54 protein-coding genes (2 of these 54 running past the window's edge) are annotated in these 56,874 nt (G+C 64.5%); 29 read left to right on the top strand and 25 right to left on the bottom strand.

All coding sequences use genetic code 11. From position 1 onward, the window contains the following. Window positions 1-346, top strand: partial view of a ShlB/FhaC/HecB family hemolysin secretion/activation protein gene (locus NCS67_RS24520; RefSeq protein WP_250436990.1) — the 3' portion only. 1,430 nt of this gene lie to the left of the window's left edge; only the last 346 of its 1,776 coding nucleotides appear in the window; its start codon lies off the left edge, out of view; its stop codon occupies window positions 344-346. A gap of 20 nt (window positions 347-366) precedes the next feature. Here NCS67_RS24520 and NCS67_RS24525 read toward each other — a convergent pair whose 3' ends face one another. The 5 genes from NCS67_RS24525 to NCS67_RS24545 form a co-directional block, all read right to left on the bottom strand. Further along, entirely contained in the window at window positions 367-2,730 is a 2,364-nt protein-coding gene (locus NCS67_RS24525) for a beta strand repeat-containing protein (protein ID WP_250436991.1), read from the bottom strand. 260 nt (window positions 2,731-2,990) lie between these two features. Continuing rightward, window positions 2,991-3,359, bottom strand: a complete 369-nt coding sequence (locus NCS67_RS24530; protein WP_250436992.1) for a hypothetical protein — start codon at window positions 3,357-3,359, stop codon at window positions 2,991-2,993. 125 nt (window positions 3,360-3,484) lie between these two features. After that, window positions 3,485-4,768, bottom strand: a complete 1,284-nt coding sequence (locus tag NCS67_RS24535) for an ATP-binding protein (RefSeq protein WP_250436994.1) — start codon at window positions 4,766-4,768, stop codon at window positions 3,485-3,487. Beyond that, complete coding sequence (locus NCS67_RS24540) at window positions 4,765-5,427, bottom strand: response regulator transcription factor (RefSeq protein WP_008347261.1); 663 nt, start codon at window positions 5,425-5,427, stop codon at window positions 4,765-4,767. Before NCS67_RS24540 ends, NCS67_RS24535 begins: the two co-directional genes overlap by 4 nt. A gap of 185 nt (window positions 5,428-5,612) precedes the next feature. After that, window positions 5,613-6,758, bottom strand: a complete 1,146-nt coding sequence (locus tag NCS67_RS24545) for a porin (RefSeq protein WP_250436995.1) — start codon at window positions 6,756-6,758, stop codon at window positions 5,613-5,615. A 280-nt stretch (window positions 6,759-7,038) separates the two neighbouring features. Between NCS67_RS24545 and aldA the strand changes: the two genes are divergently transcribed. From aldA to NCS67_RS24575, 6 genes are all read left to right on the top strand, one after another. Further along, a complete protein-coding gene (gene aldA, locus NCS67_RS24550) occupies window positions 7,039-8,463 on the top strand; it encodes an aldehyde dehydrogenase (protein WP_250436996.1) in 1,425 nt (474 codons plus the stop codon). Window positions 8,464-8,578: 115 nt separating this feature from the next. Continuing rightward, window positions 8,579-9,883, top strand: coding sequence for an MFS transporter (locus NCS67_RS24555; RefSeq protein ID WP_250436997.1), 1,305 nt, complete (start codon window positions 8,579-8,581; stop codon window positions 9,881-9,883). Further along, window positions 9,880-11,097, top strand: coding sequence for a mandelate racemase/muconate lactonizing enzyme family protein (locus NCS67_RS24560; RefSeq protein ID WP_008347267.1), 1,218 nt, complete (start codon window positions 9,880-9,882; stop codon window positions 11,095-11,097). Before NCS67_RS24555 ends, NCS67_RS24560 begins: the two co-directional genes overlap by 4 nt. A 17-nt stretch (window positions 11,098-11,114) precedes the next feature. Beyond that, window positions 11,115-12,773: a GMC family oxidoreductase gene (locus NCS67_RS24565; protein WP_250436998.1), complete on the top strand. Its 1,659-nt coding sequence runs from the start codon at window positions 11,115-11,117 to the stop codon at window positions 12,771-12,773. Window positions 12,774-12,931: 158 nt separating this feature from the next. Beyond that, window positions 12,932-13,852, top strand: a complete 921-nt coding sequence (locus NCS67_RS24570; RefSeq protein WP_033535896.1) for a LysR substrate-binding domain-containing protein — start codon at window positions 12,932-12,934, stop codon at window positions 13,850-13,852. Between the two features lie 11 nt (window positions 13,853-13,863). Next, window positions 13,864-14,745, top strand: coding sequence for a LysR substrate-binding domain-containing protein (locus NCS67_RS24575; RefSeq protein WP_175982054.1), 882 nt, complete (start codon window positions 13,864-13,866; stop codon window positions 14,743-14,745). A 22-nt stretch (window positions 14,746-14,767) separates the two neighbouring features. Here the strand turns inward: NCS67_RS24575 and NCS67_RS24580 are convergent, their stop codons facing one another. From NCS67_RS24580 to fae, 6 genes are all read right to left on the bottom strand, one after another. Then, a complete protein-coding gene (locus NCS67_RS24580; protein WP_008347274.1) occupies window positions 14,768-15,118 on the bottom strand; it encodes an STY0301 family protein in 351 nt (116 codons plus the stop codon). After that, entirely contained in the window at window positions 15,105-15,362 is a 258-nt protein-coding gene (locus NCS67_RS24585; RefSeq protein ID WP_284504156.1) for a BPSL0067 family protein, read from the bottom strand. Before NCS67_RS24585 ends, NCS67_RS24580 begins: the two co-directional genes overlap by 14 nt. Window positions 15,363-15,751: 389 nt before the next feature. Continuing rightward, window positions 15,752-17,122 carry an MFS transporter gene (locus tag NCS67_RS24590; protein ID WP_250437074.1) on the bottom strand — a complete coding sequence of 457 codons (1,371 nt, stop codon included), beginning with the start codon at window positions 17,120-17,122 and terminating at the stop codon, window positions 15,752-15,754. A 106-nt stretch (window positions 17,123-17,228) separates the two neighbouring features. Continuing rightward, window positions 17,229-18,668, bottom strand: coding sequence for an NAD-dependent succinate-semialdehyde dehydrogenase (locus tag NCS67_RS24595; protein ID WP_250436999.1), 1,440 nt, complete (start codon window positions 18,666-18,668; stop codon window positions 17,229-17,231). Beyond that, the gene (locus tag NCS67_RS24600; protein ID WP_250437000.1) at window positions 18,665-19,702 is read right to left on the bottom strand and encodes an aldo/keto reductase; all 1,038 of its coding nucleotides are present in this window, start codon (window positions 19,700-19,702) and stop codon (window positions 18,665-18,667) included. The genes NCS67_RS24595 and NCS67_RS24600 overlap by 4 nt, the downstream gene beginning before the upstream one ends. A gap of 13 nt (window positions 19,703-19,715) precedes the next feature. Further along, window positions 19,716-20,225, bottom strand: a complete 510-nt coding sequence (gene fae, locus NCS67_RS24605; protein WP_008347281.1) for a formaldehyde-activating enzyme — start codon at window positions 20,223-20,225, stop codon at window positions 19,716-19,718. 248 nt (window positions 20,226-20,473) lie between these two features. Here fae and NCS67_RS24610 point away from each other — a divergent pair, with 248 nt between their 5' ends. The 3 genes from NCS67_RS24610 to NCS67_RS24620 all read left to right on the top strand — a co-directional run bounded on the left by NCS67_RS24610 (window position 20,474) and on the right by NCS67_RS24620 (window position 22,359). Beyond that, a complete protein-coding gene (locus NCS67_RS24610) occupies window positions 20,474-21,163 on the top strand; it encodes a 4'-phosphopantetheinyl transferase family protein (protein WP_250437001.1) in 690 nt (229 codons plus the stop codon). Window positions 21,164-21,215: 52 nt separating this feature from the next. Continuing rightward, window positions 21,216-21,971, top strand: a complete 756-nt coding sequence (locus NCS67_RS24615; protein ID WP_008347285.1) for a phosphatase PAP2 family protein — start codon at window positions 21,216-21,218, stop codon at window positions 21,969-21,971. Between the two features lie 64 nt (window positions 21,972-22,035). Next, complete coding sequence (locus NCS67_RS24620) at window positions 22,036-22,359, top strand: outer membrane protein assembly factor BamE (protein ID WP_008347287.1); 324 nt, start codon at window positions 22,036-22,038, stop codon at window positions 22,357-22,359. Window positions 22,360-22,425: 66 nt separating this feature from the next. Here the strand turns inward: NCS67_RS24620 and NCS67_RS24625 are convergent, their stop codons facing one another. Genes NCS67_RS24625 through NCS67_RS24635 form a run of 3 tightly spaced genes read right to left on the bottom strand, consistent with a single transcriptional unit; the run spans window position 22,426 to window position 25,125 of the window. Then, entirely contained in the window at window positions 22,426-23,286 is an 861-nt protein-coding gene (locus NCS67_RS24625; protein WP_008347288.1) for an ABC transporter permease, read from the bottom strand. A 23-nt stretch (window positions 23,287-23,309) separates the two neighbouring features. Further along, window positions 23,310-24,098, bottom strand: coding sequence for an ABC transporter ATP-binding protein (locus tag NCS67_RS24630; protein ID WP_008347290.1), 789 nt, complete (start codon window positions 24,096-24,098; stop codon window positions 23,310-23,312). A gap of 10 nt (window positions 24,099-24,108) precedes the next feature. Next, a complete protein-coding gene (locus NCS67_RS24635; protein ID WP_008347292.1) occupies window positions 24,109-25,125 on the bottom strand; it encodes an ABC transporter substrate-binding protein in 1,017 nt (338 codons plus the stop codon). Between the two features lie 167 nt (window positions 25,126-25,292). Here NCS67_RS24635 and NCS67_RS24640 point away from each other — a divergent pair, with 167 nt between their 5' ends. From NCS67_RS24640 to NCS67_RS24685, 10 genes are all read left to right on the top strand, one after another. Next, on the top strand, window positions 25,293-25,970 hold the full coding sequence (locus NCS67_RS24640; protein WP_008347294.1) for a response regulator transcription factor: 678 nt from the start codon (window positions 25,293-25,295) through the stop codon (window positions 25,968-25,970). Next, on the top strand, window positions 25,960-27,336 hold the full coding sequence (locus tag NCS67_RS24645; protein WP_008347296.1) for a sensor histidine kinase: 1,377 nt from the start codon (window positions 25,960-25,962) through the stop codon (window positions 27,334-27,336). Before NCS67_RS24640 ends, NCS67_RS24645 begins: the two co-directional genes overlap by 11 nt. Before the next feature lie 200 nt (window positions 27,337-27,536). Further along, window positions 27,537-28,172, top strand: coding sequence for a M12 family metallopeptidase (locus NCS67_RS24650; protein ID WP_250437002.1), 636 nt, complete (start codon window positions 27,537-27,539; stop codon window positions 28,170-28,172). 129 nt (window positions 28,173-28,301) lie between these two features. Continuing rightward, a complete protein-coding gene (locus NCS67_RS24655; RefSeq protein ID WP_008347300.1) occupies window positions 28,302-29,612 on the top strand; it encodes an MFS transporter in 1,311 nt (436 codons plus the stop codon). Window positions 29,613-29,614: 2 nt separating this feature from the next. Further along, complete coding sequence (locus NCS67_RS24660; RefSeq protein WP_250437003.1) at window positions 29,615-30,694, top strand: proline racemase family protein; 1,080 nt, start codon at window positions 29,615-29,617, stop codon at window positions 30,692-30,694. Between the two features lie 4 nt (window positions 30,695-30,698). Continuing rightward, window positions 30,699-31,925: an NAD(P)/FAD-dependent oxidoreductase gene (locus tag NCS67_RS24665; protein ID WP_250437004.1), complete on the top strand. Its 1,227-nt coding sequence runs from the start codon at window positions 30,699-30,701 to the stop codon at window positions 31,923-31,925. 15 nt (window positions 31,926-31,940) lie between these two features. Further along, on the top strand, window positions 31,941-32,843 hold the full coding sequence (locus NCS67_RS24670) for a dihydrodipicolinate synthase family protein (RefSeq protein ID WP_008347307.1): 903 nt from the start codon (window positions 31,941-31,943) through the stop codon (window positions 32,841-32,843). After that, a complete protein-coding gene (locus NCS67_RS24675; protein ID WP_008347309.1) occupies window positions 32,840-33,838 on the top strand; it encodes a 4-hydroxyproline epimerase in 999 nt (332 codons plus the stop codon). The genes NCS67_RS24670 and NCS67_RS24675 overlap by 4 nt, the downstream gene beginning before the upstream one ends. 12 nt (window positions 33,839-33,850) lie before the next feature. Next, a complete protein-coding gene (locus NCS67_RS24680) occupies window positions 33,851-35,086 on the top strand; it encodes a metal-dependent hydrolase family protein (protein WP_250437005.1) in 1,236 nt (411 codons plus the stop codon). Window positions 35,087-35,132: 46 nt separating this feature from the next. Further along, window positions 35,133-35,834 (top strand): GntR family transcriptional regulator, encoded by a 702-nt coding sequence (locus tag NCS67_RS24685; protein WP_250437006.1) that lies wholly within the window; start codon window positions 35,133-35,135, stop codon window positions 35,832-35,834. On the opposite strand, the gene NCS67_RS24690 is transcribed toward NCS67_RS24685, so the two are convergent. Next, a complete protein-coding gene (locus NCS67_RS24690) occupies window positions 35,815-36,255 on the bottom strand; it encodes an aconitase X swivel domain-containing protein (RefSeq protein ID WP_250437007.1) in 441 nt (146 codons plus the stop codon). The genes NCS67_RS24685 and NCS67_RS24690 overlap by 20 nt on opposite strands. Next, window positions 36,242-37,495, bottom strand: a complete 1,254-nt coding sequence (locus NCS67_RS24695) for an aconitase X (protein WP_008347313.1) — start codon at window positions 37,493-37,495, stop codon at window positions 36,242-36,244. Before NCS67_RS24695 ends, NCS67_RS24690 begins: the two co-directional genes overlap by 14 nt. A 124-nt stretch (window positions 37,496-37,619) precedes the next feature. On the opposite strand from NCS67_RS24695, the gene NCS67_RS24700 reads away from it, so the two are divergent. Beyond that, on the top strand, window positions 37,620-38,780 hold the full coding sequence (locus tag NCS67_RS24700) for a CaiB/BaiF CoA transferase family protein (protein WP_175982038.1): 1,161 nt from the start codon (window positions 37,620-37,622) through the stop codon (window positions 38,778-38,780). Between the two features lie 45 nt (window positions 38,781-38,825). On the opposite strand, the gene NCS67_RS24705 is transcribed toward NCS67_RS24700, so the two are convergent. From NCS67_RS24705 to NCS67_RS24735, 7 genes are all read right to left on the bottom strand, one after another. Continuing rightward, window positions 38,826-39,809: a glycosyltransferase family 2 protein gene (locus tag NCS67_RS24705; protein ID WP_250437008.1), complete on the bottom strand. Its 984-nt coding sequence runs from the start codon at window positions 39,807-39,809 to the stop codon at window positions 38,826-38,828. Window positions 39,810-40,143: 334 nt separating this feature from the next. Beyond that, complete coding sequence (locus NCS67_RS24710) at window positions 40,144-40,965, bottom strand: SDR family NAD(P)-dependent oxidoreductase (RefSeq protein WP_250437010.1); 822 nt, start codon at window positions 40,963-40,965, stop codon at window positions 40,144-40,146. A 22-nt stretch (window positions 40,966-40,987) separates the two neighbouring features. After that, window positions 40,988-41,404, bottom strand: coding sequence for a MaoC family dehydratase (locus NCS67_RS24715; RefSeq protein ID WP_008347317.1), 417 nt, complete (start codon window positions 41,402-41,404; stop codon window positions 40,988-40,990). Window positions 41,405-41,418: 14 nt separating this feature from the next. Beyond that, the gene (locus NCS67_RS24720; RefSeq protein WP_250437012.1) at window positions 41,419-41,856 is read right to left on the bottom strand and encodes a MaoC family dehydratase N-terminal domain-containing protein; all 438 of its coding nucleotides are present in this window, start codon (window positions 41,854-41,856) and stop codon (window positions 41,419-41,421) included. Continuing rightward, a complete protein-coding gene (locus NCS67_RS24725; RefSeq protein WP_008347320.1) occupies window positions 41,856-43,043 on the bottom strand; it encodes a lipid-transfer protein in 1,188 nt (395 codons plus the stop codon). Before NCS67_RS24725 ends, NCS67_RS24720 begins: the two co-directional genes overlap by 1 nt. 35 nt (window positions 43,044-43,078) lie before the next feature. Beyond that, a complete protein-coding gene (locus NCS67_RS24730) occupies window positions 43,079-44,218 on the bottom strand; it encodes an acyl-CoA dehydrogenase family protein (protein ID WP_008347322.1) in 1,140 nt (379 codons plus the stop codon). A gap of 20 nt (window positions 44,219-44,238) precedes the next feature. Continuing rightward, window positions 44,239-46,122, bottom strand: a complete 1,884-nt coding sequence (locus NCS67_RS24735; protein ID WP_250437014.1) for a feruloyl-CoA synthase — start codon at window positions 46,120-46,122, stop codon at window positions 44,239-44,241. 227 nt (window positions 46,123-46,349) lie between these two features. Here NCS67_RS24735 and NCS67_RS24740 point away from each other — a divergent pair, with 227 nt between their 5' ends. Genes NCS67_RS24740 through NCS67_RS24765 form a run of 6 tightly spaced genes read left to right on the top strand, consistent with a single transcriptional unit; the run spans window position 46,350 to window position 52,003 of the window. After that, entirely contained in the window at window positions 46,350-47,102 is a 753-nt protein-coding gene (locus tag NCS67_RS24740; RefSeq protein WP_033535894.1) for an SDR family NAD(P)-dependent oxidoreductase, read from the top strand. Between the two features lie 42 nt (window positions 47,103-47,144). Continuing rightward, on the top strand, window positions 47,145-48,293 hold the full coding sequence (locus NCS67_RS24745) for an acyl-CoA dehydrogenase family protein (protein ID WP_250437016.1): 1,149 nt from the start codon (window positions 47,145-47,147) through the stop codon (window positions 48,291-48,293). A gap of 7 nt (window positions 48,294-48,300) precedes the next feature. Further along, entirely contained in the window at window positions 48,301-48,804 is a 504-nt protein-coding gene (locus tag NCS67_RS24750; protein WP_008347330.1) for a MaoC family dehydratase, read from the top strand. Between the two features lie 9 nt (window positions 48,805-48,813). After that, entirely contained in the window at window positions 48,814-49,602 is a 789-nt protein-coding gene (locus NCS67_RS24755) for a citryl-CoA lyase (protein WP_008347332.1), read from the top strand. 59 nt (window positions 49,603-49,661) lie between these two features. Next, window positions 49,662-50,855 carry an acyl-CoA dehydrogenase family protein gene (locus NCS67_RS24760; RefSeq protein ID WP_250437017.1) on the top strand — a complete coding sequence of 398 codons (1,194 nt, stop codon included), beginning with the start codon at window positions 49,662-49,664 and terminating at the stop codon, window positions 50,853-50,855. Between the two features lie 8 nt (window positions 50,856-50,863). Next, window positions 50,864-52,003, top strand: a complete 1,140-nt coding sequence (locus NCS67_RS24765) for an acyl-CoA dehydrogenase family protein (protein ID WP_250437018.1) — start codon at window positions 50,864-50,866, stop codon at window positions 52,001-52,003. A gap of 17 nt (window positions 52,004-52,020) precedes the next feature. Here the strand turns inward: NCS67_RS24765 and NCS67_RS24770 are convergent, their stop codons facing one another. Next, a complete protein-coding gene (locus NCS67_RS24770) occupies window positions 52,021-54,828 on the bottom strand; it encodes a winged helix-turn-helix domain-containing protein (protein ID WP_175982027.1) in 2,808 nt (935 codons plus the stop codon). Window positions 54,829-55,124: 296 nt separating this feature from the next. On the opposite strand from NCS67_RS24770, the gene NCS67_RS24775 reads away from it, so the two are divergent. Together NCS67_RS24775 and NCS67_RS24780 are read left to right on the top strand one after the other, a co-directional pair. Next, window positions 55,125-56,237 carry a porin gene (locus tag NCS67_RS24775; protein WP_175982025.1) on the top strand — a complete coding sequence of 371 codons (1,113 nt, stop codon included), beginning with the start codon at window positions 55,125-55,127 and terminating at the stop codon, window positions 56,235-56,237. A gap of 106 nt (window positions 56,238-56,343) precedes the next feature. Further along, on the top strand, window positions 56,344-56,712 hold the full coding sequence (locus tag NCS67_RS24780) for a BON domain-containing protein (protein WP_250437019.1): 369 nt from the start codon (window positions 56,344-56,346) through the stop codon (window positions 56,710-56,712). Between the two features lie 60 nt (window positions 56,713-56,772). Here NCS67_RS24780 and NCS67_RS24785 read toward each other — a convergent pair whose 3' ends face one another. Next, window positions 56,773-56,874: the 3' portion of an aldehyde dehydrogenase family protein gene (locus tag NCS67_RS24785; RefSeq protein ID WP_175982023.1), read on the bottom strand. Its footprint extends 1,326 nt past the window's final position; only the last 102 of its 1,428 coding nucleotides appear in the window; its start codon lies beyond the right edge, outside the window; it ends in the stop codon at window positions 56,773-56,775.

Raw genomic sequence — 56,874 nt, forward strand, 5'->3', positions numbered from 1 at the left:
CGATGCCACCGTGCGCGGCTACGAGCCGTATTCCGCGCAGGGCGATCGCGGATGGAACCTGCAAACCGAATTGCGTGCGCCGGCGATATCGGCGGGAAGCGCGGGACTCGCGGGATTGGCGGCGATGCAGCCGTTCGTGTTCTTCGATGCGGGTCACGTGTGGAATCGCATCGCGGAATTCGGCGAAGTGAACAATGCTTCGCTGGCGAGCGTCGGTGTGGGCGTGCGTGTGCAGGTCGGAAGGTTCGTCAGCTTTCGCGGAACGTATGGGTTTCCGTTGAAGGCGGTCGTGCCGAACGGATCGAAGGCGCCGGTGGGGGAGATATTCCTCGTGATCGGAAGCTGACGATCCGCTCGGCACGCCCCTCAAGGCTGCGCCTGCTGCCACTGCAAAACGGGATGCGTCGCGCCGGTAGGCATCGCCCAGACGCCGCCCGACGGAATGCCCCAATCGAGGAAATTCGACGCATTGCTCATCTGCGCGGTCGTGAGCCCGTTCGAGTCCGGCGGCGTCGTGCCCGAGTTCGAACCGGCCGCGCTCGTGCGGATCGTCGTCTCCTTGTTCCAGTAGACGTTGTTGTGAATCGCGCCCTCGTTGTACGCCGCGATACCGCCGTATGCGTCGCCCGGAGGCCCGCCGCCGCCGACTTGCCCCACGGCGAAGGACTCGTTGATGACACCCGTCGCGCCGTTGTCGAACACGAGCCCGCCGCCGCCGAAGCCGCCCACGCCGCCCGTCGCATACGACTGCGTGATCAGTCCGTTGTTGTACGCGACGAGCCCGGCGGTCTGGCCGTGATTTCCGGCGTACGTCGTGCCGGTCGCATACGACTGCACGATGGTGCCGTTATTCACGCCGACGAGCCCGCCCGCAGGAATCTGATAGCCGACATCCGCCGTGCTCGACGAGCGCTCGATGATCCCGTTGTTCACGCCGACGAGCCCGCCCGCGCCCGCGCCGCCGAAGCCGTTCTGTCCGACGCCGCCCGTCGTGTTGACGTACGTGACGAGGCCGTCGTTCTGGCCCGCGAGCAAACCGTACGCGCCCGACGCGTAGCCGCCCGTGCTCGAGTTCGTGAGATTCAGATCGCGCACGACGCCGTTCGCGCCGATCACGCCGAACAGGCCCTGACGGTCGTCGTTGAGATTGGGCGTCGACGCGAGCCTGTCGATCGTGTGGCCGAAGCCGTCGAACTGTCCGGTGAACGGCGTCGTCTTCGAGCCGATCGCCGTGAAATAGTTCGGATACGACGTCGCGCTCGCGTCGATATCCTTGCCGAGCGCGTAGTTGCCCGCGAGATCCTGCGTCACGTTCGAGAGATCCGCGAGATTGTTCACGAGCCGGTACGCGGTCGCCTGCGTGCGCACGCCGCTGTACGGCGCGGCGGTCCATCCGCTGTTCGTGAGCAGCGTGCCCGGCGCATAGCTGCCGTTCATGTCGTAAAGCGCGCTGACGATGCCGCCGCTCTTCGACCAGTCGATCGTGCCGCTGTTCGCCACGCCGCCGCCGTTGTCGATGCCGCCCGAATCCGCGCGCAGCGTGAGATTGCCGTTGCCCGTGTTGCCGATGGTCGCGCCCGCGCCGATGGCCACGCTGTGCGCCGCGCCGAGCGTCAGCGACGCGTTGCCGTTCCACTGGACGTTGCCGCCGACGTTCAGATCGCCGGTGCTCGCTTCGACATCCACCGATGTGCCGTTGGCAAGGCCGCGCGCGAGGGAATCCGCGTTCGCCTGATCGACGGTGAACGACGGCGCGCCGAGTTTCCATGTACGCGCCGTCACGTTCGCGCCCGCGACATCGAGCGTATTCGCGCGCGTTTCGACCGTGCCGCCGCTGCCGTCTGCGTTCGTCGCGGCGAGCGTGCCGTTCGCGTGGACCGCGCCCTGATCGGCGACGAGCCAGACGTGGCCATCGCGCGTCGCGGTGCCGGTCGCGCGGATCGCGCTGCTGTTGCCGGCGAGCGCGTACACGTTGCCATCGGCGGCTTGGAGGCTCGCCTGCGCCGCCCGAATCACGCCGCCGTTCATCGCCGTGCCGCCGCTGCCCGCCTGCACGAAAACCTGCTGTCCACCGGATGAATCCTGCAGAAGCATCTGATTGCCGCTCGCGATTTCGACCGTGCCCTGCGGCGCGTTGATGCTGCCGCCATTCACCGCCGCCGTGCGCGACACGAGGAACACGTCGCCGCCGCTCGATCCGATCGTGCCCAGATTGATGACCATGCCGTTGCCGCCGCCCGAAAGCGTGAGCGGGCCGCCCTGCATGAACGCATCGTTGCCGATGTCGAGCGCCGACGCAACGAAGCGCCCGCCCGTCGCGACGACGCCGCCCGGCCCGACCAGCACGCCCTGCGGATTGACGAGATACACGCTGCCCGTCGCGTTGAGCTGGCCGAGAATGACCGAAGCATTGCCGCCTGTCACGCGATTGAGCGTCGCGCCGCTGCCGTTGTTGAACGTGACCTGCCTTCCGCTGCCGATGGAAAAGCTGTTCCAGTCGATGACACCGCGCGTCGTCGTCTGATTGATGGTGAGCGTCGAACCGGTGCCGCCGCCGCTGATCGCGCCGCTGCCCGCGACGAACTGGCCGCCGGCGGGCAGCGGCGGCGCGGCATCGGCGATCCTCGCGCAAGTCAGGCCCGCGACGATCGGCACGAGGATCGCGAGCGGGCGCAGGCGCGCACGACGAATCGCGGTTTGAGAAACAAGCGGACGAATGCTGCGCTGCATGGCGACCTCCAGTCGGTGTCGATTGTTGTCATCGTTTTTGGCCGCTGACGGTGTAGCCGCTTTTCAGCCCGGCGATTGGGGACATCGGCGGGAGGCGCGAACATCGACGTGCGAGCAGGCGCGCCGATGGTATCGCCGCGCCCTGAGCGCCAATGTGGGGTTCCGCACATTCCGCCAGCGCAAAAAAATGTCCGTGCCCGCGCGCGAGACGCGCCAAGGCACGCGCGCGGCGCGGCACGGAAATTGATCGGAGGAACGCGTTACTGCGACGGCTTTCGTCCGCTCGACAGCTCGATCCAGCACTCGTGATAAATGCGCTGCACGAGGACGCTTTCGTAGTCGAGATCCTCGCCTTCGAGAATGCGTTCGATGTCGGTGCGCGAGGCGTCGGCGTCAAGCATCGTCGAGAAGCGCGCGGCGAGCGCGTGCGCCGCCACCGAAAGCCGCGCGGTCTCGATCCAGTCGGCCGCGCGATGATGCCGGTCGAGCCAGCGATGCGCGGCGCGCACCTGAAACGACGTATCGGGCCATTCGCCTTCGATGTAGTACGCGCCGAGCAATCCGCACGTGAGCCAGCAGAGCAGATGCACGCGGTCATCGGGGCCGAGGGGATAGCGCACTTGACTCATGATGGCGGCATCGGAATGCCACGTCGGAATGACGCATCGACGATAGCACGCCGCGCGTGCGCCGGACACGCGCGGGCGCGTATGGTCCGGCGCGTCGTGCATGTCGCTTCAGGCAGCCGACGCGTTCAGATCGTGACGGTCACGACGAGCCCGCGCGGCGCGGCATCCGCGAGTTCGATCGTCGCGCCGATGCGCGCCGCGATCGTGCCGACGATCGAGAGCCCGAGGCCCGAGCCGTCCGCGTCGCCGCCGAGCACGCGATAGAACGGATCGAAGACGCGCGCGCGTTCCTCGGGCGCGATGCCCGGCCCGCTGTCCGCCACGCGAATCCACGGCCGCGCATTCGAAACGCCCGCCGCGAGATCGACGCGGCCGGCCGCCGGCGTATAGCGAATCGCGTTGTCGACGAGATTTTTCACCATGATGGTGAGATCGGCTTGCGGCGCGTGGATGAACACGTCGTCGCTCGTCGATACGCCGATGTCGATGTCCTTCGTCTCCGCGAGCGGCATCAGATCTTCGAGAACATTGCGGAAGACGTCCTGCACGCGCAAACGCGCGGTATCGGCGTCGGTGCGTTGCTGCAGGCGCGCGAGCGTCAACAGTTGATGCAGCAGCGCGCGCGTGCGCGCAAGGCCGCGCCGCAGCGCGTCGAGCCGTTCGCGCGCGCTGTCGGGCAACTCGGCGGCGTCGAGGCGCTCGGCCTGCAGCGACAGCGCGGTCAGCGGCGAGCGCAGTTCATGCGCGGCATCGGCGACGAAGCGGCGCTGCAGCGCCACCGACGCCTCCACGCGCGCGAGCAGCCGGTTGATCGCGACGACGAAGGGCGCGATCTCGCTCGGCAGCGCGTCGCGGGAAAGCGCGGAGAGATCGTGTTCGGGCCGTGTGTCGAGGCTCGCCGACAGCGCGCTCAACGGCCGGAACATGCGGCGCACGATCAGATGCAGCGCCGCGAGCAGCACGAGCGCGAGCGCGGCGAAGGGCATCACGGTGGCGAGCGCGCCGTTGCGGGCGATCTCGTCGCGGCCCGCCGTCTGCTGGCCGATCACGACGCGCGTGCCGTCATCGAGCGTCTTCACGACGAGACGCCAGCGCGTGCCTTGGACGATGGCGTTCTGCAGGCCGTCGCGCAGACCGGACGCGACCGGCAGCGGCGCTCGCTCGCCGATCGTCTGGATGACGAGCTTCGACTCAGGATCCGCGCCGTCGACGCGGCCGAGCGCTTCACGCTGCATCGTCGCGAGCGTGCGCGGCGTGACGAGCGCGGCGACCTGCTTCAACTGGCCGTCCTGCAATTCGTTGGCCTCGTGGAAAGCCGTCTGGAACGCGATGACGCCGCCCGCCGCCGCGATCGCGACGATCAGCGCCGACAGCCAGGCCGACAGCCTGAACTGAAGCGAACGCGTCATGGCTGCTTCGAGACCATCCAGCCGACGCCGCGCACGTTCTTGATGGCCGTGGCGCCGAGCTTCTTGCGCAGCGAATGGATCAGGAATTCGACGGCGTTGCTTTCCACTTCCTCGTTCCAGCCGTAGATGCGGTCTTCGATTTCCGCGCGCGAGAGAATCGCGCCGGGGCGGATCATCAGCGCTTGCAGCAGCGCGAATTCGCGGCTGGAAAGTCGGATCGCGATATCGCCGGACGTGGCTTCGCGCGTGGCCGGATCGAGCGTGAGCACGCCGTTCGACATGATCGGCGCGGCCTGCCCGCCGCGGCGGCGGATCACCGCGCGCATGCGCGCTTTGAGCTCGGAGATGTCGAAGGGCTTGATGAGGTAATCGTCGGCGCCTTCGTCGAGTCCGCGAATGCGTTCATCGACGGAATCGCGCGCGGTGACGATGATGAGCGGCACGTGATTCGCCCCGCTGCGCACGGCGCGCAGCACCGCGAAGCCATCGGCGCCGGGCAAGCCGAGATCGAGCAGGATCGCGTCGTAGACGTGCGTGTTGAGCGTCGTGAGCGCGAGCTTGCCGTCGCGCACCCAGTCGACCGCGTAGCCGCCGTCGCGCAGTTCGTTCTGAACCGATTCGCCGATCATGCGATCGTCTTCGACGAGCAATACCCTCATGGCGTGTCTCCGGGCAGTCATGGCGTCCGACGGCGGCGCGCGGGGGCTGGGGCGAGCGTGTGATTCATCTTGCGGCGTCTTGGTGTTCGGGAAAGCCGCAAGATTAGAAGACGAAAGCTTAGGAAATGCTTAGGAATTTTCTGTCCGCGTTTAATACGCGGACAGCGATTTCATCGATTCGACCGTCAGAACGCGTGCCGCAACGCGACGCGCGCGACGAACTGCTCCGAATCCGACGACACACCCTGCGTGCCGGGAATGAACGCCTGATCCATCACCGAACCGGTCGAACTGCCCGCGATCTTCTGATAGACGCCCTGCACGTACACATCGGTGCGCTTGGAGAGGAAGTAATCCGCCATCAGACCGGCCGAATGGATGTGCGGCTTCACGGTGCCGGCGGTCGAGTCGTACGTTTCCATCGAATAGACGTACTGACCGCCAACGAAGAACGCCGGCGTGAACTGATACTTCCCGTTCACTTCGAAGTTCTGATAGCGCAGGTTGTTGAGCGTGTTGCCCGCCGATGCCAGCGACCCGCCGATATAGCCGTTCGTCACCGGATCGCGATAACTCGAGTTCGTGTACGCGAAGCCCGCCGTCGCCTTGCCGAACGTGTAGTTCACGCCCGCGCCGAAAATCTGCATGCGCTGCGCGATGAAGCTCGCGTCGTTCGTGGCGATTGCGCCGTTCGCGTTCATGCCGACGCCATCCGCGCGCAAGTAAGCCGCGCCGATCAGAAGGCCGCTGTTCGCATACGACGCGCCGATGCTGTACTGCCGGTTGTTCGCGAAGTTCGTGTCGTTGCTGAAGCTGTACGTGCCGCCGAACCTGAAGCCGCCGAACGACGGGCTCGCGTACTTGACCGTGTTGTTCACGCGGAACGAGTTGTCGGTGTTGTCGTTGTCGAACGGATGCGCGAAGAGATAGCCGGCGAAGTTGCCGTTGGCCGTCGTCGGCGCGAGATAGTCGACCACCGAATCGTACTGACGGCCGAGCGTGACCGAGCCGAAACGATTATCGGTGACGCCGACGTAGGCCTGCCGCCCGAACATGCGTCCGCCCTGGCCCGCCGCGCCGTTGCTCAAATTGATGCCGCTTTCGAGCTGGAACACGGCCTTCGTGCCGCCGCCCAGATCTTCGACGCCGCGCAGGCCCCAGCGGCTTCCCGACGCATAGCCGCTCGTCAGCTCATAGACACGATTCCCGCCGACATTGCTCGTGTAGTCGAAGCCTTCATCGAGGACGCCAAACAGGGTGACACTGCTTTGAGCATGAGCTGAAGTCACGATACAGGCGAGCGAGGCGAGGGCGATTACTTTGATTCTCATGAAAGTCTCAAGTCTTTTACTTATTCGTCAAGAAGTCCTAGCCATGAGGCTCGGCGAGGACGGCGAGCGACGGATTGTGCGCGATTAAAGGGACGCCGCAAAAGGATTTAGTCGAACAGCGAGCGCGAGTTTTTTGAATGTTTTTCCAGCGAATTCTTCGCTTGTCGTTGCAGCGCGAGGCACGAAAGAATGGCCCGCAAATGCGTTGCCTTGTCGCAGCGGTCGTCCGATTTCCCGGCGGCCGGGCGTCGTGGCGCGCAGCGATCAAGGAAACCGCCACATGAAGCCAGAACGCAATTTTGTGAACGGACGTTTCATCGAGCCCGTGAGCGATGACGTCACCGCCGTCCTGAATCCCGCGACCGAAGAGGTGCTGGGCCACGTTCACAATGCGTCGCGCGAGCAGGCGCTGCTCGCCGTCGATCAGGCCGCCGACGCGCAACGTCTGTGGCGCGCGATGCCTGCCGCGGAGCGCGGCGCGCATATGCAGCGCCTCGCGGATGCCATCGTCGAAGCCTCCGCCGATATCGGCGCGGCGCTCGCGGCCGAGTCCGGCAAGAGCCTGCTCGACGCGACCAACGAAGCCGTCTACGCCGCGCAGATCACGCGCTATCACGCGGAATGGGCGCGCCGCATCGAAGGCGAAGTCATTCCGAGCGATACGCCGAACGAAAATCTCGTGCTGCATCGCGAGCCGATCGGCATTGTCGCGTGCCTGATTCCGTTCAACTTCCCCATCTACACGCTGATGCGCAAGGTCGCGCCGGCGCTGATCGCGGGCAACACGGTCGTCGTGCGTCCGAGCAACAACACGCCGCTGTCGGCGTTCGAACTGGCGCGCGCCGTCGAGCGCGCGGCCTTGCCCGCCGGCGTCATCAATGTGCTCGCGATGGATCACGCGACCGCCGGGGTCGTCTGCACGCATCCGAAGGTCGGCATGATTACCTTGACGGGCAGCGTCAACGCGGGCCGCAAGGTGCTCGAATACTGCAAGGCGAACATCGCTAAACCTTCGCTGGAACTGGGCGGCAAGACGCCCGCGATCGTCGAGCCGGACGCCGATCTGCAGAAGGCCGCGCGCGAACTCGTCGCATCGAAGCTCACGCACAGCGGTCAGCTTTGCACGGCGATCGAACGCGTCTATGTGCACGAGCGCATCCACGACGAATTCGTCGGCCTGCTGCGCGAGCAGATGAAGGCGAAGGCGATCGGCGATCGCTACGAGGACGCGAGCCACATGGGTCCGCTCGTGAACAAGGCGTCGCGCGACGGCATTCACGCGATGGTCCGCCGCGCGATCGAAGCGGGCGCCACGCTGGAAACCGGCGGCGAAGTGCCGGACCGCAAGGGCTTTTTCTATCCGCCGACGCTGCTGTCGAACTGCCGTCAGGACATGGAAATCGTGCAGGAAGAGACGTTCGGCCCGGTGCTCGCGGTGCTGAAGTACGCGACGATCGACGAAGCGATCGCGATGGCGAACGATCATCAGTTCGGCCTTTCGTCGGTGCTCTACACCGAGAACTACCGCACGGCGATGAAGGTCGCGAATTCGATCGAAGCGGGCGAGTTGTACATCAACCGCACGCCCGCCGATCCGTATCAAGGTTTTCACGCCGGCTGGAAGCGCTCCGGCATCGGCGGCGACGACGGCAAGCACGGCATGCTCGAGTTCACGCAGACGCGTCTCGTCGTCATGAAGTACTGATTCTCGCGGCCGTTTCCGGCCGCATTCCTTTTCTCACCCTCTACAAAAACATAGTGAAGGCCCAGCCGCGCGGCGTCCGCACGCCGCGCGCCGCTGCCCTTCGAGGAGCACGCCTGTGTCATCGAATCCCGCTCAATCCGGCCAAAGCGTGGCGACGCCGCGCGAAGGCACGCGCGCCGACCGCTATATCCAGCTCGCGCTGCTCGTCATCGCCGCCGGCGCCATCTATCCGATTCTGTATCTGCGGCAGGTGTATCAGCCGACGATGCTCGAAGTCTTCCATATCACCGAAGCGCAACTCGGCTATCTCTACTCCGCGCTCGGCACGATCTTCCTCGTGTGCTATTTGCCGAGCGGCTGGCTCGCGGATCGCGTCGCGCCGCGCCTGCTCATCAGCTTCTCGCTGATCGCGACGGGCGCGCTCGGGCTGTGGTATTCCACCGCGCCGTCGTTCGCCTCGCTGATCGTGATCTTCGGCGGATGGGGCCTCACGACCGGCCTCACGTTCTGGGCCGCGATCATCAAGCGCGTGCAGACGATCGCCGCCGCCGACGAGCAAGGCCGCTTCTTCGGCTTTCTCGACGGCGGGCGCGGCCTGATCGAAGCGCTGCTCGCGACCATCGCGATCGGGCTGTTCGCCTGGGTCACGCAGACGCGCGGCGATTCGACGGTCGCGGGCTTCCGGCTCGTCGTCTACATGTACGCGTTCCTGTGCATCGGGCTCGGCGTCGTGCTCGGCCTCGTGCGCGATCCGCAAGGCGCGCAGGCGGCGGCTGCGGCGAAGCGCGAAAAGCGCAATGTGCTGCGCGATCTCATCTCGCTGATGAAGAATCCGCAACTCGCGCTGCTTTCCGCGATCGTCTTCTGCGGCTATCAGGTCTTCTGGTCGACTTACAGTTTCTCCGCTTATCTGCATGAGAAGGAGATCGGGCAGTCGGTGGTTCTGGCCGGCTTCATCACGACGCTGAAACTCTGGATGCGCCCGATCGGCGGCATCGGCGGCGGCTTTCTCGGCGATCGCTTCTCGAAGACGACCGTGCTCATCGTCGCGCTCTTCTCCGCATCCGCCGCGCTCATCGTGCTGATGGCCGCGCCCGGCATTTCGAGCCATGTGCTCGTCGCGGTGCTCGTGCTGTTCATCGGCGTGATGACGTACGCGATTCGCGGGCTTTACTGGTCGCTGCTCGATCAATGCAAGGTGCCCGCCGAAACGATGGGCCTCGCGATCGGCCTCGTGTCCGTCGTCGGCTATTCGCCCGATGCGGTGCTGCCGCTCATCAACGGCTATCTGACGCAGAACTATCCGGGCGTGTACGGATATCAGCTGTACTTCGGTTATATCGCCTTCATGTCCGCGCTCGGCGGCGTGGCGGCCATCATGTTCAAACTTCGACTCAGGAAGCTGGGAGCGCAACAGTGAAGATCGCCGCACTGGAAACACATATCGTCGCCGTGCCGCCGCCGCATATCGGCGGCATGTACTGGATTTTCGTGAAGCTGCGCACGGACTGCGGCATCGAGGGCGTCGGCGAGATTTATTCGGCGACGTTCCATCCGAAAGCGATGGCGCCGATCATCGAAGACGTGTTCGAGCGCTATCTGCTCGGTCACGATCCGCATCATGTCGAGCGCTTCTATCGCGAGGCGTATTCGAGCGGCTTCACGCAGCGCCCCGATCTCACGATGATGGGCGTCGTCAGCGGCCTCGAAATGGCGTGCTGGGACATCATCGGCAAGGCGGCGGGCAAGCCCGTCTACGAACTGCTCGGCGGACGCGTGCATGAACGTCTGCGTTCGTACACGTATCTCTATCCGAAGAACGCGCGCGGCGAATACGACTACGACGATCCCGATCTCGCCGCCGAATGCGCCGCGCACAACGTCGCGCTCGGCTTCACGGCCGTCAAGTTCGATCCGGCCGGCCCGTACACCGCGTATTCGGGGCATCAGATTTCGCTCGAAGTGATGGACCGCTGCGAGACGTTCTGCCGCAAGGTGCGCGAGGCGGTCGGCAGCAAGGCCGATCTGCTGTTCGGCACGCATGGTCAGATGGTGCCGTCGTCGGCGATCCGTCTTGCGCAGCGCCTCGAGAAGTTCGATCCGCTGTGGTTCGAGGAACCGGTGCCGCCGGGACAGGAAGACGCGATGGCGCAAGTCGCCGCGAAAACCAGCATTCCGATCGCGGCCGGCGAGCGCCTCACGACGAAGTACGAGTTCTTCAAGCTGCTCGAAGCGAAAGCCGCGTCGATCCTGCAATTCAACGTGGGACGCGTCGGCGGTCTGCTCGAAGCGAAGAAGATCGCGAGTCTCGCCGAGGTGTACTACGCGCAGATCGCGCCGCATCTTTACAACGGTCCGGTCGGCGCGGCGGCGAGCATTCAGATCGCCGCGTGCTCGCCGAACTTCCTGATTCAGGAAAGCATCGAGACGTGGGGCGGATTCCACGCGGAAGTGCTCAAGACGAAGATTCGCTGGGAAGACGGCTACATCATTCCGTCGACGGAGCCGGGCCTGGGCGTCGAACTGAACATGGACGTCGTGCGCGCGCATACGCCGTACACGGGCGAGCGTCTGCATCTGCAGATGGCCGCGAAGCCCGCCGACGTGAAAGATCTCGCGCCCGCCAAGGGCTGAACGGAAAAGCAGAAAACATGGAATTCGATTACATCATCGTGGGTGCGGGATCGGCGGGCTGCGTGCTCGCCAATCGTCTCACCGAGTCCGGCGAGCATTCGGTGCTGCTGCTCGAAGCGGGCGGCAAGGACGATTCGTTCTGGTTCAAGGTGCCGGTCGGCTTCACGAAGACCTACTACAACCCGCAATACAACTGGATGTACTACAGCGAGCCGGAAGCGCAACTGAAGGACCGCTCGCTGTATTGCCCGCGCGGCAAGGTGCAGGGCGGCTCCGGCTCGATCAACGCGATGATCTACGTGCGCGGCCAGCCGCACGATTTCGACGACTGGGCGCGCGCCGGCAACGCGGGCTGGGGCTATCGGGACGTGCTGCCGTATTTCCGCCGCCTCGAATCGCACTGGGCCGGCGACACGCCGTATCACGGCGCGAACGGCAAGATCAGCATTTCGTCGATGAAAGAGGGCGCGCACGCGATCTGCGGCACGTTCCTCGAAGGCGCGCGGCAAGCGGGCTTTCCCGTGACCGGCGACATCAACGGCCCCGATTACGAAGGCGCGACCGTGTATGACATCAACGCGCGCAATGGCGAGCGTTCGTCGAGCAGCTTCGAGTATCTGCATCCGGTGCTCGGGCGCAAGAATCTGCGCGTGGAGAGCAATGTCAGCGTGAGCCGCGTGACGTTCGACGGCAAGCGCGCGACCGGCGTCATCGCCACGCGCAACGGCGAATCGCTGCAGTTCCGCGCGAAGCGCGAGGTGATTCTGTCGGCGGGCGCGGTCGATACGCCGAAGCTCATGCAGCTTTCCGGTCTCGGCGACGCGGCGCTGCTCGCGAACCACGGCATTCCGGTCGTGCACGAGTTGCCGGCGGTCGGCAAGAATCTGCAGGATCACTTGTGCGTGAGCTTCTACTATCGCGCGACGGTGCCGACGCTGAACGACGAACTCTCCTCGCTCTTCGGCAAGGTCAAGGCGGCGATGCGGTATCTGACATCGCGCAAGGGCCCGCTCTCGATGAGCGTGAACCAGTCGGGCGGCTTCTTCAAAGGCGATGACGACGAGAAAGAGCCGAACCTGCAGCTCTATTTCAATCCGCTTTCCTATCGGATTCCGAAGAGCAGCAAGGCGCAGCTCGAACCCGAGCCGTATTCGGGCTTCCTGCTGTGCTTCAATCCGTGCCGTCCGACGAGCCGCGGATCGATCGAAATCGCGTCGAACCGCGTGGAAGATGCCGCGAAGATCAGCATCAACGCGCTGACGACGCCGAAGGACATCCGCGAAGCGGTGCAGGGCAGCAAGCTCGTGCGCAAGATCATGAGTTCGGCCGCGCTGCAGGCGATTACGGCAGAAGAGATTTCGCCGGGACCGCAAGTCGAAAGCGATGCCGACATGCTCGAGTATTTCCGCGAGCAGTCGGGCTCGATCTATCACCTGTGCGGTTCCTGCGCGATGGGACCGGACGCGCGCACCGCGGTCGTCGACGAGCGCCTGCGCGTGCATGGCATGCAAGGCTTGCGCATCGTCGATGCGTCGATCTTTCCGAACATCACGTCGGGCAATCTCAACGCGCCGGTGATGATGGTCGCGGAGAAAGGCGCGGACATGATTCTCGACGATGCCCGCACGGTCATCGAACAGGTGTCGGCGCCTGCGGAGCCTGCCGCGATCGCGTGATGCACGCGGGCGCGAGACATGAAACGTCTTCGCGCCCCGAAGCGGCATAATTTGCCTCGATTCGTAAAATGTCGCCCAAGAGCGATACGTTCCGGCGCGGATACGTGTTCAATGCGCCCGTCGAACGCCAGGAAGAGGAGACGGAATTGAAGCGAAAAATGCCTGCCCTGAATGCGCTCAGGGCTTTCGAAGTCGCCGGGCACACCGGCAGCTTCACGCGCGCGGCCGAAATGCTGCATGTGACGCAAAGCGCGGTGAGCCGGCAGGTGCGTCAGCTCGAAACGCAGCTCGGCGAACCGCTGCTGTTGCGCCGCCATCATTATCTGGAGTTGTCGGCGACGGGGCGGCTCTTGCTGCAGGCGCTCAGAATGTCGTTCGATCGCATCGAACTCACGGTGCGCAGCATTCAGGAAAAGACTCATCTGACGCGCTTGCGCGTCAATGCGCCGCCTACCTTCGCGCGCCGCTGGCTGATGCCGCGGCTGCAATCGCTGCGCGCCGCCGCGCCGGAACTCGAAATCACGCTGACTACGCGCCTGAAGGACGATCTCGTCGAATCGGGCGCACTCGACTGCGCCATCCGCTTCGGCAATGGCGAATGGGACGGCCTCGACAATGAGTTGCTGATGAACGAGCGGCATATCGCCGTGTGCTCGCCCGCGCTGCTCGCCGAGTGCGATACGACCGGCATCGATCTGAACGCGTTCACGCTGCTGCATGTGCTCGCGGCGAGCGATCAGCGCTATCTGACGTGGCAGCACTGGCTCAAGGCGGCGAACATCGACAATGTCGATACACGCGGCGGCTACGAGTTCGATCTGCTCGACAACGCGATTCGCGCGGCCACCGACGGCCTCGGCGTCACCATCGCCGATCGCCACATGATCGGGCACGAGTTGCGGCAGGGGACGCTCGTGCCGATCGTCGATGTCGAAGTGGACGGGCATCAGTCTTACTGGCTTGTGACGCGCACCGGCCAGGACGACGCGCCGCAAGTCGCGCTGTTTCGTGAATGGCTGCGCGGCGAGATCGGGAAACAGACGCAGGCGCTCGGCGGCAAGCGTAGCGCGTTCGTCTGAGGGAGCCGACCGTGCGGCGCTTGCCATCTCTGACCGCGTTGCGCTTTTTCGAGGAAAGCGCGCGCCACATGAGCTTCAACAAGTCGGCGGCGGCGTTGTGCGTGACGCCGGGCGCGGTCAGCCGTCAAATTCGCCTGCTCGAAGATGCGCTCGGCACGAAGCTTTTCGATCGCGATCACAAGGGCATCCGGCTTACGAAACAGGGCGCGGAATTGCTTGCTTGCCTGTCGGAGGCGTTCGATTCGATCGAGCGCGTCACGCGTTCGCTTTCCAACGTGCAACGCAGCGAGCGCAAGCGTCTGACCGTGATCGCGCCGCCGACTTTCGCGACGCGCTGGCTCTCGCCGCGACTGGGTTCGCTAATGGACGCCGTGCCCGACATCGATCTCTCCGTTCGCACCGATGCCGTCGAAGACCGTCAGTGCAGCATTCGCTTCGGATACGAGGCGCGGGCGGATCATCGGTCGGAGCTGCTGTTCATCGAGCGGCATGTGCTCGTCGGCGCGATGAAGTTGGCGGGGCAGCCGGTCGAAGCGCTGCTGAAGCGGCTGCCCGCGCTGCATGTGCTGCACAACGATGCGCGGCTCACGCTCTGGCCCAACTGGCTCGATGCCGCCGGTTTGCCGCGCGCGTTCGGCGAGAACGGCATCGAGTTCTCGACACTCGATCAGGCGATTCACGCGGCGCGCGCGGGATCGGGGCTGGCGGTCGTCGATCGCAACATGATCGCCGATGAACTGCATGACGGGTCGCTCGTTCTGCTGTCGCCGGTGGAGTCGACAGGGCCTTACGGATATTGGCTGGATATCGCGCCTTCGTTCGCCGGGGCGGATTCCGTGCAGGCGTTCGCGGAATGGCTGCGCGGGGAGGGAGCGAAGGCGGCGCGGGATTGAGTGCGCGGCCTTCGCCTTCGCGTTACGTGCAATCGAGTTCGGCGGATCCTGGCTCGTCGATCCGATATCGGCACTCATCGACTCGCTTCTCAAGAGTGAAGTCCCGCGTTTCCTTGTTGGCGTAGACGCACTGAACGGTCACTGAGCGGCCGTGATCGTAGACGTAGCCGAGTTTCCAATAGCCCCGCTTGGCATCGCCATGATCCGCAATGAGCCGGACGTGTTCTTCAGGCTTTCCGTCGAAGGCCGCGACGTATTGGAGATGCGTGCCCGGCAACGCAGGACAGGCGATCGCTTCCGCCTTCGCGAGTCCGCTGACGCTTGCGGCGAGGAGCAATGTCGTCAGACAGGCGAGCGTCTTACTCGACGACATAGAATTTGTCTCCGTTGTTGACGTCGGAGCCTTGGCCCCAGCGCAAGATGCGCGGTCCAATGGGCTTGGGCGGATGCGCGTATTGGTCATATACCGTTACGCCGACGGGACTCTGACTGACATAGATTGCAGCGTGCCCGTGGAAGTGTCGGTGATTGTCGAATGTGGCGATGACGGTCCCCTCAACGATGTGCGGGTTGTTTTTAACAGCAGCTCCTTTTTTCCATGCAATCGTGGCCGGCAGCGACGGACATACTTGCTTGACATAGGAGACGCATCCGCCGCAATAGTCCGGGTGGCCAGTGCGACCATCGGGTGGCGCATCGTCGTAAGGACCGTGTGCGGATCATGGGGCGCATACCCAAGTGTTCAGCCGCGCCGAGGGTGAGTTCTTGTAGTTTGAACTGATATAGCTCATGGCGAAAACGATCGAGATGTTCAGAATGACGAGACTGTCAAATGACAGGAAAATCTCTGTCGGCAATGACGCGAGTCAACGTCCCGCTTCGCGCCTTGTCCTCTCGGCGCTCACCTCAAAGGTAACAACTATGTCGGACGGCCTCGACGCGTTTATTCCGAATCTGCCATGAAACGCGGCAACGTTTCCGTTGCCGCGCGTTACTGCACTTGGTCTCACCCCCCACTCGCCTCACTCAACGTCAGATGCTTCGTCTCCGGCGCCCACGCGATCGACACGATCATCCCGACGAGCAACACCGCCGCAAGCGCGAGCATCGTCATCTGCACGCCGGCCTGCGCGATCCCGATAGGCAAAAGAAACGTCCCCACCGCCGATCCCAACCTGCTGCACGCGATCGACAGTCCCACACCGCACGCCCGCGCCTCGGTCGGAAAGCACTCCGGCGGAAACACGCCGACGAGATTCGAGAATGCCGACATCGTCAGCGTGAAGACGCCGAACGCAACGATCATCCCCACATTCGCCGACGACGGCAGCACGCTCAACGCAAACAGCGACAGGCAGCACACCGCGAACGACCCGATCAGGAACGAGCGCCGCGACAGCTTGATGGTCAGCCAGATGCCGATCAGCGCACCGAGCACGAGAAAGCCATTGAGCAGCAGATCGGCGCCCGATCCTTCGGGCAGACGGATCGCCGTGAGAATGCTCGGCAGGAACGTGTAGATCGCAAAGTACGGAATCACGAGGCACACGAAAAACGCGCAATTGAAGACCGTGCGGCGAATCAGATCCGGCTTGAAGAGCCGCGCGAAGCCGCCCTTGCCCGCGAAATGCTCGCCCGTATCGGCTTCGAGCGTGACGTTCGGGCCGAAGTGCTTGCGCACGATGCGCATCGCCTCATCGACGCGGCCTTTGCCGAGCAGCCAGCGCGGCGATTCCGGCGTGCCCACGCGCATGATGAGCACCAGAAACGCCGGCACGCCGGCGGAGGCCAGCAGCCAGCGCCACGCATCGGGCGTCGCGTCGGCGTAATGCATGCCGAGCACGTTCGCGATCACATAGCCGATCGTCCAGATCACGCTGAACGAGCCGAGCAGCACGCCGCGATGCTTGCGCGGCGAGAACTCCGCGAGAATCGCATGACCGACCGCGAAATCGCCGCCCATGCCGAAGCCGATCAGCACGCGCAAGCCGACGAGCATCGCGGGCGTCGTCGCATAGAACTGCGCGAACGCGGCCGCCGTGATGATGATGAAGCTCAACAGGAAAATCTTCTGACGTCCGAGCTTGTCCGAAAGCCAGCCGAACACGAGACTGCCGAGAAAAATGCCGATCAGCGCGGATGAACCGAGCAGGCCCATCCAGAACGCATCGAGCGGAATCTGTTTGTTGAGCGACGACAGCGCATAACCGATCGTGCCGAGCGCATAACCTTCGGTGAAGTGCGCGCCGAACGTGAGGCCCGCGATCTTGATGTGGAAACGGTTCAGCGGCACATCGTCGAGCGCGACGCGATTGCGCGTCGTATCGACGGGCGCGGCGGCGCCCGGGGCGAGCGGCTGCGCGCTCAGGCTTTGCATGTCCAAGAGTATCTCCTCCACCTCGAGTGGAGCGGCGCGTCGACGCCGCAAGAAAACCGCGCACGCGATAGCGTTATGTTTCGTGCATGCGCGGTATGGCGATGATTCAGCGGCCGAGTCCGGCCATCATCATGTACTTGAGTTCCGTGTATTCATCGAGTCCGTACTTGGAACCTTCGCGGCCCAGTCCCGACTGCTTCACGCCGCCGAACGGCGCGACTTCCGTCGAGATGATGCCTTCGTTGATGCCGACCATGCCGCTCTCCAGCGCCTCCGCGACACGCCACGCGCGGCCCAGATCGCGCGTGTAGAAGTACGCGGAAAGGCCGTACGGCGTGTCGTTCGCGGCGGCGATGACGTCTTCTTCCGTCGCGAAGCGGAAGCACGCGGCGACCGGACCGAAGGTTTCCTCATCGGCGATGAGCATCGAAGGCGTGGCGTCCGCGAGCACCGTCGGCTCGTAGAACGTGCCGCCGAGCGCGTGCGGCTTGCCACCCGTCAGCACCTTCGCGCCTTTGCTCACGGCATCGGCGACATGGGCTTGCACCTTCGTCAGCGCGGCTTCGTTGATGAGCGGCCCCTGATCGAACTCGCCTTCGAGCCCGTTGCCGACGCGCAGCTTGTGCACGGCGCGCGTCAGCGTTTGCGTGAAGGCATCGTAGACGCCGTCCTGCACGTAGAAGCGGTTCACGCACACGCACGTCTGCCCGGTATTGCGGAACTTCGACGCGATCGCGCCTTGCACGGCGGCGTCGATATCGGCGTCGTCGAACACGATGAAGGGCGCGTTGCCGCCGAGTTCCAGCGACAGCTTCTTCAACGTATCCGCCGATTGCTTCGCGAGCAGCTTGCCGACGCGCGTCGAGCCGGTGAACGAGAGCTTGCGCACATCGGGCGATGCGGTCAGCGTCTCGCCGATGGCGACCACATCGCCCGACACGACGTTGAACACGCCTGCCGGAATGCCTGCTTGCTCCGCGAGCACCGCCAGCGCGAGCGCGGACAGCGGCGTTTCCTCGGACGGCTTCAGCACCATCGTGCAGCCCGCGGCCAGCGCGGGACCGGCTTTGCGCGTGATCATCGCGAGCGGGAAATTCCACGGCGTGATGGCGGCGACGACGCCGACCGGCTCGCGCGTCACGACGATCTTCGCGTTCGGCTTCGGACTCGGGATGATGTCGCCGTAGCTGCGCTTCGCTTCTTCCGCGAACCATTCGAAGAAACTCGCCGCGTAAGCGACTTCACCGAGCGCTTCGGCAAGCGGCTTGCCTTGTTCGCGAGTCAGCAGTTCGGCGAGCGTGTTGCGATTGGCGAGCATCAGTTCGCCCCAACGCTTCACGCGCGCGCTGCGTTCCTTCGCGGTCAGCGCGCGCCATGCGGGGAAGGCGCGCTTCGCGGCATCGATCGCCTGCTGCGCTTCGGCACGACCGCCGCGCGCGACGTTCGCGATGGACTCGCCCGTCGCCGGATTGCGCACGGGATACGTGCCCGCGCTTTCGCGCCATGTGCCGTCGATGTAGTGATTCGTCCGCATCAGATCGATCATGCCGCGCGCTCCATCGCTTGTTCGAACACGCCTTGCGCCGCACGCGCCTCGCGCGCGATGCGCCGCCCCGCCGTGTAGTCGTTGATGAGATCGCACGGCGTGTAGTTGCGCTCCAGCTCGTGCAGTTCGTCGTCGTCGAGCTTCGTGTCCAGCGCGGCGAAGGCGCTGTCGAATTGCGCCGGCGAATCCGCGCCGACGAGCATGGACGCAATCCCGGGACGGCTCAACACCCACCCCTGCGCGATCTGCGCGGCCGGCACGCCGCGCCGCGCCGCGACGCGCGCGACCGATGCCGCGATGTCCTGCGACGCGCGATCGCCATACATTTGCGCGGTGAAGAAATCGGTCTGGCTGCGCGTGGATTTTGCGTCGGATGTGAGCAGGCCGCGCGCGAGCGGACTGAACACGGACACGCCGACGCCCTGATCGATGCAGTACGGAATCATCTCGCGCTCTTCCTCGCGATACGCGACGTTCAACTGCAACTGCATGTTGATCGGCTTGTGCCAGCCGTGGCGCTCGCACGCCTGTATGATCTTGGCGAACTGCCACGTATACATCGTCGATACGCCGATGTAACGCGCCTTGCCCGCGCGCACGATGTCGTCGAGCGCGTGCATCGTTTCTTCGACGGGCGTGTTCACGTCGAAGTAATGCAGCATGTAGATATCGACGTAGTCCATGCCGAGACGCTTCAGGGAGCCGTCGATGCCGTCCATGATGTGCTTGCGCGAGTGGCCGCCCGCGTTCGGATGGCTCGCCATGTCGTAGCCGACCTTCGTCGTCACGACGACTTCCTCGCGCGCAACGAGCCGCTTCAGAATGCGGCCGACAACTTCCTCGCCGACGCCCGTCGAATAGAAATCCGCCAGGTCGATGAAGTTCACGCCGTAGTCGAGCGCGTGCTTCACGATCGGCTCGCTTTGCGCTTCATCGAAAATCCACGGCTTCCATTGCGGCGTGCCCATGTTCATCGTGCCGAGGCACAGGCGCGAAACCTTCAGGCCGGACTGGCCGAGACGCACATATTCCATTGTCGAAAACTCCTTACTTCTTCGGCGTGTAGAACGGATTCGACACATCGCGCGCGGCCTTGAACACGGCTTCCTTGCGCGGCAGGCCTTCCATCGCGGCGATGATCGCGTTACGGCACGCGCGATAGTTGTTCTCGAATACGGCGTCGAGATCGTCGGTTTTCGGATTGACCCAGTTCGCCGACACGACGACCCAGTCGTTCTCCGCTTCCGGCGGCAGCGTGCCGTTTTCGAGCGATTCGGCGACCGCCTTCGCGATGCCCGCCTGCGATGCGCCCCACGTCGCGTTGCCGTGGAAATCGCCGTCGATCTGCGCCTTGTTGACATAGAGCGTGAGCGGCTTGGTCGGCACGCCCGGCTGCGCGATCACGACGAACGGCGCGTGCCCGGCGGACGGCGTCGCGAGCGCGGTCGCGAAAGCCTGACCGGCCGGGCCGTTGCGCGGGCCGACCAGCACGTTGATGTGCGCGAGATTGACGCCCGGCCCTTCGAAGCCTTCGCCGATGAACAGATTCTTTTCCATTGACTCCTTCCTTGTGTCCGCGTGATGTGTGCAGTTCAACCACCGTTGCGGTGGATGTGAGGCATTCTGCGGCGGGCGTCGCGCGGGGAGGAATCGACGATTTTTGAGGACCGGATTGATGAAAGCTCAACTCGGGAATCACCCGTAGGCGGGATAAGCGTCCCATAAGCTTCCAGCGCCCAAAATGTGAGTTTGTTCTAAATGCGGATTATTCCGGCGTGAGCGCGCCGCCGGGTCCGCTGACGCACATGTCTTCCATCGATCGCATCTCCCCGCTTCCCGTCACCGATGTCGTGTGGCGCTACTACGATCTCGCCAAATCGCGCGTGCAGATCCACGAACCGCCCGCGCCCGGCGAAGTCTTTCTGTGGCTGGTGCCGAGCGAATTCCGCTTCGCATCGGCATCGAATATCGGGAACTGGCTCAGTCCCGCCGAACGAAAACGCACGCGGCTGCATCCGAATTCCGCGCTCGGGCGGCGCTTTTCCGTCGCGCGCGCGACGCTGCGGCTCGTGCTTTCGCACATGTTCCATTGCGAGCCACACGAAGTGGGCGTCGAGGACGAACCGGACGATCGCATCGTCGTGACGCATCCGCATGACGACGGCCCGGTTCACGTCGATGTCGCGTATTCGGGCATCTGGATCGTGGTCGCGGTGGCATCGGCGAGAATAGGGCTTGGCTTGACGGTCGAATCGACGGGCGCGCATGACGCTGCCGCCAGACAATCGATGTGGGACGAAGCGGCGCGCATCGGCAAGTCGCGTGCGCAGCGCGGCGACACAGACGCCGACACAGACGCCGACTGGCACGGACTCACTTTGCCGATGCCCGGCGGCATCTGCGGCGTGCTCGTCCTGGACAAGCCCGTCGCGCGCGTGCAGGCGTTCGGCTGGGAACGGCCGCTCGAAGCGGAGGGCAACGCAGCCGCGTCCTGAGCCCGCGAGCGCCGTGTAATCACGGATCGGGATCGGGAGAAAACAGGACATCATGGAATACACGGCGCTCGCACAACGCCACGCGGCCGCGATCATCGCGATCGCGCTCTTCGCCGGCCCGGCGCTCGCAGCGGTCGCGTGGGCCTTCGCCGCGCGCGGACGGCGCGCTTCCGGCGCGGCCGTCGCGGTTACGGCGGGCATCGTCAGCGCGACGGGCGCGGCGGTGTTCATCGCCATCGCGACGCGCATCGCGCATGGCACGGCGTTTTCATCGGCGGATCAGCGCATGGTCGACGCTCTGCGCGACGGCACGCCCGCATTCGCCGCGCGAGGATTCGCCGCGCTCACGCATCTCGGCGATCCCTGGTTCCTCACGCTGCTGTCGGCGCTCATGTGCGCGTGGCTGCTGCTGACGCGGCGCTTCGGTCTCGCCGTCTATTTCGCCGCGGTCACGAGCGCGGGCGGCCTGCTCAATCAGGCGCTCAAGTCGATGATGCGCCGCGACCGTCCCACCGGCGCGACCGTGCCGTTGCCCGAAAGCTTCGCGTTCCCGAGCGGACATACGTTCGGCTCGATCGTCTGCTACGGCATGTGCGCCTATGTGCTGCTGCGCCTCGCGCCGACGCGCCGCGATCCGCTCATCGTCGCGCTCGCGTGCTTCATCGTGCTGACGATCGGCGTGAGCCGCGTGGTGATGGGCGTGCATTTTCCCGGCGATGTGGTCGGCGGTTTCGCGTCGGGCGGCGCGTGGCTCGCCGCGTGCATCGGCGCGGCGGAATTCGTGCGGCGACGTAGCCGGACGCTTTAGGATTAGTTCGATTGTTCCGCGCATCCGTAGACGTTAGTTTCAGACCTTTTGCGAGGCTGAAACGATGCTCGAATCGAAAGCGTATGGCGCGGTGGCCATGGCCCTGGTGCTGATCGGTCTGAACGGATGTTCGGCCTTCGTCAAGGATCCCGATCCGCAGGAATACATGAGCCGCGTGAAGGTCGGCATGACGCGCGCGGAAGTCGAGGACAGTCTCGGCCCGCCTGACGGAAACTGGGGACCGTGGCATTCGCTGTGCACCGAATACGCGTTCAAGAAGCACGGCACCGACCGCTGGTCCGTGTATTACAACAATCAGAATCGCGTGGTCTATACGGAGCACGCGGGCTGCAACGTCAAGCGGGCGAAGGAAGTCGGCCTGCGCTGAACGCCAGAAAAGACAAACCCCACGCGCCGTGGGGTTTGTCGTTTTATGAGCCTGAAATTCGACGCGTCAGTTCGCCGTCGGCCGCCACTTCAACAGACGCTGCTCGACCGCCGTCAGCAGATAATCCGCCGCGAGCGCGACGACCGCGAGCACGATCATCGCCGCGAACACGCCGCTCGCGTTGAACGCGCCCTGCGCGGTCGAGATCAGCAAGCCGATGCCCTGCTTCGATCCGAGAAACTCGCCGACGACCGCGCCGACCAGCGCGAAGCCGAAGCTGACGTGCAGGCTCGCGAGAATCCACGAAAGCGCCGACGGAATCACGACCGAGGTCGTCACCTGGCGTCGCGATGCGCCGAGAATCTGCGCGTTCGCGATCATGTAACGGTCGGCTTCGCGCACGCCCTGGAACGCGTTCGCGAACACGACGAAAAACACCATCACGACGGCGAGCGCGACCTTCGACGCCATGCCGAGACCCAGCGCGATCACGAACACCGAGCCGAGCACGACGCGCGGAATCGAATTGGCGATCTTGATGTAGATGCTGAACACATCCGACAGCAGCTTGTTGCGGCCCAACACGATGCCGCAGAAAATGCCGCCGGCCGAACCGATCAGAAAGCCGAGAATCGTCTCTTCGAGCGTCACCCAGACTTGCGTGAGCAGCGGTCCTTGCGACGTGCCGTCGACGAACCATTCGACGATCTGATCGAAGATCGCGGACGGCATCGAGAAGAAGAACGGATCGATCCAGTGCAGGCGCGCCGAGAGTTCCCAGCCGCCGAGCACGAACACGAGCACCGCGATACGCAGCCCGATGACGAGCGCATTGCGCTGCCTGATGCGCTTTTGCGCTTCGCGTTCGACTTGCGCGAGCGTGCCGGGATCGATGCCCGAGGGCATCGTTTGTTGAGGCGTGGACATAGTGATGTTCCTTTGAGGCGGGTTCAACCGATCTGCACTTCTTCGCGCAGGTCGTGCCAGATATCGCGCGAAATTTCGATGAAGCGCGGGTGATAGCGAATCTCCGACGTGATGCGCGGACGCGGCAGGTCGATCTCGTAGACCTTCTTGAGCGTCGCGGGGCGCGCGGTCAGCACGAACACGCGGTCCGCGAGCGCGATCGCTTCTTCGAGATCGTGCGTGACGAACACGACCGAGCCCGCATTCGCCGACCAGAGCTGCAGCAATTCGTCCTGCATCAGCGTGCGCGTCTGCATGTCGAGCGCGGAGAACGGCTCGTCCATCAACAGGATTTCGGGCTTGTTGATGAACGTCTGCGCGAGCGCGACGCGCTTTCGCATGCCGCCCGACAACTGATGCGGATAGTGCTTGCCGAACTTGTCGAGACCGACGCGGCGCAGCCACGACTGCGCTTCGTCGTAAGCGGCGGACTTCGAGCGGCCGCGATACAGCGGGCCGGCTGCGACGTTGTCGAGCACCGAGCGCCAAGGAAACACGGCATCGGCCTGAAAGACGAAGCCGATGCGGGGATCGATGCCATCGACCGGCTGGCCCATCACGCGCACTTCGCCCGTCGTCGGCTTGAGCAGACCGGTAATCATGCTGAGCGTCGTCGATTTGCCGCAGCCGGTCGGCCCGACGATCGCGACGAATTCGCCCTTCGCGACCGACATGCTGAAATCGCGCAGCGCGACCGTCGCCTTGCCGTCCGGCGAGATGAAGCGGCACGATACGTGGCGCAGTTCGATCGCGGGTTGATTCGATTGATTCATCGTGAAAGCCTCACTTCGACGCGGTCGCCGTGCCCGACACGTACTCGTTCGAATACGTGCGCGCGAGATCGATATGCTTGCCCTTCACCGACGGATTGAACGCGGCGAGCACCTTCAGAACGGTTTCGGGACCGTCGGCGGGCATCTTGCCGTCCTTCGTGAACATCGGCAGCGAGGCTTTCAGCGCGCCCACGTACAGGTCCTTGTTCTTCGCGTAATAGTCCTTCGGCATCTTCTCGGTGATTTCTTCGGCGCTATGCGTCGCGATGAAATTCAGCGTCTTCGCAAACGCGCGCGCGAGCTTCGCGGCTTCGGGCTTGTGCGCTTCGGCCCACGCGCGCTGCACGTAGAAGCTCGACGCCGGATACGTGCCGCCGAGCGCGGCGCGCGTGCCTTCGAGCGTGCGCATGTCGACGAGCACCTTCGCCTCGCCGGTCTTGAGCAACTGCGAGACGGTCGGCTCGGTCGTCATGCCCGCATCGATGCGCTCCTGCTTGATCGCTGCGATGAAGCTCGCGTCCGCGCCCACCGGCAGCAGCGTGTATTCCTTCGACGTGACGCCCGCGCGCTGCGCGAGATATTGCGTCAGAAAGCTCGTCGACGAGCCGAGGCCGGTCACGCCGAGCGTCTTGCCTTTCACGTCGGCCATGCTCTTGATCTTGTCGGCCTGCTTCGTCGAGACCAATTCGACTTCGCCCGGCACCTGACCGAAGATCACGAGCGCCTGGACTTCCTTGCCCTTGCTTTGCAGATCGATGGTGTGATCGTAGAAGCCGACGACGCCTTGCACCGCGCCGGCCAGCAATTCGTTCTCGGCATCGACGCCCGCGGGTTGCGACAGGATCTCGACGTCGAGCCCTTCGTCCTTGAAATAGCCGAGTTGCTCGGTGAGCTTCGCGGGCAGATAGATGATCTTGGTTGCGCCGCCGACCATGATCGAAATCTTTTCGGCGTGAGCGGATACGGAAGCGGCGGCGAGGGCGAAAGCGATACCGGACACAGCAGCGATCTGGCGCAGAGTACGCATCAGGAGTCTCCTTAATGTGGGCCGTGAAGTTGGGAATGGCCCGCTTTTTCAGTTGTGCGGCGATTATAGGAACGCGAAACCTTCTGCCAGCTTTCTGCGACGATGCGAAATCATGGGTGTTAACCCGATGCTTCATCGTTCGTCGAAGCCAATACAATCGCGCCACCATGAAACTGCTGTTGATCGAAGACAATCCGACGCTTTCGCTCTGGCTCGCGAAGATGCTGGAACAGGAGTCGTTCACGCTCGAAACCGTGCAGGATGGCGAATCCGCCGATCAGCTCCTGCGCGCAAATCTTTACGACGTCGTGTTGCTCGACCTGAACCTTCCGCGTCTTTCCGGCAAGAACGTGCTGCGCCGCATGCGTCAACGCGGCGACGCAACGCCGGTGATGATCCTCACGGCGAGCGGTTCCATCGACGAGAAGGTGGAGTTGCTCGGCGCGGGCGCGGACGATTACCTGGTGAAGCCTTTCGAAGTGCGCGAGCTCGTCGCGCGCGTGAAGGTGATGATCCGGCGGCGCAGTTCATCGACGGCGAACGAGGTGTCGTGCGGCGATCTCGTGTTCGATATCGACACGCGCCAGTTCACGCTCAAAGGCGCGCCGCTCAACGTGACGCCGCGCGAACGCAGCGTGCTCGAAGCGCTGATCCTGCGTCTCGGCAAGACGGTGTCGAAGGCGTCGCTGCTCGATACGATCTTCACGCACGAAGACAGCCCGAGCGAAGACGCGCTCGAAATCTACGTCTCGCGGCTGCGCAAGAAGCTCGATGGCAGTTCGGCGGCGATCGTCACGCTGCGTGGTCTCGGCTATCTGCTGCGCAAAAAGGACGATGACCAATAGCCTGCGCGTCCGTCTTCTATGGTGGCTGCTCGTGCCGCTCGCGATCTACGTGTTCGTGACAGGCAAAGCCGCCTACGACAACGCGCGCCACACCGCCGATCTCGTGCAGGAGAACACGCTGCTTGCATCGGCGCGGATGATCGCGGGCGAGGTCGAATGGTCGGACGGACGCTTGCTCGTCGATATTCCGCCGGCCGCGCTCGAAGTGTTCGCGTCGCCGCAGGGCGATCAGGTGTTCTACAACGTGAGCGTCGACGATGGCCGTCTGCTCGCTGGCGTGCCCGATTTCCCGACGCGCGACGCCGCCGGCCACGACGCGCCCGATTACTACGACGCCGATCTCCACGGCAAGCCGATACGCGCCGTCGGCTTCGTGCGCCAGATGTACGACAACGGCGCGATTCGCCGCGTGCTGGTGTCGGTCGGCAAGACGCAGGCTTCGCGCGATGCGATGGTGCGCGAGCTATGGCGTCCGCAGCTCGTGCGGCAGATCGAGATGGTGTTGCTGGCCGTGGCGCTCGCCTGCATCGGACTGACGTTCGAGCTGCGGCCGCTTCTGAAGGTGAAGAAAGAAGTGATGGACCGCGATCCGATGCAGCTCGAGCCGCTGCGCGTGGAGCGCTTGCATACGGAGTTGCGGCCGATCGTCGATGCGATCAATCAGTGCATCGCGCGGCTCGGGCTTCAGGTCGCGGCGCAGCGGCGTTTCATCGCGGATGCGGCGCATCAGTTGCGCACGCCGCTCACGCTGCTGGAGACGCAATTGCAGTTCGCGCGGCAGCATCGCGCGATGGAGCCGTCGCTGAATGAAACGCTCGCGGCGATGCAGCGAAGCAATCGTTCGATGGTCGGTCTCACAAACAAGCTGCTGCTGCTCGCGCAGGCCGAAGCCGCGGACTACGCGCAACTCGCGCGGCAGAAGGTGGATCTTGCCGCCATCGCGCAGGACGTGATCGAGGATCTGGCGATGTTCGCGCAGAAGCGCGAGATCGATCTCGGCGCGGAGCTGGTTGAATCGGCGTGGATCATCGGCCATGAAGGGTTGTTGTCGGCGCTCGTGTACAACGTCGTCGAGAATGCGATTCGCTATACGCAGCCGGGCGGGCACGTGACCGTTGCCGTCATGCGCGATGCGCAACGCGTGACGCTCACCGTCATCGACGATGGCCCCGGTATTCCCGCCGAAGCGCGCAGTCGCGTGTTCGAGCCGTTTTATCGCGCATCGGCGGATACGGAAGGAACCGGCCTCGGCCTCGCGATTGCGAAGGAGATCGTGCAGGCGCATCGCGGGCAGATCGTGCTGGCGCAGCGCGAGCATCCGGATCGTGGGGTGGTCGTGACGGTGCGCTTCACGCATCTTTCGTAAATGCTATGGAATGACCAAACGAATTTCACCGCTGCTTTGAAAATATACTTCTCGTTTGCAGCGAAACTATCGCAGCGGAGAAGAAGATGAGACGAATCGGCGCGTGCTTATCCGCATTATTGTTAGCAATGCTGCTTGGCGCATGCGGCGGAGGCGACGGCGCATCCGATGCCGTGAATTCATCCGCGAAAGATGCCCCGATGAATGGGACGAACAAGGGTTTCGCATTATCGACGGTCATCTGGAAGCAGTTTCCGATCAACGTGTGCTGGGATCTGAGCAACGCCGACTTCGCGATGTACGCCAATCAACGCAGTTGGAGTCAGCTCGCGGTTCAGCAAAGCTGGGAGGCGCATTCGGGCGTCGTATTCGCCGGATGGCAGCAATGCACCAACGCGCCGAACTATTACGGCATTCGGATATCGGTCGAGGATAGCGCCAAGGCGGGACCGCATACGCAAGGTCTCGGGACGCAGATCAACAATGTCGCCGGCGGCATGGTCTTCAACTTCACGTTCAGAAACTGGAGTACGAGTTGCATCGGACGCGAGGAGTATTGTGTTCGCGCCATCGCCGCGCACGAGTTAGGTCATGCGCTGGGATTCGCGCATGAGCAGAATCGGCCGGACACGCCATCGACGACATGCAAGGAACCCGCGCAAGGCACTTACGGCGACACGATGATCGGCGCGTGGGATCTGGCGTCGATCATGAATTACTGCAATCCGCAATGGAACGGTAACGGACAGTTGAGCGCGACGGATATCGCGATGGCGCAGATGTTTTATGGGGCGCCGGCCGTCGCGCAGACCGTCGCGGCGCAGACGGCGCGCTGAAAGCCGACGGGTCGCCAGAAAATCCGGCGGTTTGCGGGCTTTGATTTTGGATCCAAAATCCTTGATTCAATTTTGACATGGGCGCACAATCACCCCCACGCCGCACCCAACGCTGCCGACGGAGCCCCCATGACCGACCGAGCCAATGCCGTTGCGAACCCCTATGCCGCGAGCGACAGCCCGCGGGTCTCATCGAAAACCAGCCGTGCAGTCACCGCCGCCGTCGTCGGCAATATCCTCGAATGGTTCGATTTCGGCACGTACGCGTTCCTCGCGACCGTCATCGCCAAAGTGATGTTCCCCACCGGCGACGACTTCGCCGCCATGCTCGGTACATTCGGCGCATTCGGCCTGGGCTTCGCGGCGCGTCCGCTCGGCGCGATCATCTTCGGCTGGCTCGGCGACAAGAAAGGCCGCAAGTGGACGCTCACCTTCGTCATGCCGCTCATGGCCGCCGCGACGCTCTTCATGGCGCTGCTGCCGTCGTATGCGGCCATCGGCATATGGGCGCCGATCCTGCTCGTCGCGGCGCGCATGCTGCAAGGCATTTCCGTCGGCGGCGAGCTGGGCAACGCGGTCGCGTTTCTCGTCGAATGGGCGCCGCCGAACAAGCGCGGCTTCTACGGCAGCTTCCAGCAATGCAGCACCCTCGGCGGCATGCTGCTCGGCTCGGGCGCGGCCGCGCTCATGACGACGCTGCTCTCGCCTCAAGCGATGCTCGATTGGGGCTGGCGCGTGCCGTTCATCATCGGTGCGATCGTGATCGGGCCGATCGGCTGGATCATCAGAAAGCGCAGCGAGGAGACGCCCGCGTATCAAAGCGCAAGCGACGAAGCGCCGAAGACTAAAGGCCGCGCGCCCGCGCTGCTCGGTCTGCAGGCGTGCGGGCTCGTGATCGTGTGGACGGTCTCGCTCTACGTGCTGCTCAACTATCTGCCGTCGTTCACGACGAAATACGTCGGCATGCATCCGTCGACGGCGCTGTGGCTCAACACGGCGGGCCTCATCGCGATGACCGCGTCGATTCCGTTCTGGGGCGCGGCGTCGGATCGCTTCGGCCGCAAGCCGATCTATGCGATCGGCTGCATCGCGTTTCTCGTGCTGCCGTATCCGATCTTTCACTTGATGCTCACGTACAAGTCGGCGGCGATCGTCGGCGCGGTGCAGGTGCTGGGCGGCGTCGTCATCGGCATATTTTCGGGTGTGGGGCCGGCCGTGCTCTCCGAACTTTTCCCGACGAAAATCCGCACGACGTGGATGTCGATCGGCTACGGCATCGCCAACGCGGTGTTCGGCGGTTTCGCGCCGATGATCTCCATCGCGCTCATCAAGGCAACCGGCTCGCCGCTTTCGCCCGCGTATTTCGTCATGCTCGCGGCGTTGCTCTCGACGATCACGGTCGCCACCATCAAGGAGACGGCGCACGCGCCGCTGCAATAAACATGCGCTGGAATCGCACGCTTACCGTAGTGAACTGCCACGCCGAAGGCGAAGTCGGCAATGTCGTGACCGGCGGCGTCTTCGACGTGCCCGGCGCCACGATGTTCGACAAGATGATGCACCTCGAAGAAGTGCGCGACGACTTGCGGCGCATCTGCATCTTCGAGCCGCGCGGCTCGGCGAATCAGACCGTCAACTTCATCTTGCCCGCGACCGATCCGCGCGCGCAGATGGGCTACGTGATCGCGGAATCGACCGAATATCCGGCGATGTCCGGCTCGAACACGATGTGCGTCGCGACCGTGCTGCTCGAAACCGGCATCTTGGCGATGATCGAGCCCGTCACCGAACTCGTGCTCGAAGCGCCCGCGGGCCTCATCCATCTGCGCTGCTCGTGCGCGAACGGCAAGGTCACGAAGGTCGAGTTCACGAACCAGCCCGCGTTCGCGAATCATCTCGACAAGACGATCGAGGTCGAAGGCATCGGCAGTTTGACCGTCGATGTCGGCTATGGCGGCATGACGTATGTGATCGTCGATGCGGAGAAACTCGGCTTTCGCATCACGCCCGATGAAGCGCGCGAACTGTGCGAGCTGGGGCAAGTCATCAAGGCCGCGGCGGCGGCGCAGTTGCCTTCGCCGCATCCGCTCAATCCGCTCATCAAGGGCATCACGATGACCGAGTTCGTCGGCCCGATTTCGCGCGAGAACGGCGTGCTGAAATCGCGCAACACGGTGATCGTGTCGCCGGGACGCTGCGATCGTTCGCCGTGCGGCACGGGCACGTCCGCGCGGCTCGCGGTCATGCACGCGAAAGGGCTGATCGATGTCGGCGAGACGTTTCTGCACGAGTCGATCATCGGATCGGTGTTCGAAAGCCGCATCGCGTCCACGACGCGTCTGGGCGATGTTCCCGCCGTCGTGCCCGTCGTCGCGGGACAGGCGTGGATCACGGCGATCTCGCAGGTCGGCGTCGATCCGACCGATCGCTTTCAGACCGGCTTCACGCTCGCCGACACATGGTGCGAAGCCGTCGACGACAAGCTCATCAAATCGCGCGTGAGTTCGCAACGTGGCGAGTGAAGACATGACGGACGTCATCGTGATCGGCGCGGGCATCGTAGGACTCGCATGCGCGTGGGCCGCGCTGCGCGAGGGCGCGCGCGTGACGCTCGTCGATCGCGATTTCAAAGGCGATCGCGCATCGCACGGCAATGCGGGCGGCATCGCGGTGACGGAGAGCACGCCGATCGCCGTGCACGGCATGTTCACGAAGGCCGCGAAATGGCTGATGGACCCGCTCGGGCCGCTCGCGCTCGACTGGAAGCATGTGCCGAAGGCGCTGCCGTGGTTCATGGCGTTTGGCCGCGCGAGCGAGCCGGCGCGCTTTCGAGCGATCTCGCATGCGCTTTCGCTGCTCAACAACCGCGTCTACGACGACATCCTGCCGATGTTCGACGATATCGGCGCAAGCGCGATGCTGTATCGGCGGGGCGCGCTCACGGTCTATGAAACCGATGCAGCCTTCGCCGCCGATCAGCCGGAATGGTCCTTCAAGCGCGAACTCGGCGCGCGCTGGCACGCGTTGAGCGCGCAGCAAGTGCGCGAATGCGAGCCGTCGCTGGCGCCGGTCTTCAGGCATGGCGTGTTCCTCGACGACTGGTCGCATATCGGCGATCCGCGCCGCATCGTCACGCTATTGCGCGAGCGCGTGCGTGCGCTCGGCGCGCGCTTCGTGACGGGCATCGCGCGCGCCATCGACGCGCCGGAATCCGTCGTGCTCGACGACGGCACGCGCGTCAACGGACGACGCATCGTGATCGCGGCGGGTGCATGGTCGGCGGCGCTCGCGAGGTCGATCGGCGATAGCGTGTTGCTCGAAAGCGAACGCGGCTACAACGCGACGCTGCCAAAGCACGGCGTCGCACTGACGCGCGAAGTGATCTTCGCGGAGCGCAAGTTCGTGGCGACGCCGCTCGATATTGGCTTGCGCATCGGCGGCGCGGCGGAGTTCGCGGGCATCGACGCGCCGCCGAACTATCGTCGCAGCGACGCGTTGCTCGAACTGGGCAAGCGCTTCATCCAAGGCATCGACGATACGGATGCCGTGAAATGGATGGGCCATCGCCCCGCGACGCCCGACTCGCTGCCGGTGATCGGCGCATCGCCGCGCATGCCGTCGGTCGTCCATGCATTCGGGCACGGTCATCTCGGCCTCACGCAATCGGCGACGACCGCCGCGCTCGTCGCCGATGTACTCGCGGGACGCACGCCGCGCGTGCCGCTCACGCCTTACTCGATCGCACGTTTCTAGATTGGAGGAGCAAACATGCAAGTGAACTGGAAAGGCGTATTCCCCGCCGTGACGACGAAGCTCAAGCAGGACGGCTCGCTCGATCGTGACGCTATCGTGAACGGCCTGAACCGTCTGATCGACAACGGTGTCGGCGGCGTCGTGATGATGGGCATGGTCGGCGAGAACGCGCAGCTCACGCCCGAGGAAAAGCGCACGGTGCTGAAGATCGCGGTCGAAACCGTGAACGGGCGCGTGCCTGTGATCTCGGGACTGGCGGAACTGAACACGGCCAACGCGATGCAGTTCGCGAAAGACGCGGAAGCCATCGGCGTGCAAGGGCTGATGGTGTTTCCGGGCCTCACGTATCGATCGGACGATCGCGAGACCGTCGAATACTATCGGTCGATTGCGCGCTCGACGAAGCTCGGGCTCATGATCTACAACAATCCGCGCGGCTATGGCGTCGACATGCGGCCGGACTTGCTCGCGCAACTCGCGGATGAACCCAACGTCGTCGCGATCAAGGAAGAGACCTACGACACGACGCGCGTCACCGATCTCTACGCGCGCTTCGGCGACCGCTTCGTCGTGTTCTGCGGCGTCGACGATCTGATCGTGGAATCCGTCGCGCTCGGCGTGAAGGGCTGGGTTTCCGGCATGGCCAACGCGATGCCGAAGGAATCCGTCGATCTGCTGAATTACGCGGTCAACGGCGAATACGACAAGGCGCGCGCGCTCTATCGCGCGTTGATCGACTTGTTCCATCTCGACACGCACGTCAAGCTCGTGCAGTACATCAAGCTCGCGGAGAACATCACGGCGGGTTATCCGGAGTACGTGAAAGCGCCGCGCCTCTTGCTCGAAGGCGCGGAACGGCAGCGGACCATCGAAATCGTCGAGAAGGCGATCGCCAACGTGCGGGCGCTCGCGCAATGAAATCGACGTTCTTCTGCATCGACGGACACACATGCGGCAATCCGGTGCGCGTCGTCGCGGGCGGCGCGCCGCCGCTCGAAGGCGCGAACATGATCGAACGGCGCGCGCACTTCCTGCGCGAGTTCGACTGGATACGCACCGCGCTCATGTTTGAGCCGCGCGGCCACGAAGTGATGTCCGGCAGCATTCTCTATCCGCCGACGCGCGCCGACTGCGATCTCGCGATTCTCTTCATCGAAGTGAGCGGATGCCTGCCGATGTGCGGGCACGGCACCATCGGCACGGTGACGACGGCCATCGAAAACGGACTCGTGCGGCCGCGCGAGCCGGGCGTGCTGCGGCTCGACACGCCCGCCGGTCTCGTGATCGCGCGTTACAGGATGAACGGCGAGCATGTCGATTCGGTGCAGCTCGTCAACGTGCCTTCGTTTCTGCATTCGCAAGACTTGTCCGTCGACGTCGAGGGCCTGGGCGAGATTCGTTTCGATGTCGCGTATGGCGGCAACTTCTACGCGATCGTCGAGCCGCAGCGCGACTACGAAGGGCTGCACGCGCTGAAGCCATCGGACATTCAGCGTCTGAGTCCGATCCTGCGTCAGAAGGCGAACGAAAAGTACGCGTTCGTGCATCCGGAAAACGATGCGATACGCGGCCTCAGTCACGTCATGTGGACGGGCGAGCCGACGGTGGAAGGCGCGAGCGCGCGCAACGCGGTGTTCTACGGCGACAAAGCCATCGACCGCTCGCCGTGCGGCACGGGCACGTCGGCGCGCATGGCGCAGCGTGTCGCGAAAGGGCAGTTGAAGATCGGCGAGCGCTTCGTGCATGAAAGCATCATCGGCACCTTGTTCGAAGGCGTGCCGATGGAAGCGGCGCGCGTCGGCGAATACGATGCGATCGTGCCGGCCATCGAAGGATGGGCGCGCGTGACGGGCCACAACACGATTTTCGTCGATGACCGCGATCCGCTCGCGCACGGATTCCTGCTTAAATAACGGAGAAAACGCATGCTGATTCTGAAGAACGCCCGCGTGCTCGACGCCGACCACGAACGCGACGACGGCCGCTATTCCATCGTCATCGACGGCGATGCGATCCGCGAAGTCACGCGCGAACCGGTCGAGGCGAGCGGCGCGCAAGTGATCGATGTCGGCGGCAAGACGGTGATGCCCGGCATGATCGATTGCCATGTGCATGTCATTGCATCGGTCGCGCATCTCGGCAACAACAGCCGTCTGCCGAACACGTTCGCCGTGCTGCGCGCCGTGCCGATCCTCGCGGGCATGCTCGATCGCGGCTTCACGACCGTGCGCGATGCGGGCGGCGCGGACTATGCGCTGTCGCGCGCGATCGAAGACGGCGTGATCGCGGGGCCGCGCTTGTTCGTCGCGGGCAAGGCGCTTTCGCAGACGGGCGGCCACGGCGATTTTCGCGAGCGCTTCGACAACGCCGATCCGGACCCGTGCGGCTGCAATCGCAACATGGGCGCGATCGGGCGCGTGGTCGACGGCGTCGACGAAATGCGCAAGGCCGTGCGCGAGGAGATGCGCGCGGGTGCGAATCACATCAAGATCATGGCGTCGGGCGGCGTGGCTTCGCCGACCGATCCCATCGGCAATCTGCAATTCTCCGTCGACGAAGTGATGGCCGCCGTCGAAGAAGCGGAATCGCATCAGACGTATGTGATGGCGCATGCGTACACCGCGAAGGCGATTGCGCGTGTCGTGAAGCTCGGCGTGCGCACGATCGAGCACGGCAATCTGATCGATGAAGATGCCGCGCGCGTGATGGCCGAACACGGCGCCTACGCGGTGCCGACGCTCGTCACCTATGACGCGATGTCAAAGGTCGGCGCGCAAATGGGCCTCGCGCAAGACACGCTCGACAAGAATGAATCGGTGCGCAAGCGCGGTCTCGAAGCGCTCGCGATGCTGCACGAACGCGGCGTGAAGATCGGCCTCGGGAGCGATCTGCTCGGCGACATGCATCAGTATCAAAGCGATGAGTTGTCGATACGCGCGAATATCGTCGGCGCCTTCGAGGCGATTCGTCAGGCGACGGCCATCGGCGCGGAGATCGTCAACATGAAGGGCAAGCTCGGCGTCGTCGCGGCGGGCGCGTACGCGGATTTGCTCGTCGTCGATGGCGATCCGCTGAAGGATATTCGCGTGCTGACAGGGCAGGGCGAGCGCATCGCGGGCGTGATGAAAAACGGTGCGTGGGTACGCGAGAAGTTGCGGTGAACACGCGTGTTACGATGCCGCACCTTCACGCCTAAGCCGATAAAACATGTCTCCGGTCGCCGCCAAATCCCTTCGAAAAGAGAGCGACTCCACGCACAGGATCGTGCGCACGACGACGGTCGAACTCGTCACGACCGCGATCCGGCAACGCATTCTGTCGGGCGATCTCGCGCCGGGCGAAGTGCTGCGCCAGGAGGCGCTCGCCGATGAACTCGGCGTGAGCCGCGTGCCGATCCGCGAAGCGATCACGCGGCTTACCGGAGAAGGGTTGCTGACGAAGGTGCCGCACAAGGGCGCGTATGTCGCGGAGCTGTCGATCGAAGAAGTGCAGGAGACGTTCGAAATCCGCATTCGGCTGGAGCCGTGGCTCTTTTCGCAGGCGATCCCGCATATTACCGATGCCGAGATCGCGAAAGCCGAGAGGCTCGTCGCCGAAATGGATACCGCCGATTCGGGCGTCTGGGGCCAGTTGAACTGGCGTCTGCACGAGACGCTTTATCTGCCGGCGCGGCGCGACATCACATTGCAGATGCTGCGCGTGCTGCACGATCGCAGCGACCGCTATTTCCGCTTTCAGGTGGTGCAGGTGCCGATCCGCGAGCAGTCGCACGAAGAGCACATGAACCTGATAAACGCATGCAAGAAGCGCGATGCGAAGCTCGGCGCGAAGCTGCTGGAACAGCACGTCAAGACGGCGGCGCAGCAGATCGTCTCGGTCGTGGAGACGATCATGTCGCGTCAGGGTTGAGGACGAGCCGCACGCTCGCCGCATCGCGCGCATCGATTTCGATGTGAGCATCGCCGGCGGCGGCGATGTGCGCGAACGCGGTTTCATCGACTATCACGACGGGCACGTTCGACGCATAGAGTTCGTTCGCGACGATCGCGCCGATCGACAGAATCAGATCGCGCTCCGCGAGCACGATGCCCGCGGGCCCGGTGCCGTTGCGCAACGCTTCGGCGAGCACGCTGCTGCTCGAACTCGATCCGCGCGCACGCGGCATCACGAGAATGCGCGACGCGAGACTTTGGCCGTGACCGGGATGCGTCGCATCGACGATCAGGCCGCGCTCAGCGTCGTAACCGCCCCAGAAGCTGAGCGGCGGCAACGCGATTCCCGACGCGCGCGCGTGGCCCGGAACGAGCGTGACGGCCTCAAACGTGTTCATCGATGCACACCTTTCCTTCGAACGCCGATCGCACGCATTCGCTCATGCTCCCGAACGCGACCGTCACGCCGATATTCGCCGGCGCGTAATGCGCCCATTTGCCCGAGTTGGTCATCACGAGGCCGCTCACCTGCTTCATCACCGGCGTGATGTACGTGCAGGTATCGACGACGATCTGCACGCCGCGTGCCGCGAGCTTCTGCGCAATGCCTTCTTCCTCGAGTTGCCACAGCACGAAGCGGCTCGTGTTCACGTAGATATCGCAGCGCGGCGCGCCGTCGTGACGCCCCATGAGCGCGGCAAGCGTGCGAAATTCATCGACGGAAAAGTGCGGCGTGCCGAGGCTCACCGCGGCGAGCGCATCGCCGGGTTTCGCGTGCGACCAACGCGCGCGCACGTCGTGAAGATCGGCTGCGCTGACGGCAATCGTGCGTTCGGGCGCGCGGCCCTGAAGCGCGGCATCGAGCGTGGCGGCTTCCGGCGTGATGCCGACCGCATGGAACAGCGCCACCGATCCGCTCGATGCCGCCGCCGCGCCTAGCGCTTTGAGTTCGTCTTCGGTGGTGTCGCCGGGCAGGCCGGTGATCGCGGCGACCGTCGCGCCGGCAATGCCGCCGAGCAGAAAGCCGAGCGCGGCGAAATCGGCATCGCGATGCGGCGACGCGCGCAGATCGGGCGCGGCGATCACGATGCGCGCCGCGCGATTCGCCGTCACATGCAGGCCCGCATCCGGCACGCGCGCGGTGATGGCGGCGGCGAGATCGAGGAAATCGCCGTAACGGCTCGTGCGCGCGCCGAGCACGGAGTTCGCGAAAACGATCGCATTCGATTCGGCCCACGCGATCTGATCGCCCAGCTTCGGACGATGCTTCAATTGATACGGCGCGCAGGTGAAGCTGGCTTCGCATCCGAGCTCGAGATGCGCCTGCATGAGCCGCTTGCCCGCGCTCGCGATACCGGCGTCGCCGCGAAAGAGTTCCGGGTGAATGAGATCGAGCGAGCCGACATTGAGCGTGGTCGGCACGGCGACCTTCGCGCCGCTCGCGACGAAGCGCTCGACGAAATCGAGACTCGCCGCGCCGTGATACAGACAGCCGTCGATATGCGCGCCCGAGATATCGATGAGCGCATCGGCATCCATGACGCGCGCCGTCGCCGCGACGATACGCATCGCGAGCGCGAGGCCATCGCCGAAATCGCCGTTGAGCATGGCGGTGTCGCGTGGGGAAAGTGTGAGCATCGGATTCGCTGACGCAGCGCGGAGGGATGTCAGCGCAGTCTACCCGAAGCGGGTGGCGCGGCGCGTTCGCGCGTCTGGCCTACTGGCAAGATTGCAAAACTTCTAAATGCGGAGGCGGGCAGTCATGGGCGTATTGAGCGGGATAAAGGTTCTGGAATTCGAGGCGATCGGTCCTGCGCCGTTCGGCTGCATGTTGCTCGCCGATATGGGCGCGGACGTGCTGCGTATCGATCGGGCCGTCGCGCCCGGCGATCTCGGTCCGAAGGTCAGCGGCAAGCACAAGAATCTGACAGGGCGCGGCCGGCGCTCGGTCACGCTCGATCTGAAAAAGCGCGAATCGGCCGATGCCGCGCTCGAACTGATGTCGAAGGCGGATGTCGTCATCGAAGGATTCCGTCCGGGCACGATGGAGCGTCTCGGCCTCGGCCCGGACGCCGCGCTCGCGCGCAATTCGAAGCTCGTCTACGGACGCATGACCGGTTGGGGACAGACGGGGCCGCTCGCGCAAAGCGCCGGGCACGATCTGAACTACGTCGCGTTGTCGGGCGTGCTGTCGGGAATCGGCCGCGCGGGCGAAGCGCCGGTGCCGCCGCTCAACCTCGTCGGCGATTATGGCGGCGGCGGCATGCTGCTCGCGCTCGGCGTCGTGGCGGCGCTTCTCAACGTGCAGCGCGGCGGCGCGGGTCAGGTCGTCGATGCCGCGATGATCGAAGGCGCCGCGCAACTCGGCACGACCGTCTGGGGCTTGATCGCATCGGGCAACTGGCGCGAGACGCGCGAAAGCAATCTGCTCGATGGCGGCACGCCGTGGTACGACAGCTATCGCACCCGCGACGGGCATTACATGTCGGTCGGTGCAGTGGAGGCGCGCTTCTATGCGGAACTGCTGCAGAAGCTCGGGCTCGCCGATGCGGGTTTGCCAGCGCAGCACGATCGCGCCGGATGGCCCGTGCTGAAGGCGCGGTTCACGGCGGCATTTGCCGAGCGCACGCGCGACGAATGGTGCCGCGTGTTCGATGGCAGCGATGCGTGCGTCGCGCCCGTGCTCGGCTTCTCGGAAGCGCCGGCGCACGCGCATCATCGGGCGCGCGGAAGCTTCGTCGAGTTCGATGGCGTCGTACAGCCCGCGCCCGCGCCGCGCTTTTCCGCGACGCCATCCGCGATCTCGCGCCCCGCGCCGCAACGCGGCGAAGGCGGGCGCGATGCACTTCGGGATTGGGGGTTGAACGACGCGGAACTGACGCGTTTGCGCGCGAGCGGATTGGGATTCAACGCGGAAGATTGATCGGCGGGACGAGCGGCCGCGTGGAGCGCGGCCGCTGTGGCAGGATTACCTTTGTCCGAATCGCCGGACGAAGCAATAGAAAATCCACGGATGAATCTTCAGCATCGCCATGACGATCGACAGCTTCGGCCGACTGTCCGAATACATGCCGAGCAAATGCGCCATGCGCAACTTTTCCGACACGCTGCGTAGAATCGGCTTCGCGGAACCGTAAGTCGGCGCCTTCATCGCCGCCTGAAACGCAATTGTGCGATACGCATAGATGTACTTCAACCGGAACAGCAGACGCCGGTAATTCGGTATAGGCATCGACGCCGTGAGTCTCTCCACGCGATCGACAATCGCAAAGAGATCCACGATCCTCGGATTGAAGCGCGTCGAAATTCCCGCTTCCCGATACATATACGCGTACAAGGTATCGGGCATCAGCCGCACGATTTTCGACTTCCCGAGCGTCTGGACCGAGACGACGATATCCTCGTAAATCAGTCCGGTCGGATGTTCCACGGCGAGAAAAATCGAACGGCGCACGAGTTTGTTGCAGCAATACGCCTGCAAGGACAAATCGAGGATTTTCTCGACCGCCTGCACGCCGCTGATAACGGCGTCGCCCGTCTCGATGCGGTAATTGACCTTGCCATCCGGCGTCAGATTCTCGGCGGCGAAGACCACGACGTCCGCATTGTGCTTGTCGGCTTCCTGGATGACACGGCGAATGGTGTCGTGATGAATGTGATCGTCACTGTCGACGCACAAAACGTATTCGCCACGCGCCGCCATTGCGGCGATTTTGCGGGTTTCGGCCAGTCCTTTGTTCTTGAGATTCTTGATGAGTTTCCACGATATTCTGTTTTGCTTTTCCAGAATGCGTGAAGTCATTTCGCCGGATCGATCAGGACTGCTGTCGTCGACGGCAATAATCTCAAAGTCGGTGGAGGTTTGTGACAATAGCGAGTCGAGGCATTCTTCAATGTACGGCTCGACTTTGTACACGGGCAGCAGGACACTGATTTTTGGCGGTGCTTGCATGTATTGTCAGTCCCAGCTTCGAGACCTTTTTCAGTAGAACGGCTTAGGGATTCTACTTGGTGCATCGCATGCACGCATCAGGGTCATTGACTATTGCCAAACCGGTGCATGGTTCAATTCAGCAGATTTTCCCTGTTATATCTTGTTTCAACAAGAACTTAATACTTCAGTTCTCCTGCTATTCACGAATTAATGACCGGGCTGACGCGAAGGCGGTCAATTATGGACTTCGAAAACTTATCGCGTTCCCATGGCGATAAAAAGCAAAAAGGCACGTTCGGCTCTATCCGAACGTGCCAAAGAGAAGCAGCCACTCCAGGGAAAATCGATCGCTCTACTGCAAGTTGTCCGCAACCGCCACCGTCTGGCCGGTAATGTAATTCGACTCGGGCGAGCAGAACAGATAAACGCCGCCCGCGGCTTCTTCCGGCGTGCCGCCACGACCGAGCGGATTGCGCTGTGCGTGCGTCTTCAGCATGTCGGCGTTGAGGCCGACACGGATGTCGCGCCCGTCGATCTTCACGGTCTGCGCCTGCTCCGTGCTCACGGTCATGCGCGTATGGATGAGCCCGAAAGCCACGGCGTTGACGTTCACGTTGAAGCGGCCCCATTCGCGCGCCAGCGCGCGCGTCATCCCGATCACGCCCGCTTTCGCCGACGAGTAGTTCATCTGACCGGCGTTACCGTTCAGCGCGGACGTCGACGAAATGTTCACGATCTTGCGGTAATTGTCGCGTCCGGCTTCCTTGTCGGCGGCGTGCAGCGCCTTGATGTGCGGATACGCGGCGCGCAGGATGCGAAACGGCGCGGTCAGATGGCAATCGAGCACCGCGTACCATTGCTCGTCGGTCATCTTCTGCACGACGTCGTCCCAGGTGAAACCGGCGTTATTCACGATGATGTCGATGCCCTTGAACGAATTCATCGCCGTGCCGATGAACCGGTCCGCAAAATCCGGCGCGGATACGTTACCGACACACGCCACCGCTTCCGTGCCTTGCTTGCGCAGCAGTTCCACGGTTTCCTGCGCGGGTTCGGCATCGAGATCGTTGATGACGAGGCGCGCGCCTTCGCTCGCGAGCTTCATCGCGATCGCCTGACCGATGCCGCGTCCCGAGCCGGTTACCAATGCCACTTTGCCTTCGAGCTTTCCCATGATGTCTTCCTGATGATTGAAGTCAGAGCGCGATCACCGCGTCGCCGAGCACGCGCGGTTCGCCATATTGATTGACGGTCTGGATCTCGAGCCGCACGCGGCGTTCGCCGTCGGCTTCGAATTTTTCGGTGACCTTGCCCGTGCACGTCACGACATGCCCGAGCTGCGTGATGCCGACAAAGCGCACGCCGAACGCACGAAGCTGCCGTTGCTCCACCCACGACGTCAACAGCCGGCCGAGCCAGGCCATCGACAACATGCCGTGCGCGAACACGTCCGGCACGCGGGCGCGCCGCGCATAGTCGGTGTCGATGTGAATGGCGTTGTGATCGCCCGATGCGCCCGCGAACAGCGCGAGCATCGTGCGGTCGACGGGCGGAAGGGTGAGCGGCGGCAAGCTGTCGCCGATCTGGATCGAATCGAAATTGATGGTGCTCATTCGCATTTCCCCGCTTATCGCTGAACGACGACGCTGCGCAGATCGGCAACGTGCTCGCCGCGCTGGTTCGTGGCACGCGTCTCGCGCACGATGAACCACAGCGCGCCGTTCTTCTTGTCGTAGATATCGGCGATGCGGCTCTCGAAGCGCAGCACGTCGCCCGCATACGCCATGCGGTGATACGTGAACGACTGCTCGCCGTGGAGAATGCGCGACGAGACGATGCCGATCCCCTCGCGCCACGCCGTCGACGGCTGCTCGAATTCGAGCGAGAACAGGAACGTCGGCGGCAGCGGCAGCGCCGGATAACCGGCGTCGTGAGCGGCGGCTTCGTCGAAGTAGACCGGATTGGTTTCGCCGATCGCCTTCGCGAAGAAGCGCAGACGCCACGCGTCCGCCGTCGCGGAATAGACCGGCAACTTCATGCCGATGTGTTGTTTGTCGATCGCCATTACGCAGTCTTCTTGTAGATGGTGACGACGCCCGCGCCGCCCAGCCCGAGGTTGTGCTGCAATGCGATCTTCGCGTCCTTGACCTGACGGTCGCCGGCCGTGCCGCGCAACTGATGCGTCAGCTCGTAGCATTGCGCGAGACCCGTCGCGCCGAGCGGATGTCCCTTGGAAAGCAGGCCGCCCGACGGATTCGTCACCCATTTGCCGCCGTAGGTGTTGTCGCCATCCATGACGAGGCGCTCGCCTTCGCCTTCCTTGCACAGGCCGAGTCCTTCGTAGGTCAGCAGTTCGTTCTGCGCGAAGCAGTCGTGCAGTTCGATCACGTCGATGTCTTCGGGACCGACGCCCGCCTGCTCGTATGCCTGCTGCGCCGCGTTGCGCGTGATGTCGAAGCCGACGACGCGGATCATGTCGCGCGCTTCGTACGTGCTCGGCAGATCGGTGGCGAGCGACTGGCCGGCGATCAGCACGTCGGTGCGCAGGCCGTGCTTGCGCGCGAAGGCCTCGGACACGACGATCGCCGCCGCGCCGCCGCATGTCGGCGGGCAGGCCATCAGGCGCGTGAGCACGCCTTCCCAGAGCATCGGCGCGTTCATCACGTCTTCGGTCGTCACGACGTTGCGGAACACCGCGAGCGGATTGCGTGCCGCGTGCTCGCTCGCCTTCGCGCGAATGCGGGCGAACGTTTCGAGCTTCGTGCCGTACTTGCGCATGTGCGCCTGGCCCGCGCCCGCGAACTGGCGAATCGCCGTGGGCACTTCGGTGTTGTCGACGAGTTCGTTCGTCAGGCTGATCGCACGCTCGAGCGCGGCCGCGCGATCCGGCCATTTCGGCAGCAGCGGTCCCGGCTGCATGAATTCGAAGCCGAAGGCGAGCGCGCAATCGACCGCGCCGCTTTCCACGGCCTGGCGCGCAAGCCAGAGCGCCGACGAACCCGTCGCGCAGTTGTTGTTGACGTTGATGACCGGAATGCCCGTCATGCCGACGCGATAAAGCGCTTTCTGGCCGCACGTCGAATCGCCGTACACATAGCCCGCGTAAGCCTGCTGGATGGCCTTGAAGTCGAGGCCGGCGTCGGCGAGCGCATCGCGGATCGCGATTTCGCCCATCACGTCGTACGTCTCGCTTGCACCCGGCTTCTTGAACGGAATCATTCCCACGCCCGCGACATACACCTTGCGACTCATGTGCTTCTCCTTCAGTGATTGAGGATTCGATGGATTCAGAGCTTGCGCGAGATGAGGTCTCGCATGACTTCACTGGTGCCGCCGAAAATGCGCGAGACACGGGCGTCGACGAATGCGCGCGCCACCGGATACTCCAGCATGTAGCCGTAGCCGCCGTGCAGTTGCACCATCTCGTCGAGCGCCTTGCCGAGCGCTTCGGTCGAATAGAGCTTGGCGATCGCGGATTCCTCGAGCGTCAGCCGGCGGCGCGTGTGCTCGCCGATGTAGTGATCGATCATCAGACGCACCGCGATCGCCTGCGCCTTGACGTCCGCGAGCTTGAACTTGGTGTTCTGAAAGTCCCACACGGTCTGTCCGAACGCGCGACGGTCCTTCACGTAATCGATCGTGTGCTGCAGGCAGGTTTCGAGACGCGCCGCCGCGCTCACCGCGATCGAGAGCCGTTCCTGCGGCAATTCCGCCATCAGATAGGCGAAGCCCTTGCCTTCGTCGCCGAGCCGGTTCGCGACGGGCACGCGCACGTCGTCGAAGAAGAGTTCGGCGGTGTCCTGCGCGTGCAATCCGACCTTGTCGAGCTTGCGGCCGCGGCGAAAGCCTTCGCGCGTCGCTTCGACGACGATCAGGCTCACGCCCTTCGCGCCCGCGGCCGGATCGGTCGTGCAGACGACCACGATCAGATCGCAGTTCAGACCGTTCGTGATGAAGGTCTTGCTGCCGTTGATGACGTACTCGTTGCCTTCGCGCCGCGCGGTGGTTCGCACGGCTTTGAGATCGCTGCCGACGCCGGGCTCGGTCATCGCGATCGCGAGAATCTGCTCGCCCGCGCAAATCGCGGGAAGCCATTTCTGCTTCTGCTCTTCATTGCCGATGCGCGCGATATACGGTGCGACGATGTCCGAGTGCACGCCAAAGCCCGGTCCGCTCACGCCCGTGTGCGCCATCTCTTCGACGAGCACGGCGACGTGCCCGAAGTCGCCGCCGCCGCCGCCGTACTCCGACGGAATCGACGTGCACAGCAGCCCTTGCTTGCCGGCCTTGAGCCATGTTTCACGATCCACGCAACCGGCCTTATCCCATTGCGCCTGGCGCGGAACGCATTCGCGCTCGAAGAATCTGCGCGCAGTAGTCCGAAGCATTTCGTGATCGTCTCTGAAGACGGTTCGATTGATGTGCATTGCAAGCTCCTCTTGTTTTGTTATCGGCGCGCGCGGACGATGTGCTGGCCCGGTTCGGTCCCGTACAGCTCGTCGATCAGATGCGCCCGGCGCGCGCGCGTGGTCGCCTGATTGACGTAACCTTTGTCGGCGATTTCGTTGGCATCGAGCGATGGCGGTTCGGCCATCAGCATGAGCCGTTCGATGACGAGCGTCGCGCCGGCGGGCTTTTGCCGCACGAGCCGTTCGCGCAAAGCTCCGATGACGAGCGGATGCGCGATGAGCGACTTCGCATCCAGCGACGCGAGCTCGGGCGCGAGGCGCTGGCATGCCGCGACGTTCGGCCAGGCGAGCGCCGCGAGATAGTCGCGGTCGTGACCGCAGATCACGGCGTCGGAAACGAGCGGCGCGCAGCAGTCGACGAGCGCGAGCCGCAACGCGCCGACGCGCACCCAGCTGCCGTTCGCGAGCTTGAAGTCTTCGACGGTGCGGCCCGCGAACTCCATGCCCCTCGCCGGATCGGCGGGATCGGCGAGGCGCACGGCATCGCCGAAACGGAAGAAGCCTTCTTCGTCGAAAGCGGCGGCGGTCAAATCCGGCTGGCCGATGTAGCCGCCGAACACGTTCGGGCCGCGCATGCGGATTTCATAGCGTCCGTCGCCGCCCGGAAGCGGCAGCAGCTTGACTTCGGTGCCGAGCGACGGCGTGCCGATATTGCCCGGTGTGTCGGTCGCCCAGCCGCAGTACGTGCCCATTCCCGACGTTTCCGTGGCCGCGAGTCCCGAGCAGAACGTCATGCGCTCGCCGATGGTCTTCTCCGCGACGGCCTGAATGCGGTTCCACACTTCGACCGGCATGCTCGCGCCGCCATATCCGAAGAAGCTGGCTTTGCCGAAGAGATTCTGTGCGAGCAGCGGATCGCGTTCGAGTTCGTTCGACAGCGCGGCCCAGGCGGACGGCACGCTCGTATAGATGGTCGGCGCGACGTCGCGAAGATTGCGCAGCGTGCGCTCGATCATGCCGGGAAGCGGCCGGCCATCGTCGATGTAATGCGTCGCGCCGAACTGGATTGCGCGCCCGAGATGCAGCACGCCGCCCAGGCCGTGATGCCACGGCAGCCAGTCGAGGAACACGGGCTGCGATTCGCGCAGCCACGCGAGATTGTCCGAATAGTAGGCCGCCACCGCGCCGAGATTGCGGTACGTGAGGCGCACGCCCTTCGGTGCGCCGGTCGAGCCGGAGGTGAAGAGCACGCGCGCGGTGTCGTCGTTTTGGATGGCCGCATGCGCTTGCTCGACCGTTTGCAGCCGCGCGTCCGATAGAGGAAGAGCGGTCAACGCGTCCCATGCGATGTGTCCTGCCAGCGCCTGTTTCACTGCGATGACAGGCGCGCCGTTCAGCGGCAGCGCCGCGAGCGCCCGCGCGAACGGACCGGTTTCCTGCACGAACACCGCGCCGGGCGGCACGCGTTCGCAAATCGCCTTGAGTCGCGCGAAGTCCTTGCTGAGCAGCGCATAAGTGGGCGAAATGGGCGCGCTCGGAATGCCCGCGTATTCGGCGGCGAGCAGCACGACAGCCTGTTCGATCGAGTTGCCGGACAGCAGCATCAGCGGACGTTCCGCGCCGAGGCCCATTTCGAGCAGCGCGGCGCCGACCGTGCGGACTTGCCGCCACAGTTCGCTCCAGCTCAACGCGCGCCACGCGCCGTCTTCGCCGCGCTCGCAGAAGGCGGGCGTGTCGCCGCGTTCGGCGGCCCAGAGCGGAATGAAATCGGCGAAGGAACGCTGCGCGATGTCCGGCAACGGACGGTCGCAGCGAAGAATCAGCGTGCCGTCGGCGCGGCGCTCCACGAGCGTGCGGCGTTGCGGAAACCGCACGGGACGATATCGCGGCTTCGTCGCGTCGCTTGCTTCTAACGTACTCATTACGCCTGTCTCCTGAGCATGTTTGGCTTCTTTCCGATCGGGCTTGGGTGCCTGATTCGAGCGCTCTGCACTTTTCAGAAGCATACGGCTTGCGCGCAAGGCGGCGACCACCCGAGGTGGGTGGCGGCTCCTGTGGCGCCGCAGCGTATCTTCATTCCACGATGCGGCACAACGCGAAGTCGCTGAAAACGCGCATCGGTGAAGCCATCGAATCAAAGGGAGACGTCATGGATCTGGGTATCGCCGGGAAGGTCGCGCTCGTCACGGGCAGCGGACGCGGCATTGGAGCGGAAGTCGCGCGCATGCTGGCGGCGGAAGGCGCGCGCATCGTCGTGTCCGATATCGACGCCGCCGCCGCAGACGAAGTTGCAAGCGGTCTGCAAAAGAGCGGCGCGCAGGCGATCGCGGTGCGCTGCGACGTATGCAGCGAGGACGAAGTGCGGCACGTCGCGAACGCGGCGGACGAAGCCTTCGGCGGCGTCGACATCCTCGTGAACAACGCGGGCTTCAACAAGGACCGCTATCTGACGAAGATGACCGAGCCCGAATGGGACTCCGTCGTCGACGTGATCCTGAAAGGCGCGTTTCACAGCAGCCGCGCGGTGTTGCCCGGCATGATGGCGCGCAAGTGGGGGCGCATCGTGAACATCTCTTCGCGCTCCGTGTTCGGCAATCCGGGGCAAACCAACTACAGCGCCGCCAAACTTGGCCTGATCGGTTTCACGCGCGCGCTCGCGCTCGAACAGGCGAAGTTCGGCATCACCGTGAACGCGGTCGCGCCGGGCTTCGTCGAGACCGAACTGATGCGCGCCAATCCCACGTACGAAACGCTGCGCGACTCGGCGATCGCGAAAACGCCCGTCGGCTTTCTCGGCATGCCCGGCGACATCGCGTCGGCGGTTGCGTTCATCGCGTCGGAGCGCGCGCGCTACATCTCCGGCGTCACGCTGTACGTCACGGGCGGGCGCTTCTCGTCCTGAACGCGCATTCATTTACCCATCATTCGAAGACGCAGGTGGCACATGGATTTTGATTTCGACGCGGATCAGGTCGCGCTGCGCGACAGCATCCGCCGTTATATGCGCAATGAAGTCGTGGCGCGCATCGACGAATGCGAGAAGGCGCGGCGCATTCCGCTCGACCTGCTCGCGGGCGTGAGCCAGTTCGGCTATATCGGCGGCCTGCTGCCGGAAGAAGACGGCGGCATGGGCCTCGATTTCGTCACCTGGGCGATGATGCTCGAGGAATGCGGTTATTTCTGGGGCTCCCTGCGCACCATCGTCAATATCACGAACGTGTTCTGCCGCCTCGTTTCGCATCAGGGCAACGACGAGCAGAAGGCGCGTTTTCTCGCGCCCGTGCTCGCGTCGCAAAAGGGCGCGTGCGTCGCGTTCAGCGAGCCGAATCACGGCTCGAATCCGGCGGGCATCGAAACGCGCGCCGAAGATCGCGGCGATCACTACGTGCTCAACGGCACGAAGCTGTGGATCACGAACGGCGTCGCGGCCGATTACGCCATCGTGCTCGCGCGCACGCACAGCAAGACGTGCGACGGCGGCCACTCGCTCTTTCTGGTCGACAAGTCGCAGACGCCCGTCGAGGCGCGGCTCGTCGACAAGATGGTGCTGAAGGCGTCGGGCACGTCCGAGCTGTTTCTCAACGATCTGCGCATTCCGAAGGAAAACCTGCTCGGCGCGGAAGGCGGCGCCCTCAAGGTGATGGCGATCGGACTGAACTACGGCCGCATGAATATTGCGATGGGCGCGGTCGGCGCGGCGCAGGCGGCGCTCGATCTGTCCGTCGAATACGCGAAGACGCGCAAGCAGTTCGGCAAGCCGATCGGCCAGTTCCAGCTCGTGCAGAAGCATATCGTCGACATGATGGTGCGCACCGAAGCTGCGCGCGCGCTCGGCTACAAGGCGGCCGTCGCGTTGCAGAAGGGTTTGCCCGCGCGCATCGAATGCTCGATCGCGAAGCTCTATGCCGCCGAAGCGGCGCATGAAGTGGCGAAGATCGCGATCGGCGTGCACGGCGGCATCGGCTATTCGACGGAGTATCCGCTGGAGCGCATATTCCGCGACACGAGCGGCGGCACCATTCCCGAAGGCACCGCCGAAGTGCAGACGCTGATCGTCGGGCGCGAAGTGCTCGGCATGTCGGCCATCGTGTGAGGCGCGCATGAACCAGGAAAACATGCTCGCGCCGCGCGACCTCCACACCGCGCGCTACTACTGGGAAGACCTGGAGCCGGGCTTCTCGTTCGAAACGGCGAGCCGCACCGTGACCGAAGCGGACGTCGTGAGCTTCGCCGCGCTTTCCGCCGATTACAACCGCGTGCACGTCGATGCCGAGTACGCCGCGAGCACGCCGTGGGGCGCGCGCATCGCGCACGGCATGCTCGTCGCGTCGATCGTGTCGGGACTGAACACGCGCACGGTGGTCAATCAACTGCTCGAGCCGTCGCTGATCGGCATGCTGGAGACGCGCATCCGCTTTCCGAAGCCGACGCTCATCGGCGACACGATCAAGGCGCGCATCGAAATCAGCGACAGGCGCGAGACGTCGAATCCGGCGCGCGGCATCGTCGATTTCAGGCGTGTGGCGGTCAATCAGCGCGGCGAGACCGTCTGCGAATGCGACGTACGCATGATGGTCCTGCGCCGCGCGCAGAACGATTCATAAGGAGACAGCATGGTCAGCACCGAAATCGGCTACACGACGATCGACAGGATCACCGTGCGCGGCAAGGATCTGTCGAAGGACATTCTGGGCAAACTCGACTTCGTCGAAACGATGATGTTGACGATCCTGAACCGCGTGCCCGACGAGCGCGAAAAGCGCATGGTCAATCTCATTCTCGTGACGGCGTGCGATCACGGCCTGACGCCTTCCGCGATGAGCGCGCGTCTCACGTATCTCGGCGCGCCCGAGGCGATGCAGGCGGCGGTCGCGGCTGGGCTCCTCGGCGCGGGCAGCGTCTTTCTCGGCACGACGCAGAACGCGGCGGAGATGCTCATCAAGGCCGGACGCGAATTGCGCGACGACGCGAGCGAGGACGACATCACCGCGTGCGCGCGCGAGACCGTGCGGCGCGCGAAGGAAGCGAAGCAGCCGATCTACGGCGTCGGGCATCCGATCCACATCCACGGCGATCCGCGCGTCGCGACGCTCGCGCAGGCATCGCGCGACAACGGCTATTTCGGCAAGCACTGGCGGCTCGTGTTCGCGATCGAGCGCGTGCTGCGCGACGAGCACGGCAAGAACCTGCCGCTCAACGCCGTGGGCGCGATCGGTGCGATCGTCGCGGACATGTCGCTCGATCCGCTGCTCGCGCGCGGCTTCATGCTCGTCGGGCGCGCGGCGGGGCTCATCGCGCATCTGTACGAGGAGCGTCAGAACCCGGTCGCGCAGCAAATCTGGGATCTTGTGTTGACGCAAGACGAGCGCAACGAAATTCCGGCGCGCTCACGCACGCGCTGAGCCGCCAGCCGACGCTAACTCAGGCGCTCCGCGAAGGGGCGCCTCCAGAAGGAAGTGCCATGAACCTCAGCTATTCAAGCGCGGATCTCGCGTTCCGCGACCAGGTACGCCGCTTTCTCGCAGAGAACCTGCCCGTGGATCTGCGAGAGAAAGTGCTCAATCATCGTCACCTCGATGCCGACGACTTCGTGCGCTGGCAGCGCATTCTGTATCAGCATGGCTGGGGCGCGCCCGGCTGGCCGGCCGAGTTCGGCGGCACGGGCTGGAGTGCGTTGCAGCGGCTGCTGTTCGATATCGAATGCGGCATCGCGGGTGCGCCGCGTCAGCTTCCATTCGGCCTCAACATGATCGGCCCGGTGCTGATGAAGTTCGCGGGCAAGGCGCAGCAGGCGCGCTTCCTGCCGCGCATTCCGACCGCCGAAGACTGGTGGTGTCAAGGCTATTCCGAACCGGGCGCGGGTTCGGATCTCGCCTCGCTGAAAACACGGGCGGTGCGCGACGGAGACCATTACATCGTCAACGGGCAAAAGACCTGGACGACCTACGCGCAGCACGCCGACTGGATGTTCTGTCTCGTGCGAACCGATCCCGAAGCGAAGCCGCAAAGCGGCATCTCGCTGCTGCTGATCGACATGAAAAGCCCCGGCATCACCGTGCGTCCGATCCGCACGCTCGAAGGCCTCACCGATGTCAACGAAGTCTTCATCGACGAAGTAAAGGTGCCCGTCGAAAACCTCGTCGGCGAGGAGAACTGCGGCTGGACCTACGCGAAATACCTGCTCGGCCACGAGCGCACGGGTATCGCGGGCATCGGCAATTGCAGACGCGAGCTGAATTACGTGAAGGCGCTGGCGCAGCGCGAGCGCCGCCACGGCAAGCCGCTCGCGGACGACGTGCGCGTGCGCGAGAAGATCGCGTGCATCGAGGCCGAAGTGCTGGCGCTCGAAATGCTGCTGATGCGCGTCGCGTCGCAGGCGAGTCAGCGCGGCGCGGGCGTGGAATCGTCGATCCTCAAGATTCGCGGGTCCGAACTGCAGCAGTCGTTGTCGGCGCTGCAACTCGATATCGCCGGGCCGAATGCGGTGCCGTTCTCGCCCGACTGGCTCGCCGACGGCTTCGACGGATGGACGCCCGATCCCGGTCATGGCGCGAGCATCGGCAGCTTCTATCTGGAGATGCGCAAGCCGACCATCTACGGCGGCACGAACGAGGTGCAGAAGGAAATCATTGCGAAAGCGGTCATCGAGGGATGAGATCGGACATGGACTTTTCATACAGCGAAGAACAGCGCCAGCTCGCGGACAGCCTGAGGCGCTTCACGGAAGAGCGCTATCCGCTGGAGGCGCGCCGCAAGGCGAACGGTTTCAGCCGCGACGCGTGGCGAACCTACGCGGAATTCGGCGTGCTGGGGCTCGTGATCGGCTCCGAGCACGGCGGTTTCGATGGCCAAGCCACGGACACATTCGCCATTCAGTTCGAAGCGGGCCGCGCGTGCTTGCCAGAGCCGCTCATTCCGTGCGCGGTCATGGCGGCCGGGCTGATTCAGCGATACGCCACCGAAGCGCAACGCGAAGCGTGGCTGCCGCCGATCGCCGAAGGCCGCGAGATCGTGACGCTCGCGTATCAGGAGCCGTGTCCCCGCTACGACTTCGCGCGTCCGTCGACGGTAGCCGAAGCGCGTGACGACGGCTTCCTGCTCGACGGCGAGAAAGTTCACGTATGGCATGGCGCCGTCGCGCAATCGCTGATCGTATCGGCGTGGAACGCGTCGGCGCAGGCAATGTCGCTGTTCGTCGTGCCGTCGTCGGCTGCCGGCGTGACGATTCGCGCCTATCCGACGCTCGACGGCACGCACGATGCGCAAGTCACGCTGAAGGCGGTGCGCGTGCCGAAAAGCGCGCTCATCGGCGATGCCGCGCGCGGCGAAGCGATGCTCGAAAGCGCACTCGAACTCGGCATCGCGGCGCAGTGCGCGGCGAGCGCGGGCGCGCTGGAACGCCTCGTCGAGATGACGGCCGAATATCTGAGCACCCGCAAGCAGTTCGGCCAGCCGCTCGCGCGCTTTCAGGCGTTGCGCCATCGCGTCGCGGACATGGCCGTGCAAAAGGAACTGGCGTTGTCGATGGCGCATCTGGCGGCATCGGCCATCGATCATCCGAGCGTCATCGAGCGGCGTCGCATGATTTCGTCGGCGAAGCTGATCGTGAGCCGCGCGGCGCGTTTCGTCGGCGAGCAGGCCGTGCAGTTGCACGGCGGCATGGGCGTTACGGCGGAACTGGCTGTCGGCGATTACTTCAAGTCGCTGATGGTGGCGTCGCTACGTCTGGGCGATGCCGAATTTCACGCCGACGTGCTGGCGAATCTGCCGATCGAGCCGGAGGCACGCGCGCGCGCCGCGTGAGACGCGCGCGTCCGGGATCACGCGCCGTCGTTCAGCGCGAGGTCCCGCGAGCGCGCGACGGCTTCGTCGCGGCTCGACACGCCGAGCTTGCTGTAGATGTTCTTCAGATGCCATTTGACCGTCTCGGGCGATATGCCCATCGTCCGGGCGATCTTCTTGTTCGGCAACGCCTGCGCGAGCAGGCTCAACACCTTCGTTTCCCGCACGCTCAGGATTTCCGGCGCCTTCGCCTCGCCGGCGCGCACGCCTGATCCTGGCGCGCCCGGCCGCTTCGCCGTCGCGCGCGCTTGCGCGCTGCGCAGACGATCGGCGTAGAACTGCAACACCGCGCCCTGCGGTTCGGTCCGGACGGCGGCGCCGATCAGATCCAGCGCGGCGGGATGCGCATCGAGCAGCGTGCGCACGAGGCCCAGGCGATGTCCGTGGCGCACGGCGTCCAGCATGACCTGGCGCGCCGAATCCGCGTCGCCGCGAACGTGCGCCGTGACAGCCCTGCGCACTTCCAGAGACACGGTGCGTCGCTGCCAGCCGCGCGCCCGGCACAGTTCGATGAGCGGCGCGAGCGCATGCGCCGCCGCGTCGTGATCCTCGTGCGCCATGCGCCAGTCGATGTGCGCCTGCTGCGCGACGAAGCGGAAATCGGCCGCGTGCGCGAGCGAGCCGGCGCGCGCGGTCAGTTCGTCGAGCCGCGCGAGGCCCGCGTGCGCGGCGTCGAACTGGCCGCCCTGCAAGTCGCGCCGGACGCGCTGCGCGACGCAATGCGCGAGCGCGCGCCGCAGATCGTGCTTCGCGGCGTAATCCTCGAGCCGATCGAGACACGCGATCGCATCGAGCCGATGACCCGCGAGCCAGCGCGATGACGACAGCACCGTGAGCACGCTCGTCACCGCATCCGGAAACGACACGCGCTCGATGACGTCGAGACGTTCTTCGAGCAGCTTGCACGCCTGATCGGCATCGCCGGATTCGTAGAGCACTTCGCCGAGCAGCGCGGCGGCGAGCGCGGACGCCTCCGCCGCGGCGCTGCCACGCGGTTCGGCCTCGTGGAGCACGTCGCGGCACACGCGCTCGGTGCGCAGCAGATCGCCTTCCAGCAGATGACCGAAACCCACGAGCGCGCGCCCGCTCAGCACGCCCGCCGACGTGCTCATGAGCGGCGTGCCGTCCGCGAGCACGGGCGCGCGGTCGGTCTGCGCGCGGCGCGCTTCGTCGAATTCGCCGCGCAGCGTATGCGCCCAGGTCAGCAGATTGTTGTGCGCGCCGATGGTGATGCCTTGCGCGTCGTCCGGCAGCGTGCGCAGCTGCGGCAGCAGTGTGCAGGCGGCGTCGAGATCGTCGCGCTGGACCGCGAGCGCGGCTTCCAGCAGCGTTACGCGATAGCGCGAGTGCGTGTCGTCGTGCGCGAGATCGGCGCGCAGCCGTTCGATCTCGCTCGCGCAAGCGTCGAACTCGCGATTGTAGAGATGCAGATGGATCATCCAGAGCCGCAGCCCGACGCGCGCCTGAATCTCGGCTTGCGGCAAGAGACGCATCAGCGCGACGATCCGGCGCAGTTCGCCGCGCGGCTGCAGGGCGCGCGCGATCTGCGCGACGAGATCGGCGGCGGCGGCGGGTTCGCCGGCGAGCACGGCGTGACGCACGGCTTCATCGGCGTAATCGTGCTCGCGGAACCACTGCCATGCCGTGTGATGCACTTGCCGCTGCTGCGCCTCGCTGCGTGCGCGAAAACGCTCCAGCAAGGTCTCGCGAAAAAGCGGATTCAGGCGATACCACACATTGCGTGCATCCTGACCGGCGGGCGCGAGAAAGAGATTGTCGCTTTCCAGACGGGCGAGCAGCTTGAGCACGCTGTCGGGATGATCCGCGCGGCCGATCAGCGCGACGCACAAGGGCGCGCAGAGCCGCTCGCACACGGCCATCCGCATGAGCAGCTCGCATTCGCTCGCGGCGAGCCGCGACAGCACTTCGCGTCCGAAATACTCCGCGAACGTGTGGATGTCGAGCAGCGGAGCGTCCGCGAACGCTTCATCGAGCGCGAGCTGCTTCGGCGCGACGTTCCCGCGCTTCGCGCCGACCACCATCAGCTGCAGCCCGGCGATCCAGCCATCGGTCATTTCGTGCATGCGGCGCGCGTCGCGCGGGGCGATGTCGCGAAGCTGCGATTTGAGAAACGCGAACGATTCCGCCATCGAAAAGCGCAGATCGCGCATGTCGAGTTCGAGCAGCAGACCTTCGTCGCGAATGCGGCCGACGGACAGCGGAATCGCGCCGCGCGACGCGATCGCGACATGCAGATTCGGCGGCGCGTAATCGAGCAGCCATTGCAGCGATTGATGACAGCGCCGATCCGTCAGCCGATGCAGATCGTCGAGCACGAGCACGAGATCGCCCTGACGGCCCGCGATGCCGCGCACCAGCGCGATGATCGTGCGTTCGACCGCTTCGTCGTCGAGGCCGCGGCCGCCGAGCAGGGCGGCGTCGCCGGCGATCGACGGATCGACTTGCGCGAGGCTCGCGGCCAGTGCGTCGAGGAACCGGGCGAGGTCGTCGGTTTCATCGGACAGCGTGAGCCACGCGACCTGAAACGCGAGCGGATAAAGCGCCTCGCGCCACGCGATGAGCGCGGTCGTCTTGCCGTAGCCCGCCGGGCCTTGCATCACGATGCAGCGCTTGCGCCGGGCTTCGACGAGCTGCGCGACGAGCCGCTCGCGGCCCACGATGCGCGTCGATATGCGCGGCGATGCGCAGGCCGGATCGGACGCGGATGCCCGCGCGGTGTCGTCATCGGAATGATTCGGATAGCGAAGGAGGATCGTTTCAGTCATCAAGCACCTGCGTCTTTCAAGGTGGGACAAAACTCCGATGCCGGCGATTCTAGCGTTCACGACGCGCCGTGCCCGCTAGGGAACACGCGTAGTCCGGCGCGGGAACTATCGGAGTACGGCAATGGTTCGCTCGACGAACGAACTGGGGTATTCCCGCGCCTACTCGATTCGGGTAGTGGTGACGGGAAGACGCCCTGCAACACTGAATCGGACGGGATCGGAGGGGCGTCGGCGTGCGTCGCGTGCATCGGACAAACGCGCCGGGGAGACCAAAAACCCATAACGAGGAGACAGCTATGTGTATCGTCAGGAAGAGCGTTGCCGGTGCGGCCCTTGCGGTCGTGGCGAGCGGCGCGGCGGCCCAGTCCAGCGTCACGCTTTACGGCGTCGCGGACGCATTCTTTCAGTGGTACGACAACGGCGGCCAGCATTCTTGGTCGATGCGAAGCGGCGGCAACAGCGGTTCGATGGTCGGCCTGAAGGGCAGCGAAGATCTCGGCAGCGGCCTGAAGGCCGTGTTCACGCTGGAGAGCGGCTTCAACATCAACAACGGCACCGCTTTCGCCGATTCCTCGGTGATGTTCTATCGTCAGGCGTGGGTCGGCCTGTCGCACGAAAAGTACGGCTCGCTGACGTTCGGCCGGCAGTATCAGCCGACGTTCTGGTCGCTGTATCCGACCGATCCGTTTCGCGCGAACGAAGTGCTCTCGCCGCTCGCGGCATCGGCGAATTCCATCGACCGAAACACGATCGCCACGCAGACGGGCGGCGGCCGTTCGAGCAATGCGATCGTCTACAAGTCGCCGAATCTCAGCGGATTCCAGCTTTGGGGCATGTATGCGCTCGCGGCGTCCGTGACGCAGCCGTATCCGCAGAGCACGGGCAACATGCTCGATGTGGCCGCCACGTACTCCGGTTACGGGCTGTACGCAGGCGTGTCGTATCAGTTCCAGCATCCCGGATCGAAGACCTTGCCGGGATTGCCGGCTGCGGTGAACACGGTGTCCGTCGAGCATTACACGGCGGCGCTCGCGTATCGCATCGGCATCGTGAATCTGCAGGCCAACTACACGTATCACAAGCCGGAGAATCCGGCCGCGGGTTCCGTCGCGGCGCGGCTGAACGCGGCGCATCCGTTCAGCGTCGCGGAAATCGGCGCGACGATTCAGGCGACGCCCGCCGACGCCATCGAAATCGCCGGCTTTCAGCGCCTCGCGCGCGGCGTGCATGACAACACCTGGGGCGTGCAGGTCGGCGCGGATCATAGCCTCTCGAAGCGCACGACCCTTTATGCGCGCGCGGGCTTCATGAAGAACAACGGCCTCGCGACGACCGCCTGGCCCGGCTACACGACGACCGCAGGCGAAAATCAGACGCTCGTCGGCGTCGGCATGTCGCATCGCTTCTGATTGACAGCGGGCGCGCTTCGTCCGAACCTGCGGGCGCGGCGGAGTGCGCCGTTCGGCATTCATCGCATCGAGCATCGTTACAACAAACATGGCGGCAAATCACACTATGAAATTACTTCGAACTGCAAAGCTGATGATCGGCGTCGCCGCCGTCAGCGCATCGTTTTATGGCAACGCGCAGAGCGGCGCGTCGGCGCCCGTGAGCGCGTCCGCGCCGGCGATGGCATCAGCGGCGACTGGCGGCAAGACTTCGTCGAAAGCGGCGGATCGCGCGCTGCGCCGGAAGATCCTCACCGCGCTCGCCGACGCAAAGGGAATGCGCGCGGCCGGCATCACTGTGCGCGCCACCGACGGCGACGTGCTGCTCGAAGGCTGGGTTCCGGAAGTCGCGCAGATCGAGCAGGCGACGCGCGTGGCGCAGGGCGTGCCGGGCGTGAAAACGGTGCGCAACACGCTGACGCTCTCGACATTCTGATAGCGCTTGAACGTTCCTTCATGGCCCCGCGCCGGTTTGCGCCGACGCGGGGCGTTTGCATTACGCGCAGCCGGCGATCGACTTCGTTTCGAGGAACTCGGACAAACCGTGCTCGCCGAACTCGCGACCGTTGCCGGATGTCTTGTAGCCGCCGAAAGGCGC

Origin of the sequence: Caballeronia sp. ATUFL_F2_KS9A (assembly GCF_023630765.1) — a bacterium.
Lineage (GTDB): Bacteria > Pseudomonadota > Gammaproteobacteria > Burkholderiales > Burkholderiaceae > Caballeronia > Caballeronia zhejiangensis.

Excerpts from the sequence above, each read along its gene's own strand:
- fae (WP_008347281.1), bottom strand. The coding sequence starts at position 20,225 with ATGGAAAAGAATCTGTTCATCGGCGAAGGCTTCGAAGGGCCGGGCGTC.
- NCS67_RS24680 (WP_250437005.1), top strand. The coding sequence starts at position 33,851 with ATGCTGATTCTGAAGAACGCCCGCGTGCTCGACGCCGACCACGAACGC.
- NCS67_RS24780 (WP_250437019.1), top strand. The coding sequence starts at position 56,344 with ATGAAATTACTTCGAACTGCAAAGCTGATGATCGGCGTCGCCGCCGTC.
- NCS67_RS24715 (WP_008347317.1), bottom strand. The coding sequence starts at position 41,404 with ATGAGCACCATCAATTTCGATTCGATCCAGATCGGCGACAGCTTGCCG.
- NCS67_RS24595 (WP_250436999.1), bottom strand. The coding sequence starts at position 18,668 with ATGATCGATCTGATGCGGACGAATCACTACATCGACGGCACATGGCGC.
- NCS67_RS24675 (WP_008347309.1), top strand. The coding sequence starts at position 32,840 with ATGAAATCGACGTTCTTCTGCATCGACGGACACACATGCGGCAATCCG.
- NCS67_RS24665 (WP_250437004.1), top strand. The coding sequence starts at position 30,699 with ATGACGGACGTCATCGTGATCGGCGCGGGCATCGTAGGACTCGCATGC.
- NCS67_RS24655 (WP_008347300.1), top strand. The coding sequence starts at position 28,302 with ATGACCGACCGAGCCAATGCCGTTGCGAACCCCTATGCCGCGAGCGAC.
- NCS67_RS24620 (WP_008347287.1), top strand. The coding sequence starts at position 22,036 with ATGCTCGAATCGAAAGCGTATGGCGCGGTGGCCATGGCCCTGGTGCTG.
- NCS67_RS24525 (WP_250436991.1), bottom strand. The coding sequence starts at position 2,730 with ATGCAGCGCAGCATTCGTCCGCTTGTTTCTCAAACCGCGATTCGTCGT.
- NCS67_RS24695 (WP_008347313.1), bottom strand. The coding sequence starts at position 37,495 with ATGCTCACACTTTCCCCACGCGACACCGCCATGCTCAACGGCGATTTC.
- NCS67_RS24720 (WP_250437012.1), bottom strand. The coding sequence starts at position 41,856 with ATGGCGATCGACAAACAACACATCGGCATGAAGTTGCCGGTCTATTCC.
- aldA (WP_250436996.1), top strand. The coding sequence starts at position 7,039 with ATGAAGCCAGAACGCAATTTTGTGAACGGACGTTTCATCGAGCCCGTG.
- NCS67_RS24535 (WP_250436994.1), bottom strand. The coding sequence starts at position 4,768 with ATGACGCGTTCGCTTCAGTTCAGGCTGTCGGCCTGGCTGTCGGCGCTG.
- NCS67_RS24745 (WP_250437016.1), top strand. The coding sequence starts at position 47,145 with ATGGATTTTGATTTCGACGCGGATCAGGTCGCGCTGCGCGACAGCATC.
- NCS67_RS24770 (WP_175982027.1), bottom strand. The coding sequence starts at position 54,828 with ATGACTGAAACGATCCTCCTTCGCTATCCGAATCATTCCGATGACGAC.
- NCS67_RS24660 (WP_250437003.1), top strand. The coding sequence starts at position 29,615 with ATGCGCTGGAATCGCACGCTTACCGTAGTGAACTGCCACGCCGAAGGC.
- NCS67_RS24710 (WP_250437010.1), bottom strand. The coding sequence starts at position 40,965 with ATGGGAAAGCTCGAAGGCAAAGTGGCATTGGTAACCGGCTCGGGACGC.
- NCS67_RS24600 (WP_250437000.1), bottom strand. The coding sequence starts at position 19,702 with ATGGAATATGTGCGTCTCGGCCAGTCCGGCCTGAAGGTTTCGCGCCTG.
- NCS67_RS24750 (WP_008347330.1), top strand. The coding sequence starts at position 48,301 with ATGAACCAGGAAAACATGCTCGCGCCGCGCGACCTCCACACCGCGCGC.
- NCS67_RS24650 (WP_250437002.1), top strand. The coding sequence starts at position 27,537 with ATGAATGGGACGAACAAGGGTTTCGCATTATCGACGGTCATCTGGAAG.
- NCS67_RS24755 (WP_008347332.1), top strand. The coding sequence starts at position 48,814 with ATGGTCAGCACCGAAATCGGCTACACGACGATCGACAGGATCACCGTG.
- NCS67_RS24690 (WP_250437007.1), bottom strand. The coding sequence starts at position 36,255 with ATGAACACGTTTGAGGCCGTCACGCTCGTTCCGGGCCACGCGCGCGCG.
- NCS67_RS24625 (WP_008347288.1), bottom strand. The coding sequence starts at position 23,286 with ATGTCCACGCCTCAACAAACGATGCCCTCGGGCATCGATCCCGGCACG.
- NCS67_RS24700 (WP_175982038.1), top strand. The coding sequence starts at position 37,620 with ATGGGCGTATTGAGCGGGATAAAGGTTCTGGAATTCGAGGCGATCGGT.
- NCS67_RS24615 (WP_008347285.1), top strand. The coding sequence starts at position 21,216 with ATGGAATACACGGCGCTCGCACAACGCCACGCGGCCGCGATCATCGCG.
- NCS67_RS24740 (WP_033535894.1), top strand. The coding sequence starts at position 46,350 with ATGGATCTGGGTATCGCCGGGAAGGTCGCGCTCGTCACGGGCAGCGGA.
- NCS67_RS24580 (WP_008347274.1), bottom strand. The coding sequence starts at position 15,118 with ATGTCGTCGAGTAAGACGCTCGCCTGTCTGACGACATTGCTCCTCGCC.
- NCS67_RS24545 (WP_250436995.1), bottom strand. The coding sequence starts at position 6,758 with ATGAGAATCAAAGTAATCGCCCTCGCCTCGCTCGCCTGTATCGTGACT.
- NCS67_RS24685 (WP_250437006.1), top strand. The coding sequence starts at position 35,133 with ATGTCTCCGGTCGCCGCCAAATCCCTTCGAAAAGAGAGCGACTCCACG.
- NCS67_RS24705 (WP_250437008.1), bottom strand. The coding sequence starts at position 39,809 with ATGCAAGCACCGCCAAAAATCAGTGTCCTGCTGCCCGTGTACAAAGTC.
- NCS67_RS24765 (WP_250437018.1), top strand. The coding sequence starts at position 50,864 with ATGGACTTTTCATACAGCGAAGAACAGCGCCAGCTCGCGGACAGCCTG.
- NCS67_RS24730 (WP_008347322.1), bottom strand. The coding sequence starts at position 44,218 with ATGCACATCAATCGAACCGTCTTCAGAGACGATCACGAAATGCTTCGG.
- NCS67_RS24725 (WP_008347320.1), bottom strand. The coding sequence starts at position 43,043 with ATGAGTCGCAAGGTGTATGTCGCGGGCGTGGGAATGATTCCGTTCAAG.
- NCS67_RS24565 (WP_250436998.1), top strand. The coding sequence starts at position 11,115 with ATGGAATTCGATTACATCATCGTGGGTGCGGGATCGGCGGGCTGCGTG.
- NCS67_RS24640 (WP_008347294.1), top strand. The coding sequence starts at position 25,293 with ATGAAACTGCTGTTGATCGAAGACAATCCGACGCTTTCGCTCTGGCTC.
- NCS67_RS24635 (WP_008347292.1), bottom strand. The coding sequence starts at position 25,125 with ATGCGTACTCTGCGCCAGATCGCTGCTGTGTCCGGTATCGCTTTCGCC.
- NCS67_RS24645 (WP_008347296.1), top strand. The coding sequence starts at position 25,960 with ATGACCAATAGCCTGCGCGTCCGTCTTCTATGGTGGCTGCTCGTGCCG.
- NCS67_RS24540 (WP_008347261.1), bottom strand. The coding sequence starts at position 5,427 with ATGAGGGTATTGCTCGTCGAAGACGATCGCATGATCGGCGAATCGGTT.
- NCS67_RS24570 (WP_033535896.1), top strand. The coding sequence starts at position 12,932 with ATGCCTGCCCTGAATGCGCTCAGGGCTTTCGAAGTCGCCGGGCACACC.
- NCS67_RS24610 (WP_250437001.1), top strand. The coding sequence starts at position 20,474 with ATGTCTTCCATCGATCGCATCTCCCCGCTTCCCGTCACCGATGTCGTG.
- NCS67_RS24530 (WP_250436992.1), bottom strand. The coding sequence starts at position 3,359 with ATGAGTCAAGTGCGCTATCCCCTCGGCCCCGATGACCGCGTGCATCTG.
- NCS67_RS24630 (WP_008347290.1), bottom strand. The coding sequence starts at position 24,098 with ATGAATCAATCGAATCAACCCGCGATCGAACTGCGCCACGTATCGTGC.
- NCS67_RS24735 (WP_250437014.1), bottom strand. The coding sequence starts at position 46,122 with ATGAGTACGTTAGAAGCAAGCGACGCGACGAAGCCGCGATATCGTCCC.
- NCS67_RS24670 (WP_008347307.1), top strand. The coding sequence starts at position 31,941 with ATGCAAGTGAACTGGAAAGGCGTATTCCCCGCCGTGACGACGAAGCTC.
- NCS67_RS24775 (WP_175982025.1), top strand. The coding sequence starts at position 55,125 with ATGTGTATCGTCAGGAAGAGCGTTGCCGGTGCGGCCCTTGCGGTCGTG.
- NCS67_RS24760 (WP_250437017.1), top strand. The coding sequence starts at position 49,662 with ATGAACCTCAGCTATTCAAGCGCGGATCTCGCGTTCCGCGACCAGGTA.
- NCS67_RS24590 (WP_250437074.1), bottom strand. The coding sequence starts at position 17,122 with ATGCAAAGCCTGAGCGCGCAGCCGCTCGCCCCGGGCGCCGCCGCGCCC.